Source organism: Rhizobium freirei PRF 81, assembly GCF_000359745.1.
GTDB classification, from domain to species: Bacteria; Pseudomonadota; Alphaproteobacteria; order Rhizobiales; family Rhizobiaceae; genus Rhizobium; species Rhizobium freirei.
Map to the genome: position 1 here is coordinate 1 of NZ_AQHN01000020.1, position 43,071 is coordinate 43,071.

The 43,071-nt window shown below is 58.0% G+C and carries 36 protein-coding genes and 3 pseudogenes; 22 read left to right on the top strand and 17 right to left on the bottom strand.

Annotated elements, in window-relative coordinates; genetic code table 11:
* From RHSP_RS07130 to RHSP_RS07150, 5 genes and pseudogenes are all read left to right on the top strand, one after another.
* Positions 1 to 1,118, top strand: a pseudogene (locus RHSP_RS07130) (hypothetical protein); the annotation flags it as partial.
* 325 nt (positions 1,119 to 1,443) lie between these two features.
* A complete protein-coding gene (locus RHSP_RS07135) occupies positions 1,444 to 2,934 on the top strand; it encodes a hypothetical protein (protein ID WP_200863243.1) in 1,491 nt (496 codons plus the stop codon).
* Between the two features lie 10 nt (positions 2,935 to 2,944).
* Positions 2,945 to 3,658 (top strand): hypothetical protein, encoded by a 714-nt coding sequence (locus tag RHSP_RS07140; protein ID WP_004111580.1) that lies wholly within the window; start codon positions 2,945 to 2,947, stop codon positions 3,656 to 3,658.
* 37 nt (positions 3,659 to 3,695) lie between these two features.
* The gene (locus RHSP_RS07145; protein ID WP_004111581.1) at positions 3,696 to 4,781 is read left to right on the top strand and encodes a DUF3800 domain-containing protein; all 1,086 of its coding nucleotides are present in this window, start codon (positions 3,696 to 3,698) and stop codon (positions 4,779 to 4,781) included.
* Between the two features lie 50 nt (positions 4,782 to 4,831).
* Positions 4,832 to 5,359, top strand: coding sequence for a GNAT family N-acetyltransferase (locus RHSP_RS07150; protein ID WP_004111582.1), 528 nt, complete (start codon positions 4,832 to 4,834; stop codon positions 5,357 to 5,359).
* A 415-nt stretch (positions 5,360 to 5,774) separates the two neighbouring features.
* Here RHSP_RS07150 and RHSP_RS07155 read toward each other — a convergent pair whose 3' ends face one another.
* The 10 genes from RHSP_RS07155 to RHSP_RS07200 all read right to left on the bottom strand — a co-directional run bounded on the left by RHSP_RS07155 (position 5,775) and on the right by RHSP_RS07200 (position 23,612).
* Positions 5,775 to 6,524, bottom strand: coding sequence for a hypothetical protein (locus RHSP_RS07155; RefSeq protein WP_240535376.1), 750 nt, complete (start codon positions 6,522 to 6,524; stop codon positions 5,775 to 5,777).
* Positions 6,505 to 8,541, bottom strand: a complete 2,037-nt coding sequence (gene pglZ, locus RHSP_RS07160; RefSeq protein WP_004111584.1) for a BREX-3 system phosphatase PglZ — start codon at positions 8,539 to 8,541, stop codon at positions 6,505 to 6,507. Before pglZ ends, RHSP_RS07155 begins: the two co-directional genes overlap by 20 nt.
* Entirely contained in the window at positions 8,538 to 11,363 is a 2,826-nt protein-coding gene (locus tag RHSP_RS07165) for a helicase-related protein (protein ID WP_004111586.1), read from the bottom strand. Before RHSP_RS07165 ends, pglZ begins: the two co-directional genes overlap by 4 nt.
* A gap of 2 nt (positions 11,364 to 11,365) precedes the next feature.
* On the bottom strand, positions 11,366 to 14,131 hold the full coding sequence (locus RHSP_RS07170; RefSeq protein ID WP_037150242.1) for a DNA methyltransferase: 2,766 nt from the start codon (positions 14,129 to 14,131) through the stop codon (positions 11,366 to 11,368).
* A gap of 17 nt (positions 14,132 to 14,148) precedes the next feature.
* Positions 14,149 to 16,038, bottom strand: a complete 1,890-nt coding sequence (locus RHSP_RS07175) for an ATP-binding protein (RefSeq protein ID WP_004111591.1) — start codon at positions 16,036 to 16,038, stop codon at positions 14,149 to 14,151.
* Positions 16,028 to 17,893: an RNA-binding domain-containing protein gene (locus RHSP_RS07180; RefSeq protein ID WP_004111592.1), complete on the bottom strand. Its 1,866-nt coding sequence runs from the start codon at positions 17,891 to 17,893 to the stop codon at positions 16,028 to 16,030. Before RHSP_RS07180 ends, RHSP_RS07175 begins: the two co-directional genes overlap by 11 nt.
* 4 nt (positions 17,894 to 17,897) lie before the next feature.
* Positions 17,898 to 21,638: a DUF6079 family protein gene (locus tag RHSP_RS07185; protein ID WP_004111595.1), complete on the bottom strand. Its 3,741-nt coding sequence runs from the start codon at positions 21,636 to 21,638 to the stop codon at positions 17,898 to 17,900.
* A 21-nt stretch (positions 21,639 to 21,659) separates the two neighbouring features.
* Entirely contained in the window at positions 21,660 to 22,154 is a 495-nt protein-coding gene (brxF, locus tag RHSP_RS07190) for a BREX-3 system P-loop-containing protein BrxF (protein ID WP_004111596.1), read from the bottom strand.
* Positions 22,151 to 22,369 carry a helix-turn-helix domain-containing protein gene (locus RHSP_RS07195; RefSeq protein WP_004111604.1) on the bottom strand — a complete coding sequence of 73 codons (219 nt, stop codon included), beginning with the start codon at positions 22,367 to 22,369 and terminating at the stop codon, positions 22,151 to 22,153. Before RHSP_RS07195 ends, brxF begins: the two co-directional genes overlap by 4 nt.
* Before the next feature lie 103 nt (positions 22,370 to 22,472).
* Positions 22,473 to 23,612 carry an RHE_PE00001 family protein gene (locus RHSP_RS07200; RefSeq protein ID WP_004111606.1) on the bottom strand — a complete coding sequence of 380 codons (1,140 nt, stop codon included), beginning with the start codon at positions 23,610 to 23,612 and terminating at the stop codon, positions 22,473 to 22,475.
* Between the two features lie 188 nt (positions 23,613 to 23,800).
* On the opposite strand from RHSP_RS07200, the gene RHSP_RS07205 reads away from it, so the two are divergent.
* The 6 genes from RHSP_RS07205 to RHSP_RS07230 all read left to right on the top strand — a co-directional run bounded on the left by RHSP_RS07205 (position 23,801) and on the right by RHSP_RS07230 (position 26,907).
* On the top strand, positions 23,801 to 24,091 hold the full coding sequence (locus tag RHSP_RS07205; RefSeq protein WP_037150270.1) for a type II toxin-antitoxin system Phd/YefM family antitoxin: 291 nt from the start codon (positions 23,801 to 23,803) through the stop codon (positions 24,089 to 24,091).
* Entirely contained in the window at positions 24,088 to 24,465 is a 378-nt protein-coding gene (locus RHSP_RS07210) for a type II toxin-antitoxin system VapC family toxin (RefSeq protein WP_004111621.1), read from the top strand. Before RHSP_RS07205 ends, RHSP_RS07210 begins: the two co-directional genes overlap by 4 nt.
* 12 nt (positions 24,466 to 24,477) lie before the next feature.
* Positions 24,478 to 24,726: a hypothetical protein gene (locus RHSP_RS07215; protein ID WP_004111624.1), complete on the top strand. Its 249-nt coding sequence runs from the start codon at positions 24,478 to 24,480 to the stop codon at positions 24,724 to 24,726.
* A 54-nt stretch (positions 24,727 to 24,780) separates the two neighbouring features.
* Positions 24,781 to 25,065 carry a DUF7673 family protein gene (locus RHSP_RS34525; RefSeq protein ID WP_037150247.1) on the top strand — a complete coding sequence of 95 codons (285 nt, stop codon included), beginning with the start codon at positions 24,781 to 24,783 and terminating at the stop codon, positions 25,063 to 25,065.
* Complete coding sequence (locus RHSP_RS07225) at positions 25,058 to 26,239, top strand: site-specific integrase (RefSeq protein ID WP_037150250.1); 1,182 nt, start codon at positions 25,058 to 25,060, stop codon at positions 26,237 to 26,239. The genes RHSP_RS34525 and RHSP_RS07225 overlap by 8 nt, the downstream gene beginning before the upstream one ends.
* 254 nt (positions 26,240 to 26,493) lie before the next feature.
* Positions 26,494 to 26,907, top strand: a complete 414-nt coding sequence (locus RHSP_RS07230) for a hypothetical protein (protein ID WP_004111639.1) — start codon at positions 26,494 to 26,496, stop codon at positions 26,905 to 26,907.
* Between the two features lie 237 nt (positions 26,908 to 27,144).
* Here the strand turns inward: RHSP_RS07230 and RHSP_RS07235 are convergent, their stop codons facing one another.
* The gene (locus RHSP_RS07235; RefSeq protein WP_004111640.1) at positions 27,145 to 28,053 is read right to left on the bottom strand and encodes an SDR family NAD(P)-dependent oxidoreductase; all 909 of its coding nucleotides are present in this window, start codon (positions 28,051 to 28,053) and stop codon (positions 27,145 to 27,147) included.
* 170 nt (positions 28,054 to 28,223) lie between these two features.
* Between RHSP_RS07235 and RHSP_RS07240 the strand changes: the two genes are divergently transcribed.
* The 3 genes and pseudogenes from RHSP_RS07240 to RHSP_RS35455 all read left to right on the top strand — a co-directional run.
* On the top strand, positions 28,224 to 28,763 hold the full coding sequence (locus tag RHSP_RS07240) for a TetR/AcrR family transcriptional regulator (protein WP_004111641.1): 540 nt from the start codon (positions 28,224 to 28,226) through the stop codon (positions 28,761 to 28,763).
* A 544-nt stretch (positions 28,764 to 29,307) separates the two neighbouring features.
* Complete coding sequence (locus RHSP_RS07245; RefSeq protein ID WP_037150253.1) at positions 29,308 to 30,387, top strand: nucleotidyltransferase family protein; 1,080 nt, start codon at positions 29,308 to 29,310, stop codon at positions 30,385 to 30,387.
* Between the two features lie 75 nt (positions 30,388 to 30,462).
* Positions 30,463 to 30,942 (top strand): annotated as a pseudogene (locus tag RHSP_RS35455) (tyrosine-type recombinase/integrase); the annotation flags it as partial.
* Positions 30,943 to 30,993: 51 nt separating this feature from the next.
* Here RHSP_RS35455 and RHSP_RS07260 read toward each other — a convergent pair.
* The 6 genes and pseudogenes from RHSP_RS07260 to RHSP_RS07290 form a co-directional block, all read right to left on the bottom strand.
* Positions 30,994 to 31,272: a hypothetical protein gene (locus RHSP_RS07260; protein WP_004111647.1), complete on the bottom strand. Its 279-nt coding sequence runs from the start codon at positions 31,270 to 31,272 to the stop codon at positions 30,994 to 30,996.
* 506 nt (positions 31,273 to 31,778) lie between these two features.
* The gene (locus tag RHSP_RS07265; RefSeq protein ID WP_004111649.1) at positions 31,779 to 32,228 is read right to left on the bottom strand and encodes a hypothetical protein; all 450 of its coding nucleotides are present in this window, start codon (positions 32,226 to 32,228) and stop codon (positions 31,779 to 31,781) included.
* Positions 32,229 to 32,691: 463 nt separating this feature from the next.
* Positions 32,692 to 32,967 (bottom strand): hypothetical protein, encoded by a 276-nt coding sequence (locus RHSP_RS07270; protein ID WP_037150263.1) that lies wholly within the window; start codon positions 32,965 to 32,967, stop codon positions 32,692 to 32,694.
* Between the two features lie 388 nt (positions 32,968 to 33,355).
* Positions 33,356 to 34,157 (bottom strand): annotated as a pseudogene (locus RHSP_RS35460) (OB-fold nucleic acid binding domain-containing protein); the annotation flags it as partial.
* 116 nt (positions 34,158 to 34,273) lie between these two features.
* Positions 34,274 to 35,548 carry an ATP-binding protein gene (locus RHSP_RS07285; protein ID WP_051074053.1) on the bottom strand — a complete coding sequence of 425 codons (1,275 nt, stop codon included), beginning with the start codon at positions 35,546 to 35,548 and terminating at the stop codon, positions 34,274 to 34,276.
* A gap of 50 nt (positions 35,549 to 35,598) precedes the next feature.
* Positions 35,599 to 36,255: a response regulator gene (locus RHSP_RS07290; RefSeq protein ID WP_004111660.1), complete on the bottom strand. Its 657-nt coding sequence runs from the start codon at positions 36,253 to 36,255 to the stop codon at positions 35,599 to 35,601.
* Between the two features lie 134 nt (positions 36,256 to 36,389).
* Between RHSP_RS07290 and RHSP_RS07295 the strand changes: the two genes are divergently transcribed.
* The 8 genes from RHSP_RS07295 to RHSP_RS33395 form a co-directional block, all read left to right on the top strand.
* On the top strand, positions 36,390 to 36,962 hold the full coding sequence (locus RHSP_RS07295) for a hypothetical protein (protein ID WP_004111682.1): 573 nt from the start codon (positions 36,390 to 36,392) through the stop codon (positions 36,960 to 36,962).
* Positions 36,963 to 36,966: 4 nt separating this feature from the next.
* Positions 36,967 to 37,629: an ABC transporter ATP-binding protein gene (locus RHSP_RS07300; protein ID WP_004111684.1), complete on the top strand. Its 663-nt coding sequence runs from the start codon at positions 36,967 to 36,969 to the stop codon at positions 37,627 to 37,629.
* Positions 37,622 to 38,305 carry an ABC transporter ATP-binding protein gene (locus RHSP_RS07305; RefSeq protein WP_004111687.1) on the top strand — a complete coding sequence of 228 codons (684 nt, stop codon included), beginning with the start codon at positions 37,622 to 37,624 and terminating at the stop codon, positions 38,303 to 38,305. Before RHSP_RS07300 ends, RHSP_RS07305 begins: the two co-directional genes overlap by 8 nt.
* Positions 38,287 to 40,941, top strand: coding sequence for an ABC transporter permease (locus RHSP_RS07310; RefSeq protein ID WP_004111689.1), 2,655 nt, complete (start codon positions 38,287 to 38,289; stop codon positions 40,939 to 40,941). The genes RHSP_RS07305 and RHSP_RS07310 overlap by 19 nt, the downstream gene beginning before the upstream one ends.
* Positions 40,938 to 41,273: a DUF1344 domain-containing protein gene (locus RHSP_RS07315; RefSeq protein ID WP_240535377.1), complete on the top strand. Its 336-nt coding sequence runs from the start codon at positions 40,938 to 40,940 to the stop codon at positions 41,271 to 41,273. Before RHSP_RS07310 ends, RHSP_RS07315 begins: the two co-directional genes overlap by 4 nt.
* Positions 41,274 to 41,532: 259 nt before the next feature.
* Positions 41,533 to 41,922, top strand: a complete 390-nt coding sequence (locus RHSP_RS07320) for a hypothetical protein (RefSeq protein WP_004111693.1) — start codon at positions 41,533 to 41,535, stop codon at positions 41,920 to 41,922.
* A 70-nt stretch (positions 41,923 to 41,992) separates the two neighbouring features.
* Positions 41,993 to 42,832 (top strand): COG4705 family protein, encoded by an 840-nt coding sequence (locus tag RHSP_RS07325; protein ID WP_004111695.1) that lies wholly within the window; start codon positions 41,993 to 41,995, stop codon positions 42,830 to 42,832.
* 48 nt (positions 42,833 to 42,880) lie between these two features.
* Positions 42,881 to 43,071 (top strand): transposase (locus tag RHSP_RS33395; protein ID WP_157385312.1); only part of this gene is annotated, 191 nt, incomplete at its 3' end.

A 43,071-nucleotide genomic window follows, 5' to 3' on the forward strand; every position in this document is an offset into this window, starting at 1 on the left:
CCGCCATATGCAAGCCCATTCCCAATAGCCATCGGTTTGGGCAGGAAATTGCTACCTTTGCGAATCCGCTTGGTCTTGCACCTCATGGCCTTATCGGCCTGGGCCCGAGGAACCCCAAGATTGCTTCTGACACAAGCGGCAAACACACCGTGTTTTTGTTTGATGACACTACAGTGGATCACGTCATCGAATCCTACGCTCGTTATTTATGTGAGATATTCACCGCCACGGAGTTGAAAGACGGAGTCTTCACTGCCGTGGCCGCGGTGCATAAACCTGGAGAGAAGGACGACAACGTGCCCCGGCACGTTGGAAAATATTGGCCTGTCTATGATCCGGCCCTGACCGCTACGGAGCCGAAACCGGAAACCTTGCAGCAGTATTTTTTCGCAGGTGCCAAGCTGGCAGCGGAGCGCGGCGAAACCCATTTCGTTACGGAGAAAATCGCCGAAGGCATTTTCCGGCTTGCGCAGATGACAGATCCGCTGACATCCGTCGCCGGCAAGCGAAAACATAGGCAAATGGCCGCGCTATTGGCGGACAATCAAAAAGCGCATGCGCTTTATTTTCAAATAATCACGGGCATAGCGGTCGATCGCCAGACACTTACGCAGGGATTCTGGGATGGCACTTGCAGGCCGGCGTTTACAGAAATTGTTAAATGCCTGACCGGGAAGGTTCCTACTGGTACTGCTACTGACGCTTTCCTTGCCTGGAACAATTGGCCGGAGGTTGCTGCCGGGGCTCCGGCAATCGAACGGAACAATATCTACCGCTATCCGGCCGCCGCACCGGAAGTCAGCATACGAGTCGGCTCCATTCACTCGGTTAAAGGAGAAACTCACACTGCGACGCTGGTGCTGGAGAGTTTCTATAAGAAGCATCATCTTGCGAGCCTCAAATCATGGCTGACAGGAGCCAAGACGGGCCAGGGCAGTGAGGGAGCGGAGAATCGTAAACGCCTGAAACAACATTACGTCGCCATGACACGCCCGACACATCTTCTCTGCCTGGCTCTGCGTGAAGACGCGATCACCGCTGCTGAGTTGACGTTGCTAAAGGCCAAGGGATGGCGCCTCGCGCGGGTGCAGGCGGGAGGATATGAATGGATTTCATAGAGAAGCGGATCGATCACTACGCCGACCTGCCTGGCTGCCGTGCAGAAAGTCGCGTGTCCGGCAACAATAGCGCGACGGCAGAATGCATCGCTTGTGACAGACAAGGTATGACAACGGCTGTTTTCCGCCCCTGATTTGCTCAAGGTAAGATATTGTAATTTCATGTGAAATTTTAGCGCTTCGACGATAACGAAACTATCGAGCCGTTAAAGAGAAGATGTTATAAATAGCGCAGTGTGACATTGAGGCTTTCTTAGCTATGGAGTCCATATCTGCGCTCCTGCGGCGTGTCGGCCCATCGCTCTCGACCGAATTGATCGCTGAGATGGCGAAAGACGGCATTTCGCCTACTTCCGCCCGGCAGCGGATCGCGCGCGCCGGGCCGGACGTTGTGCGGCTGGCCGGCCTTAGGTTCCCGCACAACGCCCGCTTCCTTTACCTTGCCGACCAGTTCGGCGATCAAGCGTATTGGCGCGCCGTTGAGCGTGTTTTCCAGAATCATGGTAAAGCCTACTGGAGCGCCATGGCCGGTCTAAGGGCGCGCGGCGGCTGCATTCCGCGGAAACACTTTGCCGGCGTCTGCGGAAGTCCTGCCGCACGGTTAAGGCAGCTTTCGCCGGAGCGCATATTCGAGCGGCTTTCCTCGATCCATATGCTGGAAGAAATTACCGACCCCGACACGGGCCAGCCATTTGTTCAATTCAAACCCTACACTTACAGGCGGGATGAAATTGCGATAGTCCGTGCCCGACTGGTCGCTGAAAACGTTGTGCTCCACGGCATGAAGGAATGGTGCCGCCGGACGGGCTTCGGCAGCTTCGACAGGGTACGCATCCGCGACGACGAAACACCGCCTGTGGTTTCCTCTATCACTTGGGATATGTCGGCCCCGTGTTATGCGCGCCCCCTGGTTAAAGCATCAGCATCAGGCCTCAAGCCGGGGTTTGTCGTCTGTGATGTCAACCTCAGGGGTATCCTTGACGAGGATGCCGTGACGACATTTGTGCGAAAGCACGATCTGGCCTCAGCACCGGCAAATGTTGCCCCCATCATGCCCTTCCTCATAGCAGATGGCTTTACCGCGGCCGGGTTTAGCATGGCGAAGAGCAAAGGTATCTTAGCGACCACGACCGCACATCTTTTTGGTGGAGATGTAGCCAAAGCGCTGCGGGATCTAATTAGCCTGCTTTCGGATACGGGAAAGACTGCGTCGGTTAATCCCGAACATGTCGAGCGTGTCCTGTCAAACCTGACCAGGATCGAGGGCGCGGCGAACAACCTGCGTGGTGCCTTGTTTGAGATCGTTGTTGGTTCCTTGGTAAAGGATGTGGAGGGGGGCTATCTGCGCGCAGGCGAAAAATGGACCGATTTCAGTTCGGGACGCTCGGCCGAGATCGATGTGCTCCTTGACCGCCCCGACGACAAAGGTGTCCTCATCATCGAGTGCAAGTCCAAGATCCCCGGCAGCAGGGTCAACCTTGAAGAAGTTCAAAAGTGGCATGGCGATCGGGTGCCGCTGCTCCATAGCATCATCCGTACGGATAGCCGCTTCAACAACAAGCCGTTGAGTTTTGAACTCTGGACGAACGGGCCAATCGCAGATGACGCGCTGGCCTGGTTGCATGAGCAGCCCGTGCGAAGTGATCCCAGTACTGCGTGGAGAGACGGAGCAGAGATGAAAACCTACACTGACAGAGCGGCGAACGCCGCCATCCGGAAAGCTCTGAACGAACACTATTTCCGGCATCCTTTAGCGAAGATTGAGGGCGCTGCACGTCGCTCAGTTCAGCAAGCAACGCCAGCCACTAGTGCATGAGGGGAACTGAATGACTACCGTCAGCCAGGAGAATTGGCATTTTCGATTAAGCAATTCGTCTCAGGTGGAGCGTCTGCTCGGCACCGATAAGCCTGACACGATCCTGGAGTTTCCGAGTGCCGGCGATCTCGTCAAACATCTCGGAAATGACGACAATGATGAATACATGCGCTTACACTCGCCGATTGACGAACGTCTTGATGCAGATCCCGTCGCGCAAGAGTGGGCTCGGCTGCGAACGCGATTAAGAGATCTCAAGCATTTTCCACGTTATCGCCGCAAGGAATTTGACCGATACCATTCTGCAGCCTGTGCGGTTTCTTCCGGCAGTGCGGATGCATCTCAAGCCAGCATGGTCAGCGGACTTGACGAAGAAATTGAAAAATCCCGTATCCTCGTTCCTGCCGGACAAGTTCTGTTTCATGGCCGAGCCAACGACGATTTGACCAATTTTCAGCCGTACCCGACATACATATCCACATCCCTTCACCCGATAATCGCGCGCAACAGTGCCTTTAGAAGGGCAGGAATAGAGAACAAGAATGGTCAACCGCGTGTATTTGTCCTGACTTTGAAACTTCCATTGCCGGCATTATGGGGGCAAGCAGGACAATCTTGCGAATACGAGCTTTTGCTTCCCCGAAATCTTTTCATTGAAGAGCGCGCGCGCAGCTCCGGTACAAAATACGAGACGATTTTCGCAGATGTGATAGCCCGGAAGTAGGCTGTGAATTAGACATCAATAGTATTTGTGTGACGCTATGGCTGTAAGAACCTTATATTTCGATGAATCGGGATTCACCAAATACAATCTTCTCGACCCATCGCAGCCCATTTTTGCGATTGCAAGTGCTGACATTGTTGAGGGCCAGGCCCGTGAGATCCTTCTTGACTCCTTTCCTCGCTATAGAGGTGCGGAGTTTAAGTTCTCCAACATCTGGGGTTCGAACAGTCGTGCGGGGTTGCTGAGGTTCGCCGCCCATCTGGAGAGCTTGCAGGATTTGGCCTTTATCTACATGGCCGACAAGCGGTTCACTGTACTGACCAAGATCGTAGACTTTCTCATAGAACCATACGTTACGGATGGGGGCTACGATTTTTACGCGGATGGGTTTTGCTGGAAGTATGCGAATTACATTCACTTCGGATTGACGCAGTTCGCGCCGCCGGAGCTGCTAGATGCGCTGCTGCGCCACTATCAGACTTTTAACCGTAACCCGACACCCGATGGTCTTGCGACACTGCAAGTACGCCTCAGCATGATGGCAGCGACCACGGAGGACCGTGTTAAGATCTTTCTCGAACAGATGGCACTCGGTGCAGCGTTGTTTGAGCGTTACCACAGCCTGGAAAATTTCCATGGATCGGATGAGTTTCAGACAACAACAATGCTGGCGATCGTATCGCACTGGCGTCAGCACTATCCTGAAGACTTTGCCGTCATCCATGATGATTCATCAAACTTCCTCAGAAGCCGCGAAATGTGGGGAAAGATCACTAGTGTGAACGTTCCGCCTCAACTCCATCGCAGCGGTGACGGTAGTTTCGTCGAATATCCTCTGCGTGTGATTTCAACTACGGCGATGGATTCGAAGGATAGTCCCTCTATTCAGTTTTGTGATTTGTTGGCGGGCCTTGCGGCCAAGCACTTCAGCCCGCGCACGGAAGGGGACGACAGGGTGTTTATGGATCAGGTGATTGAGGCTGGCCTCAAGCATATCACCTATAACGGCATACGGCCGGATGTAATATTCACTGACCGAATTCCTCCGCGCCGTCTCGATGGCCCGGATGTGGTAGATCAGATGACAGATGTTATCTTCGGCTCGCACAGCCAAAATAGTTAGAAGACGAAATTGTTCGACGCGCTGTCAGTAAAACTATAAATGGAGCTACAATGTACAGTATCGTCTCCAAAAAGCCGTCAGAGTGCTCCACCCAGGAGCTTGAGCAATTTGCCAAATTGGTCATGGCGGGCGGCGAGGTCGCTAACGGCTTGCCTGCGCGCGTTCAGAAGGCGGTTAGCCTTGTGATGCTTTTCAGTGGTGAAGAGCTGGTCGGAACGGCTGGACTGAAGCGCCCTGAAGCAGGTTATCAAAACAAAGTTTTTCTCAAAGCCCGAACCGACAAGGCGCCAGCGGATTTTCCCTTCGAGATAGGCTGGGTTTACATCGCACCAGAACATCGGAACAGCAAAAAAGCGATGCCGCTGATAGAAGCGGCGATGAAAGCGTCAGATGGAGCCCCGATATTCGCGACAGCTCGGGAGAACAATGGAGCGATGCATCATCTCTTAAAGAAGGTAGGGTTCACTCTTTCCGGAGGATCTTATGCCTCCAAGCAAAATGCCGGACAGAAGATCGTATTGTTCGTAACTGATGCGTCATGCGAGAAACCGGTCGATAGCGGTGATCGAAACTCATAAAGCCGAAACGATCAGATACCAGTTCCCAGTTCATCTCGTCCGGCGCGCCCGACAGAATTCGAACGATCTAGTACCGTCCGCTTTTAGGCGGCAGGTCGAAATCGCTGAACGACGTCAATAGGCGCAAATACGCCGGTACCCGCACTTCGATTCGATGTTTCTCTGAACTGCAAACCACACCCTACGAAATCAGATCAGTTGATGTGACATGAGCCGAACTGTTGTGTCTCGCTATCCAGCATGCTAAAGCGCTGATATTACTAGAAACAGCTTGGTGCACCAAGTGGCAAGCTGTTTCTAAGGCCGCAGTTGAAGCAGTGGTGCGTTGGCTTTCCCGAGATCCGCATTCTTTCAAACGCCGGATTTCAATCCTCGGATTAAAGGATCTGAAGGTCCGACAATCATCCATTCGTCATCAGATCGCGAGGCGCAAGGCAACGACCTGATTGCTTGGCCCTTCGGTCCTCACAACCAGGCGCTCGGTGTTTGACACGAGATAAGATAATGGTTGCGTCAAGTTGAACGGGAAAAGCATGGGCAGCGATTGCAGAGTTGGAATTGCCAACGGCCTGCCGGCATTTCGCACGGCCGCCTCGATCAGCCACACCGTAAGTTCGTCGTTCCCCAAAGCGGCGGGAGCCAGACGAAGGACACGTTTGCCCTTTTCAACTCGCTCCACGGCCCCCCAGTCAGCCTGGCTCTGGATGACCATATTGGTCATTCTGTAAGTGCCTTCGCGCTCACCGTAGGTTTCGCTCATACGCCGGTGAATTTCGGCTGACGTGCAATCGCCTTGAAGGGCGGACAAGCGCCCGATCAGTTCGGCAACCTTGCCGAAAAAGGGATAGGCGGCAACGGCCATGCCCCAATGCATTGCTGTGACCGGCACATGCTGGTGCGCCTCGAAAATTGCTGCACCACGATCCGCAAAATCAACCAACTCTCCGCGCGGGTCTAGCCACAGACGTTTCAACACCGTGCGTGTTTTCGTTCGCGCGGCTGGTCCCAAACCGGCGTCATCCAGCAATGACTCCAGATCTTCCAGCTTCGCTTTACCGGCACGAACTTTCAGCGCGGTTGTTGCCCATTCGAGAGCGATATACCGATCAAAACCTATTCTGGGAGCCAACGCCATCATTCGATATTCATCCAGTTCCGTTGGCATGTGAAACTGTCACGAAGGGGACGACCAGTTCCTCCACCGAGACGCCGCCGTGGACGACCACCTGATCACCGTTCGGAACGAAGGCTCTGCGCCCACCAGCGAAGAGAGGCTTGAAGTTCGCTGGCAAACCGGCGATGTTCAGGGCGTCCGTGCCCGGATAGGCCACCGCGGACTCGGCGCGCAACGGGTCGCTACGATACACCCGCACGCGCTCGCCACGTGTTTCCGCGATTACTCCCTGATTGGGCCTGCCTATGCCGACAGCATCGATATTGCCGTGATCCGCTGTCACGTAGATGTTGAAACCCTCGCTTAGCAGGAAGGCAAACAGGCGTTCAACAAAGCCGGAGCCGAGCCAGCGCCCGATCCACAGTGCTACATCTTCCTTGGACCGCTCTTTGTGAAGCCGTTCATCCACCTCATCGATCACCAGCCCCAAGACCTTGGGCTTGCGGTCCGCAATGTCGGCTTCCAAGGTGTCCAGTTGCTCGACCTGATGCAGCGCCCGCTTATACATCACCTCACGGGACGTGATACCGCCTTCGTTTTGCCAGAACAGCTTCCACAAGGCTTCTTCCGTGTTGGTGTGGTCTATCGAATCGTCGAACTCACGCGGTCTTAAACCGGAGAACAGCGCCTGACGGGACACCGACGTTACCGTGGGAAGCCACGCAAAGGCGGTGTTCTCGTCGAACGCGAAAGGCTGCTGGGTGGCGATCAGATGCTCCCTGATCCGTACCCATTGATCGAAGGCCAACCCGTCGAACACCAGCAGTGCCACCTTGGCTTCGCCCGCGCTACGGCGCTGCCGCAGGAAGCGCGGGACGTGATGCACCATCACCGGGCCTTTGATTGCCGGTTGCAGGATCAGGTCGGCGTAGTGGCCGGCGGCAATCCACGCCTGCAACCGTTCGTCGGTCAGCGCCTGGATCGCCTTAATGCGTTCCCGGATCACGACCATCCGTTCGCCAGCATCCTTTTTCGGCAAATCATGAACCCGGCTAAGCATCTCGCCATGACGTTTTGCGAAGTCGCCCCAGAGCTTATGCGGGGCGTCCGCTTCCGGCACCGCTGCGGCAAGCGCCTCGATGCCCTTTTCCGCCAGCGCGAATTGAGACCAAACATCCTCGACGATGCCGGCTTTGATCCAGCCCGGTATGGCGGTTGGAACGTCGGATACCGCCAGCGGATGCAAGCTGCCGTCGAGGAACATCGAGTCGATGATGGCGCGCACGTCGGTGTGATCAAAGGGAATCTCAATGGCCGTGCCGATCTCGCCTGCGCCGAAGGGCGGCGGATCGGGCTCAGACATACGCCTGCCTTCCAGCTTCAGCCTTTCCAAATAGAGATACCAGGCGTCCTGTACCACGCGCAGCAGCGCGCTCCTGGATGACAGCCACTCCGCAACCGGATGACCGACAAGCAAGCCTCTGCCGCGCAGGATGGCCGCCACATGCTCAGCGAACGTCTCCGGCAAGGCGCGGCCTGCGAAGTGCAGCCGCAGCACTTCGCGCCAAAAGTCCACAGACGCGCGGATTGATCGCGGAGTTAACTGATAGACGTGTTCAAGAATGAAATCCTTCGACTCGCTTTCACCGCGCGCCGACTGCAACTCGGTCTGATGGGCGTCGAACAAGATTTCCAGCCGTTCCGGCTCGACCTCTCGCACGGCGCCATAGGCCAGCTTGGGGAACAGTTCGGCAAGATTCAGCCGCACCGCCGGGCGGGCGTTATGCACGATGTCCCACGGCAGATCGTTCGCGTTATCGTGGCGCAGGTGCACGATCAGTGCCGGCGATGGCGCCGGCTCGTCGGCATCCCACGCCGCGCGATACCGTTCCTCATATTCCGCGCGGAACCCGAACGGATCGTCGTATCCCATCACCTCGAAGCCACGGGCGCGCAGTTCGGCCAGCAGCTTCTCGCCCAGCAGCACGCCGTCTGGATCGCAGGCCACCCACAGCCGGGAAAGATCGGCCGTGAAAGAGCCAAGAATGCGCTGATGCCATTGGCTCATGATGCACGCTCGCTGTTCTTGCCGGCGTTGGCATCGATCCGCATCATCGCCACGGCATTCAGCTCCGGCACGCTGGATTTCATATCGTCCAGCGCGGCCAGACGTGCCTCGTGCTCGGATTGCAGACGGCGGCGGCGGAACTCGCGCACGGCCGGCAGGCCGATGCGTCCAATGGTCTGATTGCGAGCGTCGAAGGCGTAGGTGGCGCGATCTCGCTCCTCCTTGATACGGGCGCGATGTTCGTCCGCCAGCGCCGCGAACAGGGCTTCACCCTGCGCGCCGGCCACCGCGAACGATGCCTCGAACCAGCCCACCGAAGCCTCCGCGTCCGCCACCGACTGCACGGATACGGTTTCCGTCAGCAGTAAATCCCAAACCCGCTTGGCGGTAGGCACAAAGGGGCGGCCTTCGTCATTTATGAAAACTGGCAGGAAGCGCTTGCGGTTCGCACCCGGCGCCGCCAGCCCGATCTCCCACAGCGACCAGATACCATTGACCGAGTCGGGTAGGCCAGTCACCCGGATGACCGGCAGAGGCTGGCCCGCAACGAAGCGCGGCACGTCGCCGATGATCGCACGCGCGCGGGGATCTTCCATCGTCAGCCATTCGGCCGCCGGGTTTTCGCCTGCCGCGCGCGCGTCGAAGCACGCCCGCGGCGTCTCGGCTCCGTCGCCCCAGCGCACGCGCCAGACATTGCCGTTTTGCGTCGCCGCGCCGCCGCGCGCCGCCAACCCATTGACGACGGCGCGTTCCAGCCAGAATTGAGCCGGATGGTCACGCCACTTACGCGCCTGATCCGCGTCGAGATCGTGCGGTACGGCTAGCAGATCGCTGTTCCGGTTCGATTCCGCTAACGTGGTCCGCAACTGCGAAACCACGCTATCGCAATTGCCATCGATGGTTTCCGGGTGTTGAAGGCTTCGCACGAACAGCTCGTCGAAAACCGGTTCCACTTCCGCCGAGTCCATGACGTCGGCCGCCTTGTCTACGCCGAACTCCTCAGCGATGACGGCGAGCTTTTCTTCCAACACCTGCCGGACGCGGTGCTCCACTGTGTCTTCCAGCACGAAATTCAGGGCGCGCACGACGTGCTTCTGACCGATACGATCTACGCGGCCGATGCGTTGCTCAATGCGCATCGGGTTCCATGGCATGTCGAAATTGACGATGACGTGACAGAATTGAAGGTTCAAGCCTTCGCCGCCTGCGTCGGTGGAAATCAGCACGCGCGCGTCCTGTGCGAAGGTCTTCAAGGTCCGCGTACGGGCTTCCATGTCCATGCCGCCGTTGAGCGTGGCCACCGTGAAGCCGCGGCTTTCCAAGTAGTCCGTCAGCATCGCCTGCGTGGGTACGAACTCGGTGAACACCAGTACCTTCAGTGCGGGGTCGCTTTCTTCCTGTTTCAGTTTGTAGATCAGCTCCAAGAGGCTCTCAGCCTTGGCGTCCGTTCCAGCGGCCTCGGTGGAGCGCGCCAGAGCCAACAGGGTTTCGACCTCCGACTTTTCGAGCTCCAGACCATTCGCTTGCAGTGCCAAGTCCACCTGTGCTTCGCCGTCCAGATCGGCCCATTCGTCCGGGTTGAGCGTGTCGAACAGGCGGGATTGCAGCTGCGGCGTGTCCAGAACCGCTTGGCGCTTTTCCAGCGTTGCGCGGATCGCGGCGGTGCTGGATGTCACTAGCCGCTGCATCAAGATCATCAGGAAACCGACGTGACGCTGCTTGGCTGCCAGAGCCTGATTGTAACCGTGGCGCACATAGTCGGTGACGGCTTCGTACAACTGTTGCTGCGCAATATGCCGCGGTTGCCATGCGACGGCATGCAAGCGTGTAAGCCGTGGGCGGAACAGCGATTGCCCCTCAGCATCGATCGCCGCGCGCTTCTCGGTGCGGATCACGAAGGGCTGTACACGCTCGCGGCTGACGCTGCTCTCATCCGGGAAGGCGTCCCTGTCCAGCAACTGCATCAGGCGCATGAACTGGTCTGTCTTGCCCTGATGCGGCGTGGCCGAAAGCAGCAGCAGATAGGGCGAGGCTTCCGCCAGCGCCGCACCCAGCTTGTACCGGGCCACTTGCTCGGTGCTGCCACCCATGCGATGCGCTTCATCGATGATGACCAGATCCCAAGCCGCCGACACCAAATCCTCGAAGCGTTCGCGATTGTAGGTCTGGATCTGATCCAAGCTCCAGCCGCGCCGCGATTCCAGCGGCTTCACAGAATCCAGCGCGCAGATCACCTGGTCGTGCATCTGCCAGGCATTGTCTTCCGCAGAGTCCCCGCGCCATTGCCTCAGGGCTGCTATTGAGGAGGGGTCTACAAAGTGAAGAGGCTCGCCGAAGTGCTGGCGCATTTCCGCCTGCCATTGCCGCACCAGCCCCTTGGGGGCGACAACTAAAATACGCTTGGCGCGGCCTCGCAGTTTCAGTTCGCGCAGCACCAAGCCCGCTTCGATGGTCTTGCCCAGGCCTACTTCGTCGGCGAGCAGGTAGCGGATGCGGTCCTGCCCAACGGCGCGATTCAGCGCGTAAAGTTGGTGAGGCAACGGGATGACGCTGGACTGGATGGGAGCGAGCAGCAGATTGTCTTCAAGAGCGTCCTGCAACTTGGCCGCTGCCGTCGCGTGGAGAATCTGTTCCACTGTAGGTCGTGCGCTGGAAAGCTCTGACAGTTCCGCCGCTCGAGCATGCAACACCGCATCCTTCGTCGGCAGCCAAACGCGGTAGGCCGCTTCACCCCACAGCGCCAGCCGCTCGACCACGCGGCAGGGCGTAGCCTGCCGCGTGTGCCAGCACCAATCGCCGATGTCGAAGCCGCCGTCCGTCAATGTTACGCCCCATCTTCGCTGCGCGTCAGTGCCATATCGTAGAGGGTGAGCAGACGCTCATCCTCTTGCAGGGTTTCTTCCGGCAGCTTGTTGGCGATAGCGAGGATGGTCGCGTAGTCCTTGGCCGCCCACGCCGCGTTAAAGCCGGCTCGCAGCACTTCCAGCCGCGATTCTTTGATCTTGCGGCCGGTAAACGTCTTGTAGGTTTCGAACTCCTTGAGCAGCGCCTTTTCGCGCTTCTTCTCCAGATCCTGTGCCTTGTTCGGATCTGGCACATACCAACGGTCTTGCGCGCGGGCGTTGAGACGCGGATCAGTTTTTTCCAGACCACGCAAATCGTGGTAGTTGGTCGAGAGATAGCGGTGAATCTGGCTCGGTACCTCGCCTGTGCCATCGTAGCGCAGGAAGTTAGCTTCCAGCAGCGCCGACAGTTCCGGCCGCGTCTCGTGCTTTTTCCAGCCCGCGCCCAGTTGCCTGATGAACTCCGGATGGATGTCCTGATAGGTGGACGGTCGCGCCTTCAGGAAGTCCGCCACCCAGTCGATGGCGCTGCGCTCGTCGGAAACGAATAGTTCCATCTGTGGCGCCTGCGCGGTCTGCGCGCGCTTCTTGTCGTATTCTGTCACTTGCTCGGGCAGGAAGACCATGCCGTCGCGTTCGGGGAAACGGCTGCGCAGGCCGGAGAGGAACTCGTCGCTGGACAACGGCACGGGCGCGTCATGGCGCACGAACCAGGCCACCAGCCGGTCGTAGATCCGGCGCGGATCGCGCTCTACGATGAATTCCAGCTCACCGTCCTTCACCTTGATGACGGAAAGATTACGCAGGTGGGTCTGCACGAAGTCCCAGGCTGACTCCACCGTCGCGCCGCTCTTCTTGAAGCGGTCTTCCAACCCGCCATTGGGCTTGTAGGCGGAAATGACCAGATCCTGCTTCACAGCGGTTGTGGACGTCACTTGCCGGTAGCTGCCCTGCACCTTGTCCAGCGCCGTCACCTCAGCCACGACGAAGCCCGCCTGCTGCAAGGCGACTTGAATGGCGTTCCATACCGCCGCCTTGCTGTTGGAAAATACCACCGTTATCCAGTGCCCCGGTTTGAGCACACGCTGATATTCCGCGAAGCAGCGTTGCATCAGGTGTTGATATTCGGGCAGCGCCTTGTGCTTGAACTTGTCGATGATGGCTTCCGGCTTGGCGTCGGTGACAACGCCATGCCAGGATTCAATAAAAAAGTTCAGATCGGCATAGTATATATTTTCGCCGAATGGCGGGTCGGTAAATATGTAGTCAACCGAGTTATCAGGAAGAGGCAAATTTGTTGCCGATTCCGTGGAGATCAATGAATGCTCAGTTTTCTGTCCGGATGTCCTGAGCGCCGAAACTATTCTTGCGATCTTGTTTTCATAGGCAGTGAATGGTGATGCCTCGGATACGAGCGATGGTATATAGTAGACGCCATTGAGAGGGTTGTACGGGAAAGAGACCTCTGGGCGGTATCGATTAAGAATCGAAAGATTAACAAGGTGGCTCTCCAGCAAAAACTTGAGTGATGATCTAATGCCGACGTCAGTGTAATTTTCGGCCTTCGACCATAGCGCGCCGATGATTTGCGCGGCACGCGGCAGGTAAAAGTGATGGACATGAGTGAAGCCTTTAGGGGCAATTCGTGAGCCGTGATACATTTCCTCGATAGGGAAGCGGCTCGTCGGCACGGAGGCGGGTAGAGGCAGGGTCTCGATCTTTGCCAGCGTGGCTAGGTCGGCCGCGTCGGGTTCCTTCTCGTAGCGCGTTTTGCCGACCGAATAGGAGATGATCGACGGCTGAAACTTCACCCGCTGCCAAGACTGGCCAGTAGCCAGATCGACGCGCGTCTCCAACACTCGCTCCAGCCTGTCCTTGTTCAGTTCCGCGCCGCAATGCGGGCATGGGAACACGTCACGCACGCGCTTGCCTTTTTCTTCCGCCGCCTCGTCGAGGAAGTTCACGGTGCCCGCGCACTCAGGGCAACTGAACACCTCACTCCACACCGTGTACTCAATGCGGCCCTTGGTCTTGCCGTCGCTGTGCAGCGTTTCGTACATCCAGCCGATGTCCTGCTTCACGGCCTCGAGCAGTTGTTTGCTCGCCTTGGCGAAGGCATCGACATTGAAGGGGATGTTGTAGTTTGCGCCAATGAAGGTGGCTGCCGGCGACAGGTCGTTGAGTACCGCGCGACGCGCACCCCATTTGGGTGCTGTGCGTCCTTCCTTTTTCCAGGACAGCTCCAGCTCGTGCCGGTAGCTGGACGGCGCTGTGCCGCACCATTGTGCGGCCACCCCAGTCATCCCCGAGCCGGAGAAGCCGTCCAGTATCACATCGCCCGGTTGGGTGTAATGCAGAATCGACGGCACAATGGCCAGATGCGGCACCTTGGTGTGGTAGCTGTGTGCCTTGTAGAGGGCGTCGGTCTTGCCCACACTCACGTCGATTGCCAGCGGCTCACGGCTGTATTTCACTGCGGGGTCGTAGGGTTTGCCGTAATGAGTTACGAACTCCGCCAGCCAGGGGTTCGGGCAGGCGGTGTAATAGGGCGGATCGGACATTGCGAGAATGGCCGCGTCCGATCCTTTCGGAAAGCCATCCTGCTTGCGGAACGCCGGGTCTTCCAGCTTCTCGGCCAGCAGCCTCAGGAAATGCTCCCGCCGCGCGTCATCGCTGGCGAAAGTCTGGCCAAGGCATTCGACGGGGCCGCTTTTCCCACTGCGATGGTTGTCCAATAGATCGTTCATATTAGTCTGTCTTTTCTTTATTCGGCACCAGGCGATTTGCTGCCGTCGTGTTCATCGGCATATTTTTTCATGCCTTCCCGCAAGATTTCCAAGAAGGTATGATTTCTGCTTTCAGCATCAGCTACGACTGCATCAAACGAGACCACGAAGGTCGGCGTCGGGACAACGCGACCATCAGGATGCGGCGTCTCAAACTCCTGATAGTAAACCCTTCCTTTTGAGAAAAATGGCGTCCACTTCAGTTGTCTTAAGCGAAATGCCATTGTATCGTTGACGCTCATAATCGCATAATACCAGACACGCTGAATGTTTTGGCAATGCGCGACAAGCTTTCCCGCGCGATCAAGAAGTTGATTTACTGCGTATGAATTGTCTTTTTCGTCATCCGACTTCTTTTTAATCTCAACCACAACGACATCGACAGGTGTGGTATCGTTTGGGTCTGCCGAAAAGATCATCGTAATATCTGGCCTGCCGGTATCGCCCACGCTTTCATCATCCAGGCGAATGGCATTGATGACGGCATCCATGCTCTTCTCGCTCAGGATGGTCCTGAAAACCATGAACTTGTCGTCGAGCAACCAGGCATTGTTCTGATAAATCTCAGACGGCATGGAGCTTTGCGAATACTCCTTGAATCTCGGAACAATCAGATTGTGTATTTCGGTTTCAGCATTGCCGCCCGTCATCTCTTTCATTCGTCTTATGATTTTGTCCCTATACAGAATATATTCTGTCAGCGTTCGCGAGGACATTTCCAACGATTTTTCGTATGAGGCGTCGCTCAATTTTTCGGATTGAAGTATTGCTTTCTGCTCTTTGAAAAATCGCTGTTGCGCAATCGACAGGGCATCATCCCGGTCGATTATGCCAACGGTGTCGTCCTCAAAAAAACCGAGCAAATGAGGGAATTGCTCTTCAAATTTTTCCTTGGTTTCTTCATTCCGCTCGGTGATCTGCGGGATATTTTCCGCCAAAACCCTACCCAGTTCGCGACGCAGAACGCGAAAGAGATGAGCCTCGGGCGTTCCTTCGGGCAGAACAAGCCGTTGCCGGGAACTGTCCGCATTCGAGTGAAAAAGTTCGGACTCGAAAAGAAAGACGCAGAGATAGCCCGGCGGAAACGACGAAGGAGGGATCAGGTTTGCCGGTATCGTTCGGCCGTCGATGCTGAAGGCGACGAGCGAACTGCCTTTCCCCGATACGGGTGCAATGTGATAGTGCATATCAATGGTCGAGATGGCATCCAGTGTATCGTCCTGGATGGTGATCGTGGTCATTGCCGGCAAATCATCGGCCGTTATTGTTACTTCGTTCGGAAAGAACTCTTTCTGCGCGTTGCTTTCATTGGTTTTCAAGGCGATCGAAATCTTGAATGCTTTGCCATCGCGTTTGCGCGCATCCAGAGTCGGTAGAAACTGTTCAATCAAGAGCGGCTTGATGGCATCCGGTTTCAGATCGTCGTAGGACTTGACGCGCGTTCCGGTAAAGCCAGTGAAGGTGAGCGCTGTTTTGGCGTCTTGGGCTTGTTCAATATTTTGGCGCGGCGCGTTGCCATCAAAGCCTTCTTTGAAGGTAAACGTCCTCTGCCATCTGTCCCACTTACTGACAACTTCAACGCGATTGAAATAATTGAGAAAAACCAAGCGACCAATTCCCTTGTGGAATTTGTCCCTGGGCTTCAGCAGGGTTTTGAAGCGATCAAAATTTTCGTCTGTGAAGCCATCACCGTTGTCCGAAACGGTAATCGTCAAAGTGTCTGGCTTGTCGAAAGCTTGGACGTCGATATCGATCGACACGTCGGTCGCGCCCGCGTCCAGCGCGTTGGCCAGCGCTTCAAAATAGACGAGGGTCAACGACGGGTTGGGGAAAAACAGCCTGATAGCCCCAGAGGTTTCAATATCCATTTTCTTCGTCCGGAGTGGCTACGGTCTGATCGTGCAGCAGCTTGAGTTGGATGCCTGTATCGGTGAGGACATAGCGTTGCTGCGACGAGCGCGGCTTGTCGGGGATGGTCGGGCGCAGTACACCGCCAGTCAGCAGAGGCTCAAGATGTGCGGCTACAAAGTGCGGACGCTGGCGGTAGCCGGCATGGGCCATCAGTTCAGCCAGCGAGCGCGGAACTTCGGCGTAGCCGACGATACGCCATTGCACCTCCGTCAACCGATCAAGTGACCGATCAAGTCCGGCCTGATTTGATGCGACTTGTTCGGTCACTTGATCGGTGGCGCCCGTCTTCACCGCTTCAGTGCTGACTGATTGACTTTCGGCGGCATTTTCAGCCGCCTCAGTAGCAAAGCGGGCGCGGAGGTGGGGCACCAAACGCCATGTGTGGGCCGCTTCGCCCAAAGCTTCCGTTAGAACTTGCACGGTCAGGTGCTGCGCCAGATCCATCGCCTGCGCGCCGGTCAGCCCAGTCAGCGCCTTGATGTCGGCAAGATCGACTTGGCCGTCGCGCAAAAGGAATGCGAACACCGCCGCTTCATGCTCGGACAAGTGCGCGCCCAGGCTGGCCTGCGCCAGAAGCTGAGCCTCGGTGATGAGCTTTTCTTTGCGCAGCCGCAAGCGAAAAGTCTTTTCGGCCCTGTTGTTCTCGATCTCTGGCGGCAAGTACCCAAGCTTGCGCCAGCCATCAAAAATGGCACGCACGCCGGTGCCACCCTGATCGGACAGACCGATGCGGCGGAAGGCGTTGACGATGCTGGGGTTGCGAACCTCCTTGTCGCCCGGATCGAGAAGCTGCTCACGCGAGGCAAAGGCATCGCCGGGATTGAAGAACTCTGTCTGGTCACGGAAAAAGCGGATCACCGGAACGCGAGTGGTATCGCCGAAGTCCTGATGGATCAGCAGATTGATGGCGGCTTCGCGGAAAGAGATGTAGTCGGGTGGATCGTCGTCACGCCGCAGGGTCGTCGCGTCCACGGCGAAGGGGCGCTCGCTGTGACGATAGTAGAACTCGACGATGGCTTGCCAGGCCTTGATGAGATTGTCCTCGACGGAGAGACGATCGGCCCAGCGCACGGTGGAGTCATAGTCGGGGCTGGCATTGCGATAGAGCTGCACGTCGGTGACCATACGCGGCAGCACCTGCCGAACATATTCACCGCTTCCCAGTACGAGAATGGCGGCGCGGGTGGGACGTAGTACACCGCCTTGCTCGACCAGAAAACCCCAGTTCCGGAGGAATGTCGTATCATCAGCAGCCGTGTCTTTGCCGGGGTTGCTGGCGGCAAAACGCGCACGATACCAACGCACAGAGGCTTCATCGAAACAACGGCCAATATCCACATCCAGCGTCTCGGCATCGTAACGGATGTTCGATGCGTCGCGGATGTAGCGCAGTAGCTCGTCGCCCGTGCAGGTATCATCACGCCCCCCGCGGCGGATGTAGGCTTTCTTGGGATTCCCATCGATATAGACAGGCTTCTGCTGCCGTGAGGCTTCGGGGATGTAGAACGCCAGCACAATGCCCTCCGGCAAGTCGTGCTTTTTCGGCTCAACAGGTAGGAGAACGCTGACCTTGTTGGTATCGCGCACCTGGCCGAGGAAGGTGTTCTGCATCTGATCGGCGTCGGTCACGCCGGTGACGGTAAATGTGCCATTGGTCTGCTTGACGCCGAACACCAGATGCCCACCATCCGTGTTGGCGAAGGCGCTAACAGTCGAAAGTGCGTCCTTGGGCACAGCCCAAGTCGCTTCTTTAAATTCGATGTCGTTCCATTCGATGGATTGGAGCGCGGCGAGCAGGTCGTCTCTGGTCATGGCATCACTCGATCACGAACCGGAGCTTGGTGGCGTCCTTGCCCTTGCCACGCTCACTGATGAGCGCGTCAAATCTTTTGCGGAGTTCATCTGGCGTTGCAGGCGAGCCGCCTTGCAATAACGCTTGGCGCAGTTCGTCGGCCTTGACGGTAATCTTCTCCAATCCGGACAGGGCTTCCTGCACGGCGTTGGCAAACTCGACGGTGACAGGCTCCGGCAATTTGCGCGAGGTGAGGAAGGCGTCGATTAGCGCCTTCGACGCGGCCGGCAATAGGCCGAGGCTATCCTGTGTGAAGGGATCTTCCAGATTCTCCAATAGAGTCTGCTGCCAGTTGGCCTGCAACTGATCCAGATCGTCGTCTAGCTTGCTCAGGCGATTGGCGGCGGGCAGTAGTTCCAGTTGCTCGGCGGACGGTCGGAACTGGCAGTGGGGGCATACCGGCGTTCGGAGCAGGGTCGGCTCGTCCAATGCGGAGCAGCTTTTCAGGCCGTTGAGCGCCTCCTCAAAGGCAGTAAGTTGGCTTGTGGGCATCAGGGAGACGCCGGCCAGCACGCGCAACGACAACAAACGATCGTCTCGACGTAGAGCGTTTCGAGTCTTCTCTTCGGCGACACCAAGCCGCGCCTTGCTGTGGCTGGCAATATAGGCGGCGATATAATCCCTCTTTAGCCGGGCGAGGGTCTGGCGGCCTTCACTGAGTGCGCTGACGGCCTGTTCCGCCGTGCGGTCTTCAGCCAGTTTCTCGAACAGAGCTTTGCGCGCTGTCTCGGCCTGCTTCACCCAGTCGTGGCCAGGCTGCAAGATCATCTCCGCCTGCGACAAGTAGGACGCGGTGCTCCCCAATTCGCCAACCAGATCCAATAAGCGCTCAACACCGATGAGAACGTCCAGATTCTTCTTCTGGCTGTCGATGTCTTCCTGCGTGACACGCAGGTTTTTGAGCTTGCCGACGGTGTTGTATGGCGACAGTGCCTCGGTGAACTTCTTGAGCGAGTCGAGCCGGGCATACCAATCCTTGGTCTCTTCTTCGCGCAGCAGGTTCTGACCCCAGAAGCCAAGTTTTCCCTGCTGGAGATCGGAGCCAGCCTTGAGCACACGCGGCACTAATGCGCTGATCTTTTCCTGCAAAGCGACGACAGGTTCGGTGTCGCCCTGGCTGGCCTTTTGCGCCAGACCCGACGGCAGGTCGAGCAACTCGAACAACGCGCGCAGCACTGCGAGATTGATTTCCCTGGGAGCCTCGATGTGCTTGAATTGCTTGAGTTCGTCGAGCGAGCGTTCAGCCAGCAAAGCGAGCTTGCCCGAGTCGATCTTGTCGCCAGTGATCGAGAGCACGATGTCGCCGGAATAGACCAGGACACCCAACACAACGACCAGCAGATCGGGCTCGAGCCGGTGTTTGGCCGGGGAGAAGTACTCAACGTCGGTTGCGCCGGTGATGAGTTCGTTGCGGTTGAGCACTTGCCCATGACCCTTGGCCTTGAGGCGATTCAACACTTCTTGAGCGTAGCGAGAACCGGCGGGGTCGATGCGTTCGCCATCAAGCACTTGGAGCGCATCCAGCACGGCGGTGGCATCCTTCGTGCGAGCACCGCCCGCCAGCGCGCGCAGTGTGGCGCTGATGAGGGACTTACGGTTTGCCTCGGTGACGAGCACCGGAAATTTGGGATACTCGGGCGCTATGTCGGCGAAATGCTGGGATAAGACCAGGCCCGAGACGATGTTCACGATGTCGCGAAAGTTTATCCTTTCCTCCGGCCCCAATCGCGCGCGGTCGCGTAGCGACACGCCCTTAGCCCAGTCTTGCAACGTCTTGGCTTTACCCTGGTAGGTGACCTCAAACGCGGTCAACTGCTTTTCTTGCAGCCACTTGCTCATGGCGCGCAGCGCATCTTGCGCCTTGGACTGATAGACGGCCTTCGCGCCGCCGCTGGCGGTGGATGCTAGATCCAGCGAGGCAGCATATTGGGACAGATGGCGCCTGTAGTCCTCATCCGGCGATTTCAACCGGAAAAACACTTCGTCCGGCTGCTGCGAGTCGGTGAAGCGCGGTTTGTCGAAAGGCTGGATGAAGTAGATGTAGAAGTCGCGCTCGGGCTGCGCGGTGGGGCGATCGTTTGGCGCTCCGAAGAACAGATAGCCTAAGCGCTCGACGCGACGCTCCTGCCACTCGATCTGATATTGCCAGATTTGGAAACCTGGATAACGGAGATCGTCGCTGCATTCCATCAGTGCCTTGACGGCGCTATAATAGGCCCGGTCGAGGGCGTCGTCGGACAGGGCTTCGGCACGCTTTTCGATCTGGGCGTCGTAGTCGATGTCCTTTTTCAGATCGAGGTAGTATTGCTCTGTGTCGGCGGCCTTGGAAATGAACTGGCCGTTGACGGTCTTCAGCACCTCACGCATCACGGTCTGAACCATCGATAGCAGGTTCTCGGCGGGCTCGCCTGGCATGTCTCCGACGCCGGGCTGGAACAGGCACAGGGAGTCGCGTAGCTCCGCGGCGGTTGGGCCGATCGGAACGTGAATGTCGCCGCCAGTGGTCAGGCGGTGCACAGCCAGACCACTAATGACGCGCAGCGCCATCGGCTTGTAGGCTGGCCGCGTAAATGCCTGCTGGATGCGAGATTCCAGCACTTCGGAAACGCGCAGCACCTCTTTGATGTTGGGATCGGCACGCAACACCTGATTGCTCTTGACCGTGTTCCAGAAGCTCTCATAGGCGATCAGTTGTGGCCTGTCGGTGGGCACGTCCTGATCGAGAATGGCTTGCATCGCTGCTTCGATGGTCTTGAGCGCACCGCGCTTTTCGGTGAATTGAATTTGCTCGAAGGTCTTGAGGTAATCCGGGTGGACCGGGAACAGCCGGACATATTCGTCCATGCGCTCGTTCATAGACCCATAGAATTTGGCGAAGGGCTTTAGGTATTCGCGGATTTTGTTTTGCTGGTCGGCTGACTTCTTGAGCAGGCGCGCGGAAACCACGAAGCTCACGTCCTGACGGTCGATCAGGATTTGCGTGAATCGTTCGTTGACGCGGCGGATGCTGTCGGCAACATGCTGGAAGCGGCCGCTATCGAAAATGGCTTCCTGCACGCCCGCGACGAAGCGGAATTTCAGATGCTTGGCGACCTCACCGATCTGACGCAGGATGGCTAAGTCGAGCACCAGCTCGTGATCACGGCGCGATTGCAGGTATTCGAGGAACTCGTCCACCACGAGCAGAAGTCCCTGGTTCGGGAACTTCTCGCCGAACGCGGCCATCATCTCCTCGAAGGAGTCCTTGTTGTTCAGTTCCTGGTCGGCGCTCGGGAAGGTGAAATCGACGCCGAGCTTCTTGAGGAAGCGTTCGATCTGCTGAGTGATAATCTGGCGCAACGGCATTTCAAGGCCACCGACTTCAATGCGCAGCACCTTAAAGCGCCCCGCGATGGGCGCGACCGCATCCATCACTTTGGGATGTCGGATCATCGACGCGTAGGCTGCGTCTTCGGCCACCAATGATAGGACCGACATCAGGTGCGATTTACCGGTGCCGTAGTTGCCGACGATGAGCACGCCCTTATGATCGACAGATTCGTCGAGGCCGAGCTGCGGCACCATCAGCTTGGCGATCCGTTCGGCCATGTCATCGGAGATGACAAAGGTCGAAACGAGCTTCTTGGCTTCGTTGGGACGGTCTGCGTCTAACAGTTGAACCACCGACTCGATCTGCTCGAACTGAATTAGATCTTTGTACTTCATATTCTTGACCTTACAGTCCCCTTATTGCCGTTGCGCCGTTTCAAAGACGACGACGCCGTCGCGGCTGTAGTCGCGGTGCTCCGGATGTCCCATACCGGCGTAAGTCAGCCGGTCGTTGCGTACTTCACCTGGCCAAACCGCGATGACCCGACGTGAGTGTGCCAGCAATTTGATGACGTTGAGTGGATTGACCTTCAGGCTCGGCTCAAAGAGCACTTCGAGGTTGTCGAGCAACAGCGGAGCGTCATTGCCCACGCCATCGGTAATTTCGCGGAGCAGTTCGTTCGTCGAGAAACCGCGATCTGAGACGGGCGTGACCGCCAAGCGGCGTCCCAGCGTCGCGCCGACATTGAGAGCCTCACCGTTCAACCGTTGCGCCAAAGCGCGCAGAAGGCGCGTTTTGCCGCTACCGGCGAGCATGATCAGCTTGCTCTGGAGGGCATTGATTTCTTCAGTGAGCCGTTCAAGCGCAGGGAGGTCGGCGACGTCAGACGGAAATGCGAACTCATGGGTCATGCCTTCCCCTCGTCTGGCTTTGGTTTTCCTTCTTGCATGCCAATGCGAGCGGCTATCCACCGATCCAGTTCGGCGCGGTGGAAGCGCCAGGTGCCACCCAGTTTGAAGGCCGGAATCTGCCCATTTGCCGCAAGGCGGTAGACCGTACGTCGTCCTGCCTTCAAATAAACGGCGACCTCTTCGATTGTCAGGATTTCATCGGACTGTTCGATCATATGGTGGTCGCAACGATAGTGGTTCAGTTGAACTCTTTTGGCATGAATTGGCAACAATCGGCAAGCTGGCAGCTCTCGGAATTACGCAAGCGTTCGCACCGTGTTATACGATCCCCCACGCCCGAAACCTCCCCCTCCCCGTCATCTCCCTTAGACCCAGCTCCGTCACGATCCGCCTCGCCGCTTGCGGCGTCACATCGAGCGTCTTGGCCACCATCCCGGCCGACACCAATGGCTTCGCCATCACCAGCTCGACGAGTTTCGGCAGTTTTGACGATGTCCGCCGCCCTTCGAGCTTCCGCTCCATGAGCGTACGCGCCAAAACCAGCCGGTCATGTTCTTTCATGCCGATCTCGGCGGTCGCCAAAAGACCTTGGGCGATGGCGAGTAGCCGGGTTTCGCGGTCGCGATTGCGCCGCCGATCGACGGGGATGGTTTTCAGGCCGATATTGATGGCGGCGAGATGGGCGCTGGTGGTGATGCCTGCGTCCCGAAGGATCGCGGCGGCAAACAGCCGGCCGAGCCAGGGCGCGTGCTGCAGCACGGACAGTTCATTCCAGGCATCGAGGGCGATGATCGCCCGAAACACCGCCGGCAGGTTTTCGGACTGGCGCAGCACGCCGCGCCATTCGTCGAGCCGGGCATCCTCGTCCCAGTCGAGATCATAGATCATTGGGTCCTTCTTGGCCGCGGCGCGGCCTCCGGCCCCGCCAGGCCGTGTTGCGTTCTCGATCGCGGCCGACGATCGGGCCAGCGTTGCATCAATGGCAGCGAGGTCGACCCCGGGGAGTTTTTCTATGTCATCGACACCCTGCCCCTCCCCTTCCCGCCCGATAGGGACCGCGGGGCGAATGGCGCCGGCAGTCCGTGCCTCGTCTGCGCCGGGCGACGTGAATTCCGACGTCTGGCGGAGCGTCCGCAAACCTTCGGCAGACAACGCCCAGTCTGCCGACTGGCCGGCGATGCGCCGACGGGTGCGCAACACGTCGCGGGCGATGGTCAGCTCATGGGTCGGGGTGCGGATGTCGCGGGTGGCGTCGTGGAGGACGAGGTCTTCGAGATGGACGAGTTCGCCGTCGATCCACAGCGAGGCGCAGGCGTCGGCGAAGTTCTGGCGCTCGAGAAAACCGGCGCCGACCGGCGAGCGGGCAATACGCTCGTCGAGACGGGTCAGAGCGATGCCGGCATCGAAAGCCGGCCGCATCAAGTCACTCATGCTGATTTTCAAAAGATCGTAAGCCATTGATTTTATGGTAAACGATTTGCTAAACGAATGCTATCTCGAAGTTATTATTCCTCACTCCTGATGATGCCCTAGGCCACGCCTAACCATCGATAATATTCATGTATCGATAGTGATGAGTACAACGATCTTGTACGATCAAAAAAGCCGTGATAGGCTGCGCTCTCCGGAAGCGGCAGAGGATGGTCATGCCCCAGATCAGCTATAAGATCAGCGAGGCCCGTAAGAACTTCGCCGAGGTCCTCGAGCGCGCCAATCACGGCGAGGAAATTATTATCATGCGCGGCAATGAAGTCTATGCCCGCATCGGCCCCGCAGACGGCGGCAAACGACCGTTTGGCCTGCTGCGCCAGCGCAATCTGCCTGATGATCTGTTCGATGATGTCGATTCCAAGCAGGCGGCCATCGATGCCGGCGACTTCAACGACGATACAGGCATCTGGCAGGGCGGGCCTGAGGCCGGCGACAAGCCGGCATGAAGATCCTGCTCGACAGCCATGCCGTCTACTGGTGGACAATCGGCAGCGACCGGCTTTCGGCGGCTGCGCGATCGCTGATCGAGGACAAGGCCAACACCATCCTCGTCAGCGCCGTGTCCTTTTACGAGCTCGACAACAAGATGCGGCTGAAGAAACTCGATCTCAAGCCGCAGGAACTGCGCGCCGCCGTCACCGCCAGTGGCCTGCAGACGCTGGCCATCAACGATGTGCACGCCGAGTTGGCGGCCGCCTTCGATTGGGAGCATCGCGATCCGTGGGACCGCATCCTCGCCGCCCAGGCCCGGCTCGAGCATTGCACCTTTGTCTCGACGGATGTGGTATTCGATGCCGTGTTGCACGAGCGGGTTTGGTGAAAGGCGTCCGCAATGAAGATTTTCGTTGAAATCGCCGAGGCCGCGGAGCGGCTAGAAGAAATGCTCGAACTTGCCGTGCGTCATGATGAGATCCTGATCTGCCGCGAGGGGTGGCCCGTGGCGGCTCTGACGCCGATTGTCGCCGGGAAAGGGACGATGAACGAATTTCTGCGGCTGGCTGCCGAGGGGCGTGCCAATGTCCCCTCTGATGCAACCTCGAACCACGGCGATCTCTATGACGAACACGGCCTGCCGAAATGAGTGTCGTCGATCGCCGCGCTCAGGAACCCGACATGATCAAGGGAGTGGATGTTTATGGATGATCGTGTGAGATTTGCGCTCGAGAAATTGCTGAACGTCGCCCATGAGGACACCGGCCAGGGACGGCGGGTGGCGAATTTCCTGCTCGCCTGGTGGAACACCGACGTGCATGGCGGTTTCGATCTCACCGATCTTGCCAATGTCGATCCCCACGTTGGCGAGGATATGGCGATCATTTTCACCTATCTCGCCCGCGAGGAGGATGTCGTCTACCCCTACGACTACCGCGGCGAAATCGAAAAGATCATCGAATGCTGGCGGCCGCAACATCATGATTGAGCGGAGGCGGCACAAAAAAACTGTCGCCATCGATGACAGTATCCTTGTTCGCGCCGAAGAACTCGACGCGCTCGACGCCATCCTGCCCTTGGCCCGGCGCGATCAGCTGGCAACATTGCTGACCGACGATGACGTCGAGACGCTCAAACATCTGGCAAACCAGGGCATGGGCGCCAACACGCTCAGGGCGCTTGCTTCCGACCTTGGCTATCTCGAGGCCTGGTGCGAGCTTTCGATAGGCACTCCCCTGCCCTGGCCGGCGCCCGAGGCGCTGCTGCTGAAATTCGTTGCCCACCATCTCTGGGATCCGGTCGCGCGCACCGAAAATCCGGACCACGGTATACCAGCAGAGGTCGAGATGGGATTGCGCCGACAGGGCCTGCTACGCGTCGATGGCCCGCATGCACCCGACACGGTGCGCCGGCGGCTGACCTCCTGGTCGATCCTGACGCGCTGGCGCGGCCTGACCGGAGCATTTTCGGCGCCGTCCTTAAAATCCGCTCTCCGGCTCGCCGTAAGTGCAAGCGCACGTCCGAGACAGCGCAAGAGCAAAAGGGCGATCACTGGCGATATCCTGACAAAGTTGCTGGCCACCTGTGCCGGCGATCGGCTCGTTGATCTCCGCGATCGCGCTCTGCTGCTCACCGCCTTTGCCTCCGGCGGCCGCCGACGCTCCGAAGTCGCCGGCCTCCGGGTCGAGGATCTGGTCGACGAGGAGCCGGTACATACCGATCCGAAAAATGCCGCCTCCCCGCTTCTCCCCTGCTTGACCATCCATCTTGGCCGCACCAAAACCACGACGGCCGAGGACCGGGCGCATGCCGTTTTGATCGGCCGACCCGTCGCTGCGTTGAAGCAATGGCTGGCGGCGGCCAAGATCGATACCGGACCGGTGTTCCGGCGTATCGACCAATGGGGCAATATCGACCTGCTGGCTTTGACGCCGCAATCGGTCAATCTGATCCTGAAGGCCCGGTGTAAACAGGCGGGGCTCAATCCCGAGGCATTTTCGGCGCATGGGCTGCGCTCCGGCTATTTGACGGAAGCCGCCAACCGCGGCATCCCCCTGCCGGAGGCGATGCAGCAATCCCTGCATAAATCGATCACGCAGGCCGCCAGCTACTACAACAATGCCGAGCGGAAGAATGGGCGCGCCGCGCGGTTAGTTGTGTAACAGCCGTTGGCGACATCGACGATGATCGGGCCTGCGTGTGATACCGCCATCCACTGGGCAGAAGTGGCGCCGAAGCGAGAAAAGCCTGTCTGCAAAGCCTTCCGATCCCTTCGGAAGGTAATGTCGAATGGGCATCACGACTATTTTTGGTTCACTGTATAATAATGCCAAGAATGATGGCTGCGACTGCGAGATCCTAATTTTGGATTCATGGTACCAGCCTAAGAAGATCGCGCCAATCGGGAGTACTCATAATGAAAAATATCACCAAGACCTTACGCGCAATCGCCTTTTCGGCAGTCCTCGTATCAACTTCAACGGCTTGGGCATCGGGCTTCGAAAACATCATCATCTCGAACACCAAGGATGCCGACGAGACGCAGACGACACTTCCGGCAAACAGTGCTGCCATTTATCTGTCGACGGACGTCGGAGATGACGTTGACTCAGGTTCAAAAATCACGGTTTCGTGGGTCGCTGTCGATACCAACGGTGTAGCGCCGGCAAACTATAAGATAGACGAAGCCAGCTTTGATATCGGTTCCCTGGAAAACCATGTCGACGCCTCTCTTGGCAAACCGAATGCAGGTTTTCCCGTCGGCAAATACCAGGCCGTCCTGTCCGTGGACGGCAAAGTTCTGAAGACCGTCGACTTTTCCATCAAATAGGCTTGCCTGGACACTCAGCCCAACAAGTGGGCTGGCAACTATCAATCGCTGCAGGTCTCAGGAAGCTCGTCGACCGGGACAGCTGAAAGACTCTATTTCTCGAAATATCTCCCCCCGTCAGGGTAAGACCGCTGTAGAGCCCTGTATGGCAAAAGGAACCGACTGACGGTCGCCCCTCCGAGCTGGTTTAGTTCTTACCCGTGGGTGGATGGGAAAGGGCTTTTCATACGGAATTCCTCAAAGATCGTAGTGGACGCCCGTAATGTGTTCCAGGTCATCAAACAGCGCCCGCGCTGCAGCCGGATCATCGGCATAAGGTGCGGTCGTCGTTTCCTTGGGATTGCCGCGCAACTCGAATATCTTGCTCGGGCCGTAATAGCCGCCTGGGCGAGCATTCGGGAGCGTGGCTGCCATGAGGGTAGGCCAAGCGCCATGCTCTGCGTCTTGCAACAAGGGATAGGTAAGGAGACCCGCAACCTTCGTGCTGAAGGTCGTCGCGGCGAAAAGGTTCGTGCGCGCTCCGCCAGGATGGGCGATCGTGGACAGCAGACGGTTGCCCGCGCGGTTCTGCAGCTCACGCGCAAACAGCACGTTTGCGAGCTTGGTCTTGGCATAGATCTGCATCGGGACGTAGTTGGCCTTGTTTTCAAAATCGGTGATAGGCCCGGGTTTGAACATCTTGTGCGTGTTCGACGCCACCGTGACCACACGCGGACGCAGTGCCTGCAGCAGCGCCGGCAGAAGCAAGGCGGTTAGGCGATACGGCCCAAACACATTGGTGGCGAACTGCAGCTCGTGGCCGTCGACGCTGACCTTCCGCTTAGGCAAGCCCATCACACCAGCATTGTTGATCAAAGTGTCGAGCGGGTGGCCGTCTGCAAGCCAGGTGTCGGCAAACGCCGTAACAGACGCGGGATCAGAAAGGTTTAATACGCCGGTGCGAACATCCGCGTTCGGTAGGATTGCGCCGATACGGCGGGCAGCATCTTCACCCTTCGCTGCACTACGAGAGGCGATCGTCACCTGGGCACCGGCACGCGCCAGTTCGAGGGCCGTATACCAGCCGATACCGCTGTTTCCGCCCGTAACAATAATTCGCTTGCCTGCCTGCGAGGGGACTTCCGCAGGCGTCCATTTTGAGGTCATCGCTGATTGCCTTCATTGCGTTGAGAGCTGAACGACAACGTGTCATGGTCGGTCAATAAACACTTTGACGTTTTTCATACTTAATGTCACTATAACTGTGTCCGTTGATTGGCGCAAGGCTCCGTGCGCAGCTTTGTTGACAAAAAACACGAATTTCGTCACGATGAGCTATGGTACCGAAAATCACCCCAGAAGAAGCGGCCCAGCGCCGTGCCAACATTCTGTTAGTGGCACGCTGGTGCTTTCTCAATTTCGGCTATGCGAAAACGTCGCTTGATGACATTGCGAAGCGTGCCAACATCTCGCGAACGCTGCTCTATAAAACCTTCACTGACAAGCAAGACATCTACATTGCTGTGTTCCGGCACTGGCTAGTGTCCAGGCATCCTGCCGCGCGCCAGGCGGTGCAGGCCGAGGGCACGACCCAGGAGCGCCTGTTCGCAGTGTGCCGCATTATGATCATCGAGCCGTGGGCCGATATGATCGGTGCACCAATGGCGGGAGAGTTTTACGACGTCTGCGAACGCCTGGATCCCGAAATCGACGCGCTCCATCGCAGCGTCGCCTTAGAAAGCTTCGAGGAGCTGATAGGTGAGAAGGCGGAGGCCGAAGTCTTCCTTTTAGCGCTGGATGGGCAGATCGGTGACGAGCCGGATGTGCCTAAGCTCGAGGCGCGGATCAGGTTGCTCATCCAGCGCTTTTGTAGCTGATCAGCTTCGCACGGATACCCCGGTGTTAGCGCTTTCCGGCCGACCAAGAAGATTCCGGAGAACTTGGAACACTAAAAGCGGTGTCAATGCATTGAAATGGTTTCCGCTCGATAAAGCCAATCGACACGCTAAAATCGGGGCAAATCACAGCGCCAGAGCGAACTATGCCGAAGCCAAAAGCCCTCCCGGTACCTTCCTGGCTCGAGCTTGTTGGCACGTAACGCACAAGTGCCCAATCTCTCGGGCTTTTGAGGGCAAATTTGTATTCTTCCTTCCGACTGAGGGTTCAGCGCTTCTCAACAAAACCGCAGCCGTAAAGCCGTCGATTTTACGCGGGTCGACCCCATTATAATGTTTCCGCTGGAACATTATAATGGGCAGCCATTGACATCGAACAAAGACATTATAACGTTTTTGCAAAAACATTATAATGCTCATTGCCATGCGTGCGGACATTCTCTGAAAGTAGGCCTTCACCTACGAGAGGGCGATAGCCGAGCCAACGGCACAACAGGTCACACAGCTACTGAAGGGAGAAATGCCGATGATCAAAGAGATCGATCTGATCTATAGAACGATGTTCGCTGAGTTGGCGCAGCGCTCGCTTGATGCGCAGTTCCATGCAGACTTCCCCTTGGAGGGGCGTTTCGTCACGGTTCCCGTCAAGGGCCGCGACTACTGGTATTTCGACCTCCCGACTCCAAACGGCGACAAGCGACGCTATGTCGGCCCACACAGCGACGAAGAGATCACGGCGCGGGTGAACACCCACAAACAGATCAAGGACAACATCAAGGAACGCCGGCGCATGGTCAGCTCCTTGCGTCGTGCTGGTCTTCCCGGTCCAGACCCGTTCGCTGGAGACATCACCAAGGCCCTTGCGGACGCCGGCTTGTTCCGACTGCGGGCCGTCCTGATCGGGTCTGTGGCATTCGGCACCTATGCGGGTCTTCTAGGTGTTCGGCTGCCCTCGTCGGCAATGCAGACAGGTGATGCCGATTTCGCGCAGGATTTTGCAATCTCGGCCGAAGTTGGGGATAGCCTGCCACCCGTGCTGGAAGTCCTACAGTCGGTTGATCCCGGCTTCCGAGCAATCCCGCACCAATCGGACCAGGCAAAGGTCGTCGCGTTCGTGAACGTCAAGGGCTATCGGGTAGAGTTTCTCACGAGCAACCGGGGATCGGACGAGTATACGGGCAAACCATCACCCATGCCCGCCCTCGGAGGAGCGTCCGCAGAAAACCTCCGGTTCTTGGATTACCTGATCTACGAACCTGTCCGCACCGTGCTTCTCCATCGTGAAGGCGTAAGCGTGCTTGTGCCGGCTCCCGAGAGGTATGCCGTCCATAAACTCATCGTGGCCTCCAGACGGCTCACAGACGCGCTCGGACGTGCGAAGGCGGACAAGGATCGATCTCAGGCGTCCTTGCTCTTTGAAGCCCTCGTGGAGACGCGCCAAGGCGACGTTTTGGCCGATGCCTATGAAGAGGCGTGCGCGAGAGGACCATCATGGCAAGACGGGATCGCCAGCAGCCTTTCAAGGCTGCCTGATAGCGGAAGAAAGGCACTCGCGAAGGCTCTCGGCGTGCGGATTGAAGATTTGGGCAACGGCGTCCCGTTATGATTAGAACACGTTTATAGGCGATCGATTATCTTTATCTTCCACATTTGGAAATGTGCCGCGTTCAAGGCGCCGCCGGTCAAGGATCTTGTCGGCGAGGAGCCGGTGCATGCCGATCCGAGAAATTCGGCCTCCCCTCTCCTGCCCTGCCTGACCATCCATCTCGGCAGCACCAAGACGACGACGGCCGAGGACGGGGCGCATGCCGTTCTGATCGGCCGGCCGGTCACCGCGTTGAAGCAATGGCTGGCGGAGCCAGGATCGCCACCGGACCGATCTTCCGCCTCATCGACCAACGGGGCAACATCGACCGGCGGGCGTTGACGCCGCAGTCGGTCAATCTGATCCTTAAGAGCCGGTGCAAACGGGCGGGCCTCGATCCGCAGGCGTTTTCGGCGCATGGGCTACGGTCCGGCTATCTGACCGACGCACGCCAACCGCGGCGTTCCTCTGCAGGAGGCTATGCAGCAGTCGTTGCACAAGTCGCTACAACAGGCGGCAAGCTATTATAACGATGCTGAGCGGAAGCAGGGGTATGCGGCGAGACTGATCGTCTAACGCAACTGTAAATTCAGATCTCCAATACGAAACAACGATTCGCAAAGCCGTTCAGCAGTCGCAAACATCGATCTTCGATTGGTTTATTTGTAAACTCTGACCGATAACTGTCTTAACCTTTGCATCCAAGGTTTCGCTGAATTTGGGCATTGCAGAGGTGCTCGATGCTGCTGATAGGAAATTCCGCGTGAATGCTATGAGCCCATCTGGACCGCTCATTGTGGTAAACCCGTTACGGTCACAAGCTGCTAGAAACTCGTCAACCCGCCCCTGATCGATGATCGCTTGAACATGGTAGACGACACCCTTTATTGACATTTCTTTTGTCATTGTGATCTTCCCTCACCTCGGAGTTGGTTAAAGAATTATCGACCTAGGAGCAAATTTAGAACCCGCGAATTGGTTTGATTATCGTCCACGCGCCGCAGTTCTCTCGCAATTGATGCTGCCTGCTCATTGCGTTCCCTGGCTTCCGCCCTGTTACGCTTTTCAGCAATGGTCAATCCATCTTCCAAGGGAAGCTGCATAACGAGGGTTAGCATATGCTCGTCAACGCGCTCAGTCGTTGCCGTCAAGCCTGCGCCGTTCACTGCAGTCCCGTGAGATTGATCATTCAACTCGAGCTTGGCGCCATTTAGGCTGCCCTTAAGTGTAGTTGTAAAATGAAGCGTCCATGTTTCGGTGGGTCTCGGAGGTTTGTCTGCAGAAGAAAGTACCAAATCACTATCTGAATACTGGCCGATAAGGTTGCCGGATTGATTATCGGTTATAAATTCGGCTGCTTTCCTCTTTAATCCTAGCCTTCCGGCAATAGGATAGGCGTAGTTCTCCGGCCTTTAGCCTTTACGAATCGCATTGCATACGCGAATGCGTGCCCGGTCGGTGAACAACTCGCCCAATACATCTTTCTGGGCTGTGTCGTTGGTTGATGCCCGCTTTCCCTCGAAAGAGCCTCCGATCGGATAATTCACCTTGCCGTTTCCGAGAACACTCAGGATATTAATATTAGCGCCAAGATCGTCAGTTTGCGTAATGTTGAATTGGAAGCGGTAGCCGATATAAATTTTCGAGTATGTTTCAACCACAAACGCAAGCTCTGGATCTTTCAGTTTCTTATAGCCAGATTTCAAAAATTCTTCGAAAGCGCGTGCCTCGTAATCTGCTTTAGCTTCATCAGGATCCTGCCCGGCTGGAGGAATGAACTTTGCAAAATGCTCTCGACTAAGGGCTTCGGCAACATCAAGGTTCTTCTTGTCTCGCGTGATCGCCGCGCCGAGCAGATCCACGAATGCATCCCGCATCTCGCAGTGCACGGCCGCCTTGATAAGTGCAGTGTCAAGGTCTGTCGTATCCTTCGCGGAAGGAACTACGGAGCAAGAGCATAGTAAAGCCGCGGCAGATAACGCAGCCGTCCAACGAACGATGGCTCGCAACGGTTTCCCTCTTAAAACGAAAACGTATGATTTTTCATTCATGCATAAGTTGAATTCAATTCATAAGCATTGTCAATTGACTATTAAGTATTTTATTCTTTCTTCTAAAAGAAAAAATCTCGCGCAATCCTTCGAGTTCAAGCGGATTGTCAATAGACTATGTTACTGCTTTCCACCGTCGCTATTACTGTCTCAGCGACGCCTTCTTGAACTACTGCCCAACGGTTGGTTTTCGGGTACCCGGGCAGTTCGAGCAGAATCTGCGAGATCGCGGTTTCTGCATGCCGCAAGACCACATATACCGTCGACCAAGGGATCAATCCGCCGATGCACCAAGATCGATGATCGCTCCTCTCGCCCAGCCTTCGGCGAGGGCCATCAGAACGTCCATTTCCTTTTTCAAGGCGACGGTGCGGATCACCTGCTCGGCATGCTCACTATCCACGCGTACGTGGTAGAATTCGCCGATCTCCGTTCCTGCCGCTTTCCGTGTCCCCTCGAGCGACGACTTCAAGCCCGTCAGCTCCTCCTTGATTGCGAAATAGCGCCGCATGACGGCGATCAAACGCAGGTCGTTCTCTGTGGCATCCATATTAGCGTCTTCCAATGTGCGTGGAACCGCGAAGAATCAGATTTTCGCGATGCTGTCACGCATCCCGGGCGTGCATCGTGATGATTACGCCCGCGCCGAAGACGAAAAAGCCTGCCGCGGGAGGAGGTGCGGCAGGCTTTCGAAAAAACGAACGACAGCTGGGAGGAGGAGTGCTGTCATTCCCACAGACGACCCTGGGAGGAGGATGGGGCGCCTGCATATCGAAGGGACGCGGGAGGAGGTGCATCGCTTCGATGAAAATAATCATACTTATTTCTTGCGCAGTTGATAGGCATTTCTTTGCATGGCAGTCATGTGTTATGCGAAAAGCGAGTAACTCCATCACCCTGGCAGTACCCGCCGCAGTTGTTAAATGAGCGTGCTACGTTCATGGCAATCCCCTTCCCTCAATTATCTGAAATCCCGCGTCTTCACCCTCTGATTGCATCGAGATGCAGATAGGGATCGACATGTCGCGCGGTTGCGGCCCCTTCGGCAGCCCGCGCGGATCGGGCGTTGGGGATCCATGATGAAACTCGTCCCCGCGTCCATGCGGCAGCGGAAAGGTATGGTCGCGGTAGCCGACGCCTCTGAGCTCTCGCGGGAGGTCGGTGAGGCGATGGGCAACGAGATGCACCACCTCCCCTTCCCGCTGGATGCGGCCGTAGACACCGAGCATGCCGGCGCCGAGGACGGCGCGGCGGTATTTTTCGAATGTCTTTACCCAGACGACCAGATTGGCAATTCCGGTATCATCCTCGATGGTGATGAACATGACGCCCTTTGCCGAGCCCGGTCGCTGACGGACAAGAACGAGGCCGGCGGCTTCAAGCCATTTGCCATCGCGCGACTGCATCGCTTCGCGGCAGGTGACGATGCGGCGTTTCGAAAGATCCGCACGCAGGAACGAGCCAGCATTTCAGCCAGGCGGAAGCATAGGCGATGAGGGCGAAGGAAGCGGCATGGCTTTCCGGAAAACCGTAACTTCCGAGCCCTTCGAGCTGCTTGGAGGTCTTCTCGGCGAACTCGGGCTCATAGCCATTCGCCACCATGCCGGCGATCAGCTTCTGGCCGAATTTGCTCACACCGCCGGTGTGTTTGAAGGTTGCCATGGCGCGGCGCAGCTGGTCGGCCTCACCAGGGCTGAAGCCCGCGCATTCGATCGCCGCCCGCATGGCCTGTTCCTGGAAGGGGGCGTTTGCGGAAGGGGGCGGAACCCTACGCTCAGCAAGCAGAGTGCTATTGCGAAGTCCACCCGGCCGGACCCGATACGCGCGACCCCTGTAACGCCTAGGCGGGAACGAAGCTAAGCCCTCAGTAAGATCTTTGGTACAATGAGGCTTGCGACAAGGCCAGGCCCATCCTCGCGCATGGCGAGGGTTAGCCGCGCTCCTTGTCTTTCGGCCGCGGCTTTCGCGATCGCCAGCCCCAAGCCGCTCCCCTCGCTATCCTGAGGCCTTGCCCTGAAGAACCGTTCAAAGACGCGTGGCATCTCTTCCTCCGTAATGCCGGGGCCAGTGTCGCGGATTTCGATTTGTATTTCTTGCCCGGCTACGGCCACCGCTACGTCGACCGTTCCGTACGGTGGCGTGTATCGCACGGCGTTCTCGACCAGATTGTCAAGGATGATCTCGAAATCACTAAGCGAACCGACCGCAGTCGCCTTGTCCTGGCGCGTGATGCCCAGGTCAATCCGGCGGCTCTCCGCGAGTGGAGTGAGGCGCGCGACGGTGTCAACCGCAAGCTGGACGAGGTCGATCGGCTGTGGCGCGGGCGCGGTCTCTTGGGCCTCGTAGCGCGCGAGGCGCAAGAGCTTGCTCACGAGGCTGGTGGCCCTGCCTATTCCGGCTTCGAGCTCGGTCAAACGCTGGGAAAATCGGCCATCCCGGTCGTCGTGCCGAAGGTTGTCGATTTGAATTTGCAGCGCCGAGAGCGGTGTGCGCAATTCATGGGCCGCATCCGAGATGAACCGCCGCTGTCGCTCCAGCAAGGCGCGTAGCCGTGAGAGCAGTAGATTGATCGAACTCACGAAGGGAATGACTTCGGTGGGCACGTCGTCGGTCGGAACAGGGCTGTCCACCGTCGTGTCTCGGGAGGCGACCGCGATGGCCAGGCGATTGAGTCGAGCCATGATCCGATCAACGATCCAGCTAAGTGTCAGCAATGACAACGGGATCAGAACGATGATTGGAAGTGCCGCCTGGAGCGCTGCATTGGCCGCCAGTTCCTGCCGGACGCTCATATCCTGGGAAACCTGAACAGTTCGATCCGACGCGGCTAGCGTGTAGACGCGCCAATTGTCACTGCCGGTCGAAATATCGGCAAACCCGGTCGCCGTTTGGCGCGGAATATTTACGGCTGGATGCGAAAGTCGCAACGGCTTGCCGGCCGCATCCCAGACCTGGATGACGAAGTCGTCCTCGGGATCATGCGGCACATAGCCAACCCGGCCATCTGGCACGGGAGGCGCGTCCCCGACATAGAGCGCGATCTGCCGCAGCTGATTGTCGAGGAAGTCGGATGCTTCCTTCCTGACGAGGAAGGACGATGTTATCGCCGCGCAGACGCCGATGGCCGCCATTAACCCAGCGAGCCATATGAAAGCGGTACGTCGAATCGAAATCTCGCCTTTCACTTGGAAACCATCCAGCCGGCCCCCCGGATGTTGCGTATGATGTCCTTGTCGAACTTACGTCGCACGTAGTGAATGAGTACGTCGATTGCGTTGCTTTCCACCTCCTCGCCCCAGCCATAGAGCCTTTCCTCAAGCTGGGTGCGGGATAGAATTGTTCCGGGGCGTTCCAGTAATGCATGAAGCAGCGCGAATTCGCGCGCCGGCAACACTTCGCTGTACTCGCGATATTTTACCTCATGACTTGATAGATCGAGCTCGATCTCGCTCGTGCAGAGGATTGAAACCGCCTGACCTCCATGTCGGCGCAAGACTGCACGCATGCGCGCGAGCAGTTCTTTCACCTCGAACGGCTTCACCAGATAGTCGTCGGCCCCGAGGTCAAGCCCCGTGACGCGATCGTCGAGTCCGTCACGAGCGGTGATCACCAGGATTGGCCTCTTGTCGCCGGCCGTCCGCAGCGAGCGCAGGATTTCCAGGCCCGAACGGCCAGGCAAGCCTAGGTCGAGCAGTACAAGACCATGCCCGCCAACTGCGACCGCTTCATCCCCGAGTTGCCCGTCACGCACCCAGTCTACCGACATGCCGGCATCGTCGAGGGCTTGCACGAGGGCCTGGCCAAGCATGACATCATCTTCGATCACAAGAATACGCATGCTTCAACGTAACCTAAACGCATCCACCTGCACAGATTTTGGTGCAGGCCGACTGCACAATGGCGGATAATCTAAGACCCTCCTAATTCTGCTGGCGTTACATGCCCTCTCCAGTCCGCAGAGGAGCATTGATCATGCCTGTCCGCTATCGAATAGCCGCCGCATTAGCCGTCCTGTTGTTGATGTCAGCCGGCGCGTTTCCTCCCGCGCTGGCACAGGAAAAGCTCGTTGCGCCTGAGACGAACCCGCCGGGGGACATTCCGGACAATCAGGTCTTCATTACCTACAACTCTCCCGACGGATTTGACCTGAAGGTGCCCCAAGGATGGTCACGTACCGAGATCGATCATGGCGTTCGGTTCTTCGATAAATATGATGAGCTGAATGCGACCGTTGGCACCGCCAGCGCTGCTCCAACGGCTTCCTCAGCCCAGGCCCACGAAATCCCGGACCTCAAGACGGCCGGACACGCCATCAAAGTCACCGCAGCCAAGGATGTAAAGCTCACAGCCGGGCCGGCCGTTCGCATCAGCTATCTGTCGAATTCCGCGCCAAATCCGGTCGCGAACAAGCAGATCAGGCTCGAGCACGAGCGCTTCATCCTGTTCAAGGATGGCAGGACGCTCACACTCGATCTCGCCGCACCGGCCGGTGCAGACAATGTCGACCAGTGGCAGTTGATCTCCAACTCTTTAAAGTGGAGGTGAGTATATGCGTATGTTGGAGGCGACCGAGCTTTATCGCTTCTATCATGCAGGCGACGACGAAGTCGTGGCCTTGCGCGGGGTTGCCCTCGTCCTCGATGCCGGACAATTCACTGCGTTGAGAGGCCCGTCAGGCAGCGGGAAATCGACGCTGCTTGCCTGTCTTGCCGGGCTCGATGAGCCGGACGGCGGCGTGGTCACGGTTCTGGGAGAGCGCATGACTCGACGCCCCGAGTGGGAGCGAGCTCGGCTTAGGGCGCGCCATTTCGGAATGCTCATGCAGTCCGGAAATCTTTTCGATCACCTGACGGTGCGAGGCAACATCCGTCTGCAGATAGAGATTTCCGGCCACGGCCGATCGGATGAGATCGATAGCCTTCTCGACAGCCTGGGCCTGGATGGCTTGGCGGATGTCTTGCCCGCTCACCTTTCAGGCGGTGAGGCGGCGCGCGCTGGCCTGGCCGTGGCACTCGCGGCAAAACCGTCGATCTTGCTCTGCGATGAGCCGACCGCAGAGGTCGATGCAGCGACGGAACAACTCGTCATCGATCGTCTGATCGAAACTTGCCGCAACGGTGCCGCCATCCTGATCGTCACGCATAGCCCCGCGCTCGCCGCACGGGCCGATCGCATTGTCGACATCCGTGATGGAGGCATTGTGCATGGCTAGAACTTTACTTGTGGGCGCCGACCTTTGGCGCAGCTTCCAGCGTGAGCGAGGCGTCGTGTCGGCCGTTCAAGGCTGCTCTTTCAAGATTAGCGCCGGCGAAAACATCGCCATTATGGGACCGTCGGGCTGCGGAAAGACGACGCTTTTAAACCTGATCGCAGGGCTGGACATCCCGAGCTCAGGACAAGTGGAATGGCCTGGGCTTGGTTCGTCCGACACATTGCGCCCCGAGCGGATCGGCGTCGTCTTCCAATCCGCGAACCTCATGCCCGCGCTCACCGCCGTCGAGAACGTCAAGCTGCCGATCCTTCTCGGTAACGGTTGCGAAGCCCACGCTCGCGCCTTGACAGCGCTTGCCACTTTCGGGGTCGAGCTCCTTGCGCCGAAGCTTCCCGAGCAGCTCTCCGGCGGCCAGGCTGAACGGATCGCCGTAGCTAGAGCAATTGTAACCGATCCAGAATTGATTGTTGCCGACGAGCCGACGGGCCAACTCGATCAGGCCGGCGCTGCGATACTGGTAGACCGGCTACTTGCCTGGGGGCGCCAGACCGGAAGTGCCATCGTCGTCGCAACGCATGATGAGCGTGTGGCGGCAAAGATGAACCGCATCTGGCGGATGCGTCATGGCAAATTCGAAAGCATGGACGAGAGGCCCGCATGTACAGGCGCTGGTTGATCGGACTTATCCGAACCCGTTCCGGTCGCCTCGTCGGCACCATCGGCGGTGTAGCGCTGACGGTCGCCTTCATCGTATGCCTGGGCGCCTTTTTACAATCCAGCGCGACTGAGATGACGGCACGGTCCGCCGCCCAAGTGCCCGTCGACTGGCAGGTCCAGTCACTGCCGGGGGCAGATCATGGTGCAGTCGAGGCTGCGATCCGCTCGGCCGCGCCGGTTACCGGCTTGCAGTTGATCAACTATGCCGACGTACCAGGCTTTGAGGCGAGCACGGGAGGTACCGTGCAGACCGCGGGTGGCGGCGCGGTGCTTGGCATTGAACCGAGCTATTTCGACCAATTCCCCGGACAAGTTCGACGGCTGGTCGGGTCGGTCGATGGCATCCTGATAGCACAGCAGACTGCCGCCAACCTGCATGTCACGGTGGGGGATCAGGTTGTCGTCCACCGCTACCAGGCGCCTGATGTCAGGATGACGATCGCCGGCATCGTCGATTTGCCGAACGCCGATGCGATGTTTCAGGCGATCGGTCTCGCTTCCCGCGTCGCATCGCAAGCTCCGCCCGACAACGTCTTGCTGTTGCCGACAACCCAGTGGCGGCAGGTGTTCGAGCAGCAGGGTGCCAGCCGGCCCGATACCGTCAAGACTGAATTCCACGTCAAGCTCGATCACCGCGGCCTGCCCGCCGATCCGGTCGCCGCGAGCATCCGGGCAACTGAGCAAGGTCACAATTTCGAGGCCCGCATCGCGGGAACCGCGCTGCTTGCCAACAATCTGGCAGCTCGGCTGGGAGCGGTGCGCGAAGATGCCCTCTACGCGCGGCTGGTTTTCCTGTTCCTCGGCGCACCAGGAACAATCCTCGCCATTCTGCTGACGCTTGCCGTAGCGGGAGCTGGGCGGGACAAGCGCCGTCGCGACCAGGCGCTGCTGCGCTTGCGGGGAGCAACGGTAGATACAGTTCTTCGCTTGGCTGCCGCTGAAGCGGCAGTTGCGGGTATCGGCGGTGCGATCCTCGGTATTCTCCTTGCTGCTTTTGCCGCGAATTTCATCCTCCGGGTGGCACTCTTGCACAGCACAGCGTTTCCTTTTCTTAGCGCTGTGGCGGTGGCAGGGATCGCGCTTTCGCTCGCAGCGATCGTGATCCCTGCCTGGTGCGACACCCGCAGGTCGACCGTTGCGGCCGCGCGGCGGCCGGTCGGCCGTGACCGGACTCCGCTCTGGGCCCACTTCTATCTCGATCTGATACTGCTTGCGCTCTCTGCGGCGTTCTACTTGCGTTCAGCAGCGGGCGGATATCAGGTCGTTCTCGCGCCGGAGGGCGTGACGGCGACGGCGGTCGACTACACCGCCTTCCTCGCCCCTATGATGCTCTGGACAGGTCTAGCGCTGTTGGCCATGCGGCTCGTCGGGGCTGGGCTGCGGCAAGGACGACCTGTGATAGCCAAGGGCTTGCGACCCGTCGCCGGGCGTCTGTCGGATGTGGTGGCTGCGACCTTTGGGCGACAAGCCCGCCGACTGACTGCTGGCATCGGCCTGGCTGCGCTTGCTTTCGCCTTTGCATCGTCAACCGCGATTTTCAACGCAACCTATGAAGCCCAGGCGCGGGTTGACGCTGAACTTACCAACGGTGCCGATGTCACCGTCACGGGCACATCCGCCGCACCCGCCTCCCAAGTCCTCGGCAGTCTCTCCAGGTTACCGGGCGTGGCGGCGGCCCAGCCGATGCAACACCGATACGCATACGTCGGAACCGACCTTCAGGATCTCTATGGCATCGATCCGACACGCATCGGGACGGCTACGGCCATGTCCGACGCCTATTTCGCCAACGGCAATGCCAGAAGGACACTCGCCGACCTCACGCAAACGCCCGATGGTGTGCTGGTCTCCCAGGAAACCGTGAACGATTATCAGCTTAGCCGCGGCGACGGCATCAACCTTCGTCTGCAAAACGCGGCCGATCACCAATATCACGTCGTGCCCTTTCACATCGTGGGCGTGGTGCGCGAATTCCCGACCGCGCCCAAGGACTCGTTCCTGGTCGCTAACGCGGCTTACATCGCCCAGCAAACCGGTTCCTCAGCAAGCGAGATTGTTCTCATTCGATCGAGCGGTGATCCCGCCCGCGTCGCTTTGGCCGCCCGAAATGCGACTGCGGGCATCCCTGGACTCAAGGTCAGCCAGATCGGCGATGCCGTCGCCCTGATTGGGTCGAGCCTCACCGCAATTGATCTCGCCGGACTAACGCGGCTAGAACTTATCTTCGCCTTGGTCATGCTGGCCGCCTCGGGCGGACTGGTGCTTGGCCTTGGCTTTGCCGACCGCGAGCGCTCCTTCGCCGTTCTCGTTGCTCTAGGAGCCCGACCACGACAGCTCGGCGCCTTCCTCTGGAGTGAAGCGGCATTGGTTACTGGCAGCGGCATGGTCCTGGGTCTCGCGGCAGGCGTGCTGATTGCCTACGTGCTCGTCAAGCTGCTGACAGGGGTGTTCGACCCACCGCCCGAGACGCTTTCGGTGCCATGGCTCTATCTCGCAGCTCTTATCGTCACGACGGCGAGCGCGGCTCTGGTGGCCGCGACGGGCGAGGCAATACGCAGCGGGACACACGTCACAGAAAAGCTCAGAGGCGAGTGAGACTCTGTTTTCTCGCAACCATGCCGCCGTTGCGGGAAAAGATAAATTTTGGCGGCCGAGATCTTGAAAGGATTAAGCAAATCAAACCGCAAATGATCACGGCCGCGATGCTGGTGCTGGCGCCGATCAGCGCCGCATCTGCCGCCCAGACATCCGGCACGATCACCGCAATCAGCAAGAATGCCGATACGATCACTTTGTCGGACGGCAAGACTTACTCCCTGCCCGAAGGAATTGAAGACACCAAACTCCGCGTCGGCGATAAGGTCAAGCTAACCTATGCGGATAAGGGCGGTAAGGCGGTCATCTCCCATGTGATTCCGCAGAAATGAAGATTGCGGCGGCCAGTGCCATTACTGGCCGCCGCGTTCGCACGCAATTGGCACGCGGTTGTTTGCTATCAAGTGCTACGCCGGCATCCGCTCTAATTCTCAGCTAATTGAACCCGCGTAGTCAAAGCAGGCCAGCCGCACGCCGCCGGCAAAGGAGCGAACGTATCGCGCCACCGCGGCAGGCGCGGCACTCAACTGGCAAGGGGTGACACTGAAGTGATGGCTTCCTTGCACTTACAGAATTCAGGGATATCCACTGATGAGACAGATTTTTCTTGCCATCGCGCTTATTGCCGCTCCGGTGGCGGCTTTCACCGGTTTTGAGTTCTACACCAGCACCGCACCGGCCAAAGCCGCGGGCCTAGGCAATCTATCATCGTTCAAGACCATCATAGCTGACGTCCAGACCCTCACTTCCAAGGGCGATCTGGCCGGTGCCGCGAAGCGCATCACCGACTATGAGACGGCCTGGGACCAGGCAGAGACCGCGATCCGTCCGCTGAACCAGAACGACTGGAATAACATCGATGCCGCCTCCGACGCTGCCCTGAAGGCCCTTCGCCAATCGAGCCCGTCCGCGGAGAAGGCCAACAAGACCCTCGCCGCCCTCACGGCGGTTCTCAACAATCCGGCTCAGCCTGCTCAATAGCGGGCAACGAACCCTGTCACTCCGCAAACCGCCCTTCGAGACGTTCGACGCCTATTCAAGGATATGCACAATGTCTGTACCGACCACCAAAGCTGCTGTTTATAATCGCGTTCCCCGCGTCACGACCGACTTCTGGCTCATAAAACTAATGGCTGTCACCATGGGGGAAACGGCGGCCGACTATCTCAATGTGCAGATGGGTTTAGGGCTGACGACGACTTCACTGATTATGTCGGCAATCCTGGCGGCCGCATTGATCTGGCAGTTCGCGCAGAAGCGCTATGTTCCGGCCGCATACTGGCTGTCCGTGGTGCTGATCAGCATCGTCGGCACGTTGATCACCGACAACCTAGTCGACAATTTCCATGTGCCGCTGCTGGATACGACGATCGCTTTCTCGGGCGCCCTGGCGCTGACGTTCCTGCTGTGGTTTCGGACGGAGCGGACGCTTTCAATCCACTCTATCTTCACCGGCCGACGCGAGGCCTTCTATTGGCTGGCTATCCTGTTCACTTTCGCGCTCGGCACGGCGGCGGGTGACCTGGTGGCCGAAAAGTTCGCGCTGGGCTATCTGGCAACCGGCGTCCTGTTCGGGATGATTATCCTCTCGCTCGCCATCGGCTACTTCTTCCTCGACCTGGACCCGATACTCGGTTTCTGGCTGGTCTACATTCTGACCAGACCCTTAGGCGCCTCGTTCGGCGACTTGCTGTCCCAGCCCGCCCAGTATGGCGGCTTCGGCCTCGGCACGATCATAACGAGTGCAATCTTCCTCGCCACGATCGTCGCGATCGTCGCCTTCATGAGTCTGCGACATGAGGGCGAGGAACTAGTTGACGTCGATGAGGATGGCAAATTGGCAAAGTTCAGCCAAGGCGAAAGGTTTACGGTTGCCGAAGAAGAGCTTTAGGATGAAAACCCTATCACCTTGTTGATTATATTTTGCCTTTTTGAATCAATGTACTTGTTTGAAGGAGATTGGATCACGGCAGGGGAATTCTGGCTGGATGATTATCAGTGGGCAGCGATTGAACTGCTGTTACCGACGAACCAACCCGGAGCGCACCGCACCAACGACCGCCGCGTGATCAGTGGCATCATCCATGTATTGAAGTCTGGCTGCCGCTGGCAGGACTGCCCAGCCTGCTG

Bases quoted from the DNA above. Each gene is read 5' to 3' on its own strand.
- RHSP_RS07135 (WP_200863243.1), top strand. From the start codon at position 1,444: ATGGCGAAAGACGGCATTTCGCCTACTTCCGCCCGGCAGCGGATCGCG.
- RHSP_RS07140 (WP_004111580.1), top strand. From the start codon at position 2,945: ATGACTACCGTCAGCCAGGAGAATTGGCATTTTCGATTAAGCAATTCG.
- RHSP_RS07145 (WP_004111581.1), top strand. From the start codon at position 3,696: ATGGCTGTAAGAACCTTATATTTCGATGAATCGGGATTCACCAAATAC.
- RHSP_RS07150 (WP_004111582.1), top strand. From the start codon at position 4,832: ATGTACAGTATCGTCTCCAAAAAGCCGTCAGAGTGCTCCACCCAGGAG.
- RHSP_RS07155 (WP_240535376.1), bottom strand. From the start codon at position 6,524: ATGCCAACGGAACTGGATGAATATCGAATGATGGCGTTGGCTCCCAGA.
- pglZ (WP_004111584.1), bottom strand. From the start codon at position 8,541: ATGAGCCAATGGCATCAGCGCATTCTTGGCTCTTTCACGGCCGATCTT.
- RHSP_RS07170 (WP_037150242.1), bottom strand. From the start codon at position 14,131: ATGAACGATCTATTGGACAACCATCGCAGTGGGAAAAGCGGCCCCGTC.
- RHSP_RS07175 (WP_004111591.1), bottom strand. From the start codon at position 16,038: ATGGATATTGAAACCTCTGGGGCTATCAGGCTGTTTTTCCCCAACCCG.
- RHSP_RS07180 (WP_004111592.1), bottom strand. From the start codon at position 17,893: ATGACCAGAGACGACCTGCTCGCCGCGCTCCAATCCATCGAATGGAAC.
- RHSP_RS07185 (WP_004111595.1), bottom strand. From the start codon at position 21,638: ATGAAGTACAAAGATCTAATTCAGTTCGAGCAGATCGAGTCGGTGGTT.
- brxF (WP_004111596.1), bottom strand. From the start codon at position 22,154: ATGACCCATGAGTTCGCATTTCCGTCTGACGTCGCCGACCTCCCTGCG.
- RHSP_RS07195 (WP_004111604.1), bottom strand. From the start codon at position 22,369: ATGATCGAACAGTCCGATGAAATCCTGACAATCGAAGAGGTCGCCGTT.
- RHSP_RS07200 (WP_004111606.1), bottom strand. From the start codon at position 23,612: ATGGCTTACGATCTTTTGAAAATCAGCATGAGTGACTTGATGCGGCCG.
- RHSP_RS07205 (WP_037150270.1), top strand. From the start codon at position 23,801: ATGCCCCAGATCAGCTATAAGATCAGCGAGGCCCGTAAGAACTTCGCC.
- RHSP_RS07210 (WP_004111621.1), top strand. From the start codon at position 24,088: ATGAAGATCCTGCTCGACAGCCATGCCGTCTACTGGTGGACAATCGGC.
- RHSP_RS07215 (WP_004111624.1), top strand. From the start codon at position 24,478: ATGAAGATTTTCGTTGAAATCGCCGAGGCCGCGGAGCGGCTAGAAGAA.
- RHSP_RS34525 (WP_037150247.1), top strand. From the start codon at position 24,781: ATGGATGATCGTGTGAGATTTGCGCTCGAGAAATTGCTGAACGTCGCC.
- RHSP_RS07225 (WP_037150250.1), top strand. From the start codon at position 25,058: ATGATTGAGCGGAGGCGGCACAAAAAAACTGTCGCCATCGATGACAGT.
- RHSP_RS07230 (WP_004111639.1), top strand. From the start codon at position 26,494: ATGAAAAATATCACCAAGACCTTACGCGCAATCGCCTTTTCGGCAGTC.
- RHSP_RS07235 (WP_004111640.1), bottom strand. From the start codon at position 28,053: ATGACCTCAAAATGGACGCCTGCGGAAGTCCCCTCGCAGGCAGGCAAG.
- RHSP_RS07240 (WP_004111641.1), top strand. From the start codon at position 28,224: ATGGTACCGAAAATCACCCCAGAAGAAGCGGCCCAGCGCCGTGCCAAC.
- RHSP_RS07245 (WP_037150253.1), top strand. From the start codon at position 29,308: ATGATCAAAGAGATCGATCTGATCTATAGAACGATGTTCGCTGAGTTG.
- RHSP_RS07260 (WP_004111647.1), bottom strand. From the start codon at position 31,272: ATGACAAAAGAAATGTCAATAAAGGGTGTCGTCTACCATGTTCAAGCG.
- RHSP_RS07270 (WP_037150263.1), bottom strand. From the start codon at position 32,967: ATGGATGCCACAGAGAACGACCTGCGTTTGATCGCCGTCATGCGGCGC.
- RHSP_RS07285 (WP_051074053.1), bottom strand. From the start codon at position 35,548: ATGGCGGCCATCGGCGTCTGCGCGGCGATAACATCGTCCTTCCTCGTC.
- RHSP_RS07290 (WP_004111660.1), bottom strand. From the start codon at position 36,255: ATGCGTATTCTTGTGATCGAAGATGATGTCATGCTTGGCCAGGCCCTC.
- RHSP_RS07295 (WP_004111682.1), top strand. From the start codon at position 36,390: ATGCCTGTCCGCTATCGAATAGCCGCCGCATTAGCCGTCCTGTTGTTG.
- RHSP_RS07300 (WP_004111684.1), top strand. From the start codon at position 36,967: ATGCGTATGTTGGAGGCGACCGAGCTTTATCGCTTCTATCATGCAGGC.
- RHSP_RS07305 (WP_004111687.1), top strand. From the start codon at position 37,622: ATGGCTAGAACTTTACTTGTGGGCGCCGACCTTTGGCGCAGCTTCCAG.
- RHSP_RS07310 (WP_004111689.1), top strand. From the start codon at position 38,287: ATGTACAGGCGCTGGTTGATCGGACTTATCCGAACCCGTTCCGGTCGC.
- RHSP_RS07320 (WP_004111693.1), top strand. From the start codon at position 41,533: ATGAGACAGATTTTTCTTGCCATCGCGCTTATTGCCGCTCCGGTGGCG.
- RHSP_RS07325 (WP_004111695.1), top strand. From the start codon at position 41,993: ATGTCTGTACCGACCACCAAAGCTGCTGTTTATAATCGCGTTCCCCGC.